We start from the raw sequence: 41,376 nt of genomic DNA, 5'->3' as shown, positions 1-41,376 counted from the left end.
ATCGAGCAGGATTCAAAAATCGCGCCCGACGCTCTAGCCCGTCGCATGTTGTATTGACGGTTTGGGACTGGTCGGAGATCTGCAACGGCCTGCGCGGACGATCAGCATCGGCGTCGCCGGCACCCTCTCCGCCAATTCACCCAACGAGATTCTGGAGATCGCCGATCAAAATCTCTATGCGGCGAAAAGGAACGGCCGCAACCGGGTCGTGTCGTAACTGCCGACAACCGGCGGCCGGCCGGCTCGTCATCCCTTTTCGAGAAACTCCTCGATTTTCTTCCATTCCTGCTTGATGAAGCGCCGGTGCATCAGCCGCTTCAGCCACGATATGACCCAAACCTCTCGCCTGGATCGCGACTGGAGCATGATCGCCCGAGCATCGCTCTCGGTCCAACCGGCCCATTCGCCGGAGGCCGCCCAGAGATTTGACGCAAATGCGGGCGTCACCTCGTTCTCCAATATGGATCAGAGTTCTGCGCGGGAATAGGCAGACCCGGCGAGCACCTTGGCGATCCGACGATAGTCCCGTGCTTGCAGTTCGGTGTCGAGGAACAGGTCCGACATCGCGTGCCAGACGGGCAATCTTCTCTGAACCTCGGGCATGGTGAATGCCTCGGTCGGCATCGCTTCTGCCTTCATCAATGAGGGCCCTCCTCTGAAGGTTGCTGCGACCGACCAGGTGATATCGCCGTTCCTAGCTTTCTAGCAGCCGCCTCATCATGTGGCGGATATGATCCTGAGCGCCGAAAAAGATGGCGGCAACGATAATCGTCTGGCGATCCGCCGCCGGCAGAAACCAAATTGCCGCCTTGTCTCGCCGCAGGAAGCGGATGCCCGGATAAATATCGGATCGCAGTGTTCCGATGTGAGGTGTTTCGGTGAGCCGCCGGATCGACGAACGCAGCTCGCGGACCCGGCCCGCCGCCCGCTCCAGGGCCTCTTCCGCGCGATCGCCGAGATCGCTGTAGGCGGCAAAGAGATGGTCGAATATAAGTTCGAAATCCCGCTCCGCTTCGCGGGAATATTCAATTTTCCACACGAAGAGCGCGCCGCTTCCGCTCGATCATATCGTCGACGGCCTCCGCCATGGCATCGTCCGACAGCGTCGGTCCGTTCAACCGCCGCTGGATCAGTTCCCGAAGGGCTTCCGTCTCCGCCGCCTCGGTTTCGGTTTTTTGCCTGAGAAGCTCCAGGCCCTGCTGCAGAACCGAACTCAGGCTCGAATACCGCCCATTCTCGACAAGCGATCGAGCAAACGCATCCTGTTGCTCGGTCAGCGAGATCGATGACTTCACGCTCATGATGATCTCCTTTCCTTCCAAGATTGCTACTCAGTGGCATATGTCAAGAGGCTTCATGCTAAGCCGCTCCGCCAGATATTGGCATCCCGGCTGTTCTCTGATCTAGTCTCAACATTGTCTGCTGGGCGATCAACCCCGAGTTCATGACACCTGAACGAGCGAAAGCCGTATTCTCATGACCATTCACCGCTTCATTCCGACGACCTTTCATAATGTCATCGGTTCACTTCCGCCGGTCCTCACCATCGCGGACGGCGATACCGTCGTCACGCAGACGCTCGATGCCATCGGCTATGACAAGGACGGCATCAAGCAGGCGTCCGGTCCCAACCCGATGAACGGACCGATCTTCGTGGAAGGCGCCGAGCCCGGAGATGCGCTGAAGGTAGAGATCATCGGCATGGTGCCGACGAGGGGTACGGGTTTTACGCAAAGCATCATCGCCGCCAATGTAGTAGATCCCGAAAAGGTTCGGGATCTACCGCCGCGCGATACCGCCATATGGGCGATCGATCGGGAGGCCTTGACCGTCCGGCTGTCCGAGCCGGTCGCCGGCCTTGAAGATTTCGTTTTGCCGCTTGCCCCGATGATCGGCTGTTTCGGCGTAGCGCCCAGTCTCGGCCAGGCGATATCGACCGCGACCAGCGGCGAATATGGCGGCAACATGGACTACCGGCTGTTCGGTCCCGGCACTACGGCTTGCTTTCCGGTTTCGGCGCCGGGCGCCTTGTTCTTTTTGGGCGACTGCCATGCGGTGCAGGGGGATGGCGAGATCGTCGGCACCGGCATCGAAACGACGTTCGAAGTCACGGTGCGGCTGACGGTGGAAAAGAAAGCCGGACTGGTCTGGCCGCGTGGCGAAACCGCCGAGGACATCTTCACCATCGGCAACGCCCGCCCTCTCGACCAGGCCCTCCAGCACGCCACCAGCGAAATGTTGAACTGGCTGGCGTCGGATTACGGCCTGGACCGGACGGCGGCCAGCCATCTGCTGGGTCAAGTGGTGCGCTACGATGTCGGCAACGTCTTCGATCCGGCCTATACGATAGCATGCCGCGTCGCCAAGAAATGGCTGGTGCGTCGATAGACGCTTCCGCGCATCCGACGCTTCGTCAATCGTGCCGTGACAGGAAGCGGGAAACCGCCGCGAGGCAGAGCTGCTTTTCCTCGACATGCGGCATGTGGCTGGAATTTTCGAAGAGCACCCATTCGCAGCCGGGAACGCGGTCGAGATAGGGCCTCACCACCAGCGGCGTCGCCTCGTCGTATTTGCCGGAGATCAGCAGCGTCGGGGCCTCGATGCGGTCGAGCCGGTCTTCGATCGTCCAGTCCTTCATCGTGCCGATGACGTGGAATTCGGTGGGGCCGTTCATGTTGCGGTAGACGGTATTGTCCTCGTCCATGATCGCGAAGGTCCGCGCCACTTCGGGCGGCCACGGCACCACGCGGCAGACATGGCGATCATAGAAGACGCGGGAGGCGGCGATATAGTCCGGATCGTTAAGGCTTCCCGCCTGCTCATGTTTCAGCAGCGTGTCCTGCACCTCTTTCGGCAGTTCCTGCCTCAGCCGGTTCGCTTCCGAAACCCAGGTGTGCATGTTGGCCGGCGAGTTGGCGATGACAAGCGCCTTCAGGCCTGGCGGCCGGCGCACCGCATGTTCGGCGCCGAGCATGCCGCCCCAGGACTGGCCGAGGAAGGCATAACGATCCTGGATGCCGAGATGGGCAAGCAGCGCATCCAGCTCTTCGAGGAAGAGGCCGACCGTCCAGAAATCCGGGCCTTTGTCGGGAAGACGGGTGGAATTGCCGTTGCCGAGCTGGTCGTAATGGATGACGGGGCGGCCGTCGAGGGCGGCGATGTCCTTGAAGGAATCGACATAATCATGCGTGCAGCCAGGCCCTCCATGGGCGACGACGAGCGGCAGCTTGCCTCTGTCAAGCGATCCGGTGACGCGATACCAGGTGCGATAGTCGCGAAAGGGCAGATAGGCTTCACTCGTTGCGATTTCGGCCACCGGCGTCTCCATCTCTTGGGCGTTTGGAAACCATAATGCGGCGGCAGCGGCGAAGGCAGCTATCACAACTTATAGGGTGGGCCCGGGAACCGCTCTAAAGCACGTCGCGATCTTTCAGATTCGCTCGCCGTGCTTTAGGTCTTTATTTTCTCGCGTGTCGTTATCGCAAAACCGCGCACACTTTTGCGCGACACGCTTTAGCTTCGGCCACGTTCCTCGAGCAGGCGGTAATGGGTGGCGCGCACGACGGCCTGGGTGCGGTTGCGGGCGCCGAGTTTCTTGGCCGCGGCATTGAGATGCATCACCACTGTCGGCACCGAGCGGCCGATGATGCGCGAGATTTCCTTGGCGGAATAACCCTCCGCAGAATGGCGCAGGCATTCGCGTTCCCGCTCGGTCAGATGGATGGTGCCGACGCTGCGCGCCTTCCTGTCGAAAAGCGAATAGGCCGTCTCGTGAAAGACCTGGGCGAGTAGGTTGAAGTCGGCGATATAACGCAGCGCATGCCGTTCGAAATCGCTGTCTTCGCCGAAGCGGATGCCGGTGACGGTCGCATAGTCGCCGCCCGGCATATGGACCGGCACGGTGACGCCGGTCGACATGTCTCGTTCGCGGAGATAACGCGTCACCGGCGCGGTGTCGTCGCTCATGAAGCGGTTGATCAGCGTGTCGGCATTCGGATCGTAATTCCAGAAGAAGGGTGCGCTGCTGCGCAGCGCCACCTGCTGGACCGGATCGATGCGGAAATAACCGCGGCCGAACCAATAGTCGTGCATGTCGTCGGCGATGTTCCGGAGTTTCAGCAGCGAGGGTATCATGATCGCGCCGTCGAGATCGTAGGGCACCGGCGTATAGTCATAGATCAGGGCCTCGAAGCCCAACCGCTTCATCGCCTCGAAGGCCTGATCGATCCGGCCGTCCAGGGTTTCATGCGCTGTAAACTGCCGTCTGATCGTTCCGATGTCGTCAAGCATGGGCAGTTCCCCGGTTCGGATGCGCCCTACCCTATCACTTCTTATAGCTGGTACGGAGCGCGATTTACGGTAAAAATTTAACCATGCCCAAATATTGAGCAAGCGAAATCTTCTGCCGGAGCAATCAATGTGGCGTGAAATACAGCCGGACGCCCGTTTCGAGATCGATGTCGATGGCTATCGCGTTGTTGCCTATAGTTTCGGGTCAGGCAGCGAGACGGTTTTCTGCCTGAACGGCGGTCCCGGCCTGCCCTGCGATTACCTGCGCGAGGCGCATTCCTGCCTGATCGACAAGGGCTACCGTGTCGTCGCCTTCGACCAGCTCGGCACCGGTGCTTCCGATCGGTCGGACGATCTCTCGCTCTGGACGATCGGCCGTTATGTCGAGGAGACCGAGACGGTGCGCAAGGCGCTGGGGCTCGGCAAGGTTCACCTGCTCGGCCATTCCTGGGGCGGGTGGCTGGCGATCGATTACGCGCTGACCTATCCCGAGAACCTCAAGACGCTGATCCTCGAAGATACCGTCGCCGACATGCCGCATCTGATCTCGGAGCTGGAGCGGCTGCGGGCCGCACTTGGTCCCGAGACCGTGTCGATGATGCAGAAGCATGAGGCTGCGGGCACCTACGATCATCCGGAATATCTCGCCGCCGTCACCATCCTCAACTACCGCCATGTCTGCCGCTTGGCCGAATGGCCCGCGCCGGTGCGCCGCTCGCTCGACGACTGGAACATGGCGCCCTACGCGACCATGCAGGGCCCGAACGAGTTTCTCTATATCGGCAACCTCAAGGACTGGAACCGCATCCCCGATCTGCCGCGGCTGACGCTGCCGGTGCTGATCACCACGGGCGAGCATGACGAGCTGACGCCGGCCTGCGCGCTGAGGATGAAGCTCGCACTGCCGAATGCCGAACTGAAGGTATTTGCCAATGCCAGCCACATGCCATTCTATGAAAACCCGCAGGACTATTATCCGGCGCTTTTCGATTTTCTAGCCCGGCACAAGGCAGCCTGATGCAAATGAAAGCGGCTCCAACCCGACGAAGACAGAGGGGCGATCGCCGCCATGCATCGCTATAAATTCGTTCTGACGCGACCGCTGCAGTTCCTGCCCGTCATTTTCGGCATCAGCGTCATCACCTTCATTCTGGTCCGGCTGATCCCCGGTGATCCCGCACGCAACATCCTCGGCACGCGCGCCACTCCGGCAGCGCTCGCCAGCATCCGCGCCCAATACGGCCTCGACCAGCCGATGTGGCTGCAATATGTCTATTTCCTCAAGAACCTCGCCAATGGCGAGATGGGCAAATCGATCCTCTACAAGATCGACGTGCTGAAGCTGATCGCGACCCGCATCGAGCCGACGCTCGCGTTGGTCGTTTCCAGCGTCATATTGTCGGTGCTGATTGCCGTGCCGATGGCGGCGATCGCCGCGCGCAATGCCGGTCGGGCGCCCGATCATGCGGTGCGCATCGTCTCGACCTTCGGCATCGGCTTCCCGCCCTTCTGGCTGGGGCTGATGCTGATCATCCTCTTCAGCGTCGAACTCGGCATGCTGCCGGTTTCCGGTTACGGCGCGACGATCGGCGACAAGCTTTCGCATCTGGTGCTGCCGAGCCTGACGGTGGCGCTGTCGCTCTCGACCGTGCTGACGCGCAGCCTGCGCGCGGCGATGATAGAGGCGCTGAAATCGGATATCGCCACGGCGGCGCGCGCCCGCGGCATGCCCGAAGGCATCGTTTTCTGGCGCCACGTGCTGCCGAATTCGCTGGTGCCGACGATCAACCTGCTTGCCGTCAACATCGGCTGGCTGATCGGCGGCACGGTGGTGGTCGAGAGCGTCTTCGCGCTGCCCGGCATGGGACAGCTGCTCGTCAGGGCGATCTTTTCGCGCGATTACATGGTGGTGCAGGGCGTTGCCATGGTCTTTGCCTGCGCCACCGTGCTCATCAACTTCATCGCCGACATCGTTACCGTCGCCGTCGATCCGAGGGTGAAGCTATGAGCATCGAGGCGACCGCCCCCGCATCCCACGGCTGGCACCGGTTCTTCGGCCGGCGGCTGATGTTTGCCGTCGGCGCCGGCATGCTGCTGTTCTTCGTCCTGCTGGCGATCGGCGCGCCCATCGTCGCGCCCTACGATCCGATCATGCAGAATGCCGAGGTGCGCCTGCAGGCGCCGTCGCTGCTGCACCCCTTCGGCACCGACAATTTCGGCCGTGATATTCTTTCCCGCGTCATCTGGGGCGCACGCCTCGATCTGCAGATGGCTCTCATCGGCGTCGCCTTCCCCTTCCTGATCGGTACGACGGTGGGCACGATCGCCGGCTTTTACGGCGGCATCGTCGATGCGCTGTTCATGCGCCTCGTCGATATTATTCTCGCCTTCCCCTTCCTGGTGCTGATGCTGTCGATCATCGCGATCCTCGGCCCCGGCCTCGGCAGCTTCTATATCGCCATGGCGCTGGTCGGCTGGGTCTCCTATGCGCGGCTGATCCGGGCGCAGATGCTGGTGCTGAAAAGCAGCGATTACGCGGTCGCCGCCGTCAGCCTCGGCTTCAGCCGCCCGCGCATCATGTTCCGGCACCTGCTGCCGAACGCGATCGCCGGCTCGATCGTCTTTTCGATGTCGGATGCGACGCTGGTGCTGCTGAGCGGCGCCGCCGTCAGCTATCTCGGTCTCGGCGTGCAGCCGCCGATCGCCGAATGGGGCGTCATGGTCGCGGAGGGGCAGAGCTTCATCACCACGGCATGGTGGATCACACTGTTTCCCGGCCTTTCCATCGTCTGCCTCGCCTTCGGCTTCAGCATGCTGGGCGATGCTCTCGGCGAATTGCTGGGGGTGCATGAATGAGCGGCTCCGTGCTCTCCGTCCGCGATCTGACCGTCCGGGCGCATCTCGATTCCGGCCCGCGCACGCTGCTCGACGCGGTCTCCCTCGATCTCGGCAAAGGAGAAATTCTCGGTCTCGTCGGCGAGAGCGGCTCGGGAAAGAGCCTGTTCTGCCGCGCGCTGGTGCGCCTGCTGCCCTCCTCCCTGCTGAAGATCGAGAGCGGCTCCGTGTTGCTCGAAGGGCGCGACCTGACGCGGATCGACGATAGCGAGATGCTGCAAGTGCGCGGCGGCGAGATCGGCATGATCTTCCAGAACCCGACGAGCCATCTCGATCCGGTCATGCGGATCGGCGACCAGGTCGCCGAGGGCATTCGCTACCACCAGGGCTTGGGCGCCCGCGAGGCCCGCGCCGCGGCGGTGGACATTCTGGCGCAGGTCGGCTTTCCCGATCCCGCCCGCCAGTACGACAGCTATCCGCATGAATTTTCCGGCGGCATGCGCCAGCGGGCGATGATCGGCGTCGCCCTGTCCTGCAATCCGAAGATCCTGATCGCCGACGAGCCGACGACGGCGCTCGACGTGACCATCCAGGCGCAGATCCTGCGTCTCCTGATCGACATTCGCGACCGGCGCGGCCTGTCGATCATCTTCATCACCCACGATCTCGGCATCGTTGCGCAGACCTGCGACCGCATCGCCGTGCTGCGCAGCGGCAAGCTCATCGAAGAAGGGCCGAAGCGGACGATCCTGGCACGGCCGCAGCACCCCTATACGATCAACCTGATCGACAGCCACCCTTCCATTTCAGGCGAGCAGCCCGCGCCACCGTCCGTTCATGGGAAGACAACCGGATCGGCCAGGCCGTTGTTGGAGGTCGACGATCTGCATGTGCGCTTTAGAGGCGGCGGCCTGTTCACGGGCGGCGCCAAGACGATCAGCGCCGTCGCCGGCGTCAGCCTGAAGATCATGCCGGGCGAAACCATCGGCATCGTCGGCGAATCCGGCAGCGGCAAGAGTACGCTTGCTCGCGCCGTGCTCGGGCTGACGCCGCTTTCCGCTGGCCACGTCACCTTCGACGGCGTCGACCTGGCGCAGCAGAGGAGCGCGGGTCTGGCAAAGCTCAGGCGCGAAACGGCGATGGTGTTCCAGGACCCCTACAATGCGCTCAACCCGCGGCTGACGATCGGGCAGATGCTGGCCGAGGTGTTGAAGGTCCAGGGGAAAGTCGCCAGGGCCGAGATCCCGGCGCGCATCGGCGAGTTGCTCGATCTCGTCGGCCTCGAGCGCGAATTCGCCGGCCGCAAGCCGCGCAGCATGAGCGGCGGCCAGTGCCAGCGCGCCGGCATTGCCCGCGCGCTCGCCGTCGACCCGAAGCTGATCATCGCCGACGAATGCGTGGCGGCACTCGACGTCACCATTCAGGCGCAGATCATCGAGCTTTTCCGACAACTCACCGCGAAGATGAACCTGACGCTGATGTTCATCGCCCATGATCTCGCCATCGTGCGCAATCTCTGCGAACGCGTCGTGGTGATGTATCGCGGCGAGATCGTTGAGGAAGGCCGCTCGGAAGAGGTCTTCGCCCGGCCGAAGCACGCCTATACCGCGGCGCTGATCGCAGCCATCCCCGACATCGATCCCGACAAGCCGCTGCTGCAGGCCACCGGCCGCAGCCAGGATCCGCAATCCATATCAATCAAGCGCATGCCATAACAACGAAGGGAACGAATTCATGACGAACAACTGGAAATCAATCGGGCTTGCAGCCCTGCTCGCCGGCCTGACGCTCGGCGTAAGCTATGCCGAGGCTGCCGGTGTGCTGACCATCGGCCGCCGCGAGGATTCGACGACATTCGATCCGATCAAGACCGCGCAGAATATCGACAACTGGGTGTTTTCCAACGTCTACGACGTGCTGATCCGCGTCGACAAGACAGGCACCAAGCTGGAGCCGGGGCTTGCCGAAAGCTGGACGGTCTCGGATGACGGCCTCACCTACACCCTCAAGATCCGCGAAGCGAAATTCTCCGACGGCTCGCCGCTGACGGCGGAAGATGCGGCTTTCAGCCTGTTGCGCATCCGCGACGATGCCGCCTCGCTCTGGAGCGATTCCTACAAGGTGATCGATACGGCGGCGGCGACCGATCCGCACACGCTGACGATCAAGCTGAAGAACCCCTCCGCGCCGTTCCTGTCGACGCTGGCGCTGCCGAACGCGTCCGTCATCTCGAAGAAAGGCATGGAGTCGCTGGGCGCCGACGCCTATGCGGAAAAGCCGATCGCATCCGGCGCCTTCGTGATCGACGAATGGCGGCGCGGTGACCGCGTCATCCTCAAAAAGAACCCGAATTTCTGGGAGGCCGACCGGGTCAAGCTCGATGGCGTCGAGTGGATTTCCGTGCCCGACGACAACACCCGCATGCTGAACGTCCAGGCCGGCGAACTGGATGCGGCGATTTTCGTTCCCTTCTCCCGCGTCGAGGAGCTGAAGACGGATCCGAACCTCCATGTCGATATCGATGCCTCGACCCGCGAGGACCATCTGCTGATCAACCACGCGCATGGCGCGCTCGGCAAGAAGGAAGTCCGCCAGGCGCTGGATCTTGCGATCGACAAGAAGGCGATCGTCGACACGATCACCTTCGGCCAGGGGACGATCGCCAATTCTTACATTCCGAAGGGCGCGCTCTACTATTATGCCGACAATCTGCAGCGGCCCTATGATCCGGCAAAGGCCAAGGAAATGCTGGCGGCAGCCGGGGCCTCCGACCTGACGCTGAATTACCTGGTCCGCGCCGGCGACGAAGTCGACGAGCAGACGGCCGTATTGGTCCAGCAGCAGCTGCAAAAGGCCGGCATCACCGCCAATCTGCAGAAGGTCGATCCCAGCCAGCAATGGGACATGCTCGTTGCCGGCGACTACGATGTCTCGGTCAACTACTGGACCAACGACATTCTCGACCCTGACCAGAAGACCACCTTCGTCCTCGGCCACGATTCCAACAATAACTATCTGACCAACTACAAGAACGAGGCGGTGAAGGACCTGGTCGCCAAGGCGCGTCTCGAGCTCGACCCGAAGAAGCGCGAAGCCATGTATGTCGATCTGCAGAAGATGGCCAAGGACGACGTCAACTGGATCGACCTTTATTACAGCCCCTACATCAACGTCTCGCGCAAGAATATCGAGAATTTCTACCAGAACCCGCTCGGCCGCTTCTTTCTGGAAGACACGGTCAAGAACTGAAGTTCGGCAGCCTGCCGATGCTCCGCCGTCAGTACGGCGGAGCATCGTTGTTTTCGAAGCGGTTCCTACTTCAGCTTGCTGCCGCGAGCTTGTCGTGCGTTTTGGTCTCGAAGTCGCTGGCGTCGTGACGCTCGTGCAACTGGCTCGAAGGTTCGCCGGAGAGACGGTTGACCATCCGGCCGCGCTGTACGGCTGGGCGGCTGTGGACAGCGTCGGCCCAGCGCAGCACGTTCTTATAGTCCTCGACCTGCAGGAACTCGGCTGCCCCGTAGGTCCAGCCCTTCACCAGGCCGCCATACCAGGGCCAGACCGCAATATCGGCGATCGTATATTGGCTGCCTGCCAGATATTCGCTTTCGGCCAGGCGACGATCGAGCACGTCGAGCTGACGCTTTACCTCCATGGCGAAGCGGTCGATCGCATATTCGATCTTCGTCGGCGCATAGGCGTAGAAATGGCCGAAGCCGCCGCCGAGATAGGGTGCGCTTCCCATCTGCCAGAACAGCCACGACAGGCATTCGGCGCGTTCGCCCGGCTCGGTCGGCAGGAAGGCGCCGAACTTTTCGGCGAGATAGGTGAGGATGGCGCCGGATTCGAAGACGCGGATCGGCTTTTCGCCGCTGCGGTCCATCAGCGCCGGGATCTTCGAGTTGGGATTGATCTTGACGAAATCGCTTCCGAACTGGTCGCCATCGCCGATCCGGATCAGCCAGGCGTCGTATTCCGCGCCGCTATGGCCAAGGGCCAGCAGTTCCTCGAGCATGATCGTGACCTTCTGGCCGTTCGGCGTGCCGAGCGAATAGAGCTGGAGCGGATGACGGCCGATCGGAAGCTCCTTCTCATGCGTCGGCCCTGCGATCGGGCGATTGATGTTGGCGAACTGGCCGCCATTCGCCTTGTTCCAGGTCCAGACCTTCGGGGGTACGTAATCGGGAGAACCGCTCATCTTTCAAACTCCTGGCATTGATGGGATCGAGCACGGCGCCTCGTTGGGTCGTCGCATTTTTCCTGACATAGCAGAGGCGATGCGGTTTGTCAGAGGGGGCGGGGCGGCTTCACACAATCGTCAGAGCTGCCAGGGATCAGATTCACATCGTGAAGACTGGGCTTTGTTATGTACCAAAAATTGGTATATTGGACTTAAAGGAGATTCAGCATGGCCAGGAATACGTCCATATCGCTCAGCGACCATTTCGTCAGCTTCATCGATACGCAAGTTCAGGCTGGCCGCTATGGTTCAGCCACTGACGTCGTTCGGGCCGGCCTTCGCCTCCTTGAAGAACACGAAGCTAAAGTGAAGGCATTACAGGACGCCTTGATAGAAGGCGAGGAATCCGGCCCCGCCACACCCTTCGATTTCGACGCGTTCAACGCTCGCAAACGGGCGACGTTCGAGGCGAAATGACAGGCATCATATTTCCCCCGCCGCGCAAACCGATATTGACAAGATTTGGGATTACACAGCGACGAGTTGGAATGTCGATCAGGCAGAGCGTTACATTCAGGACATAAGAGACGCCTGTCACGAACTGGCGGAGGGAACACGGATGAGCTGTCCCTCAGACATTCGGAAAGGGTACAGAAAGGCCTCTGTTGGCTCTCATTTTCTGTACTTCAAAAGTAATGATGCGGGCCAGATCATCGTTGTACGCATCCTTCATCAAAGAATGGATGTAGCCAAAAACTTGTAGGGCTGTATATCAGCAAATTCAGGAAACGGCCGCCTCAGACATCAGTTTCGGCAAGACGCCTGCCCGTCGCGGCCGAAAACAGATGTTCGCCGGCCGCCCGCAAGGTGAAGCGGATCGTGTCGCCGGGCTTTATCGCGATGCGCTCGCGAAACAGCATATTGACGTTTTCCTCGCCGATCCGGGCGACGACCTGTGTCTCCGCCCCGTTCGATTCGACGACGACGATCTTCGCCGGTGTCCCCTCCTCGGCGATGGCGAATTGTTCCGGCCTGATGCCGTAGATGAGTTCTTCGCCGGGATCGGCTGTGCCGGGGCGCAGCGACAGCGGCATCGCGACGCCGCTGTCGGTTCGAAAGATCGAAGGCGCATCGGCCTGGATGCGGCCCTTGAGCAGGTTCATCGCCGGCATGCCGATGAAGCCGGCGACGAAGGTGGTCGCCGGGCGGTCGTAGATCTCTAGCGGCGTTCCGATCTGCTCGACGATGCCGTCACGCATGACGACGATGCGGTCGGCCATGGTCATCGCCTCGGTCTGGTCGTGGGTGACATAGACCGTGGTGATCTTCAGCCGCTGGTGAAGCTCCTTGATTTCGGCGCGCATGGCGACGCGAAGCTTGGCGTCGAGATTGGAAAGCGGCTCGTCGAAGAGAAACACTTTCGGGTCGCGCACGATGGCGCGGCCCATGGCGACGCGCTGGCGCTGGCCGCCCGAGAGATGGCGCGGATGGCGGTCGAGATAGGGTTCCAGCGCAAGGATCCTGGCGGCGGACTGCACTCGCCGGCCGATCTCGTCCTTGGCCGTGCCGCGCAGCCTCAGGGAAAAGCCCATATTCTCGGCAACCGTCAGATGCGGATAGAGCGCGTAGCTCTGGAACACCATGGCAATGTCCCGCTCCTTCGACGGCAGGTCGTTGACCATGCGGCCGTCGATCGAAAGCCGGCCGTCCGAGATCGTCTCCAGGCCGGCGATCATGCGCAGCAAGGTGGACTTGCCGCAACCGGACGGCCCGACCAGCACGATGAATTCGCCATCGTCGATGTCGACGTCGACGCCGTGGATGACAGGCAGGGTGCCGTAGGATTTGCGGATGTTGTGAAGCGCGATCGACGCCATGATGTCTTCCCTTTCAGACGGCGTTCAGGCCGCGCCCTCGCCTTCATGATTGACCGCCGTCCGGGTGCCGGAGGAGAACATGATCAGAGCGAAGAGCGGTTCTGTGCCGAGCGCGCGCGCCCAGTGGCGGATATTGCGGGGGATGCGGATGGCGTCGCCAGGTTCGAGCCGATAAAGCGCATCACCGAGCTTGTGTTCGCAACTGCCGGAAACGACGTAGAGGATCTCTTCGCAGTCGGGATGCGAGTGCAGCTGGTTGCGCTCGCCGGGATTGATGCGGCAGGTGCCGAAGGTCATCTCGGCGCCGGGCGTGCCGTCGCCGGTGATCTTCCAGTTGAGTTCTCCCCAGCTGGTCGGCATGAATTCGCCGCCGGCTTTCCTGAAAATGATGTCGGTCTCGCTCAAGACTGTGCCTCCGGTCAGAGATTGGTGGTGACGCCGGCATCCGTGCGTCTGTAGAATTCGAAGAGCTTCATGATCTCTCGGGCGATTTCGAGCGTGCCCCTCGTGATCGGCGTGCCCGCAAGGATCGCGTCGGTCAGATGCAGGATCTCGGGCACATAGCCGAGATAGAAGAGGTTGTTGTTGTAGAGCTGGCCGAGCGAATGCTCCGGCTCATAGAGCAGTGCGGCATTCTCGTCCGGCTGGATGAAGCTTGCGGCGCGGCCATAGGACGGCAGGTCCGCCTTGCGGAAATAGGTCAGACGGCTGCCGTTTTCGACGATGGCGTTGGCGCCCTCGCCGACGATCTCGACCCGCTCGAAGATGCTGCCGCCCGATTGGCCAGCGGCAAGATGCAGCGTGCCGATCGCGCCGGAGCGGAAGCGCAGGCTGGTGACGGTTGCCCCGGTCAGCGCTTCCCACTCGTAGCCTGCACGCTCGATCTCGCCGCCGAGAAAATTGAGGATCGCTCCTGGATGGTAAATATGATCGAGAAAGCTCTGCATCTTGACGAGGTCGGCGCGGTCTTCCTGGCTCGGCAGGCTCTGGGGATAGCGCACATTGATCGAGGTCAGCCGGCCGAAACCGGGCGAGCCGATGAGGTCCTTGAGCTTCTCGATTGTGGGGAAGAAGGTCTTCTTGAGGCCGGTCATCACCATGCGGCCGGCAGCGGCACTTGCCGCCTGCAGCCTTTCGATGTCTTCCATAGTCGCGGCGGTCGGCTTCTCCATCCAGACATGCGCGCCAGCGGCAAGCGCGTCGAGCGCCAGATCGGTCGCCTGCACCCGGCCGTCGGGATGATAGGCGGTGACGAGAAAGACCAGGTCCGGCTTTTCCTGCTTCAGCATCTCGCGATGGTCGGTATAGGCTTTGCCGGCGCCGAAGAGCTTGGCGAATTTTTCGGCGCGACCGAGATCGAGATCGCAGATGCCGGCAAGCTCGACCGGTGCGTAACGCAGCGCCGGATAGACATTGCGGTAGGCATGGCCGCCGGCGCCGATGAAGCAGGTCTTGATGCGATGCTCGAACTCGAAATTGTAGCGGATTTCCCGCTGGACGTGGTGCGACATGGTCAGCCCTTGATTGCTCCCTGCGTCAGCCCCTCGGTGAAGCGGCGCTGCATCAGGATGTAGAGAAGAATGATCGGCAGGAAGGAAATGACGGTCCCTGAGAAGACCAGGCGGTAATCGGAAGCATAGGTGCTGGCGAAACGCACCAGCCCGAGCGGCAGGGTCTGGACCTCGGGGCTGATCAGCACGATCAGCGGCAGGAAAAAATCGTTCCAGGTGGAGAGCGCGCTGATGATGACGAGCGCCTGCACCGCCGGCGTGGAGATCGGCAGAAAGACCTTGGTGAGGATCTGGACATGCGATGCGCCGTCGATCTTGGCGGCCTCGATCAGATCATCCGGCACGCCGATGAAAAAGCTCCGCATCAAGAAGATGCCGAAGGGAATGCCGTTGCTGACCTGCACCAGCACGATACCTGCCAGCGTGTTGACGAGGTTGAGCCCGAAGAGCACCTGATAGAGCGGGATGACGATCGCCTGGACAGGCACGGTGAGGCCGAGGATGAAGGCGTAGAATAGCCATTCCCGGCCGGGAAAGCGGATCTTGGCGAGCGCATAGCCGGCCGGCGCGCAGGTGATCAGCGACAGGACGACGACGCCGACGAGGTTGATGAGGCTGTTGCCGACGAGGTCGCCGAAGCCGCCGATCTGCCAGGCGTCCAGATAGTTCCGCCACATCAGGTCGGCGGGCCAGGTGAAGGGATCGGCCCGGCCGATCTCGGCCTCGGTCTTGAAACTCGAGACCAGCAGCCAGACGAAGGGGGCGAGGATCAGGATCAGAACAGGGGCCAGTGCCAGCGCCACCGGCCATTCGCGATTGCGCACACTCATTGGGAAAGCCTCGCGCGCCAGCGGTTGAAGACGATGGTGATGGCGATCGCCAGCAGGCTCAGCAGGATGCAGAGCACCGCCGCAAGCCCGTGATCCTGGGACTGGAAGGCAAGCCGGTAAATATAGGTGGTGATCAGTTCGCTCTGGTAGAACGGCCCGCCATTGGTCATGACGAAAACCGTGGCGAAGCCTTTCAGGCCGTTGATCATCGCCAGCGAAACGACGAAGGTCGTTACCTCGCGAAGCCCCGGCAGCGTCACATGGATCAGCTTCTGGAAGCTGTTGGCGCCGTCCACCTCGGCCGCGTCGTAAAGCGAGCGGTCGATATTCTGCAGCCCGGCGATGAAGAGCAGCATATAAAGGCCGAAACCCTGCCAGGAGCTTGCAAGATTGACGGAAAAGAGCACCAGCGCCGGATCGGAAAGCCAGCCCTGCGTGAAGGCGCCAAGCCCGATCCGCGTCAGTGCCGTATTCATGAGGCCGAAAAACGGATCGTAGATATTGGCCCAGATGACGCCGACCACGGCCAGCGACACCAGATGCGGCAGGAAGAACGCGGTGCGGAAGAAGACCTGAGTGATCCTGAGCCGGCTGACGGCAAGTGCCAGCAGCAGGCCGAGACCGCCCGCCATCACCACGTGATAGGCCAGCCAGACGAAGGTATGGGCGAGGCTCTTCCAGACGATCGGATCATGCGCCGCCTTGGCATAATTGCCGAGGCCGACGAAGCTCGCCGAGGTGTTGAAGCCGGCCGAGCTGTTGAAGCTCAGCCAGAAGGTGGCAGCGATCGGCAGCAGAGTGAAGACAGCATAGAGGCCGAGCGCCGGCGCCATCAGCCAGAACGCGGTGCCGGCATCGCCGTCGGGCGAAGCTGGCCTGGCCGTCCGGCGTTTGGACATACGGGCGGACAGGCCGCCTGTATGTCCCGCCACGGCAGGTGCATCCCTGAGAGGAGCCACGACCTTGCTTCCGGGCGTTTCTGGAATGACCACTATTTCGCCTCTGCCATTTTGGCCTGGATCTGCTTCATGCCTTCCTCGCCGCCGATCTGGCCGGAGATGAGGCCCTGGATGACCTGGAAATAGGTGTCGAGCACGGTGCCCGGCAGGTAGACACTCGGATTGTAGCCGACGCCGCCGGCCGCGGCCGCGAAGATATCCTTCAGCACGGGGGTCGGAGGCTCGACGCCCGGGATTTCGCGCGGGTAGATCATCGTGCTCGCCGGATCCTGGGCGCGTTTCTTCATCACTGCGTCCGACAGCATGAAGTCGATCCATTTCATCGCGAGTTCCGGCTGCTTGGAGTTGACGGGCACCAGCCAGCTCCAGCCGACGCCGCCGGTCGGCATCGCCGCGCCCTTGATGTCGGAGGGCATCGGCGCATAGCCGGCATTGGCGAGGTCATAGCCTGCCTTGCGGGCATTGGCGGTGAACCAGGGGCCGGCGACGAACATGGCCGCGCGTTTGTTGAACCAGAGGCGCGAGGCGCCATCGAGATCGAGACCCGCCATTTCCTTCTTGATGTAGCCTGCCTCGACCAGCTTCTGCAGCCGGATGGCGCCGGCGGCGACCGCAGGATCGTCCCAGGCGATCTCACGGCGCAGCGCCTTGCCGATCACCTCCTTGCCGCTTGCCGATTGCAGCAGGTTGCCGAAGAGATGGCCGGCGCTGCCCGGCGTGCGCGGGCCGATGGCGAGCGGCTGTACGCCGGTCTCCTCGATCGCTTTCATCAGCGTTTCGAATTCGCTCCAGCTCGCCGGGATCTTCCAGCCCGCCTGCTCGAAAATATCCTTGTGATACCAGATACCCAACGCATCGAGGCCGTCGGGAACCTCATAGATTTCGCCGCCGAACTGGCCCTTCAGCTCGGTGTAGAGCCAGGGATAGATCTGGTCCTTCCAGCCGCGCTTTTCATATTGCTCGGTGAGCGGGATCACCTGCTTGGCGTTCTTGACGACGCTGATGCGGCCGATGCCTGAATTGGTGAGGATCACGTCGGGGCCGGCATCCGACTGGATCGCCGCCTGCACCGCACCGTTGCTGATCGTTCCGGTCGGGGGCATGAATTCGACGGTCACGCCGGGATTGGCCTTCTCGAAATCGGCCTTGATGCCGTTCCAGAGCTGCGCGACCAGCGGTTCGGTGATTTGTTCCGGACCCCACATTTTCAGGGTTTCGGCATGTGCCGCCAGCGAACTTGCGGCAAGCATCGCCGCCAGTGCCGTGCTGCGGGCAAGAAATTTCAGCATTGTTCCCTCCTCCGGGCCGCTCCTCGGCCCATATTTTTCAGTTGCTGAAGGAGACCCCCCTCTCCTTCATTCCCTTCGGTTAACCCTTCTGAAAGCGCGCCATGACGGCCTGCTGGACATCGCTGATATGCGCGTGCATCAGCGCCTTCGCGCGGGCAATATCGCGCGCGCGGAAGGCCTGCAGGATCTGATCGCGCTCCTCGGCTGCCCTTTCGGCCAGGTCGCGGCTCTCATTGGCGATCGAACGGCAGATCTGGATCTGCAGCGCGAGCCGCGCGAGCGTCTCGATCAGCGGCAGGCTTCCCGAAAGCTCGGCGATGGTCTCGTGAAATTCCTTGTCGCGGATGCCATAGGTCTCCATGTCGCCGCGGCGCAGCGCCGCCACCGCCTCGTCCAGGATGCGTTCGAAGCCTGAAATATGCCGGTCGCTCATCTGCGGGACGGCGAGCTCGACGGCGAAACATTCGAGCGTCTTGCGCAGATTATAGAGGTCGTCGATCTCCTTCGGCGTGAAGCTGCGCACGAAGAAGCCGCGATAAGGCTTGATCTCGATCAGCCCTTCCTTGGCAAGCGTGCCGATCGCCTCGCGGAACGGCGTGCGGCTGACCTGCAGGCGTTCCGTCAGTTCCTTTTCATCGATCGACACACCGCTCGGCAGCTCGCCGGAGACGATCAGGCGAACGATTTCCTCGTAGATCCGCTCGCGAAGGGTGAGGTGGCGCGGTGCGTTCATGGTCTCCATTTCCGTCTGGCGTTCATGGTTTAAGTATGCAATATACGGAAGAATATACAATATGGAAAATACAAAATCGGAAGTTTTATCGAAAACACACAGAGAAAGTTCAAAAAGAGGAGGAAAACCAATGGGGAAGATCTATGTCGTCGGCACCTGCGACACCAAGGGAGCGGAACTGAATTACGCCCGGGAGGTGGTTCGTACGGCCGGCGCCGATGCCGTGCTGGTCGATGTCGGCACACTTGGGGAGGGTGCCGAAGCCGACATCCGGGCGCGCGAAGTCGCCGAATTTCATCCCGAGGGTGCGGCGGCCGTGCTCGGGCAGACCGATCGGGGAACGGCGGTCTCGGCGATGGCCAAGGCGCTGACGGCGTTCCTCAGATCGCGGGATGACATCGGCGCCGTTCTCGGCCTCGGGGGAACCGGCAATACCGCACTGGTGACGGAGGCGATGCGCTCGCTTCCGATCGGCCTGCCGAAACTGATGGTCTCGACGGTCGCCTCAGGCAATGTCGCGCCCTATGTCGGGCCGAACGATCTGACCATGATGTATTCGGTCGTCGACGTCGCCGGCCTGAACGCGATCTCGCGCAAGGTGATCGGCAATGCGGCGAACGCGGCGGCCGGCATGGCCCGCAACCCCATTCCCGCTTCGAGCGACGATCGGCCGGGTATCGGCATGACCATGTTCGGCGTCACCACGGCCTGCGTCACGCAGGTGCGCGAGATGCTCGGCAAGACGCATGAAATCTATGTCTTCCATGCGACCGGCGTCGGCGGGCAGTCGATGGAGAAACTTGCCGATTCCGGCCTGCTGCAGGGCGTGATCGACGTGACGACGACGGAGGTTCCCGATCTCCTCGTCGGTGGTGTCTTTCCGGCCACCGAGGATCGCTTCGGCGCCATCATCCGCACTGGCCTGCCCTATGTCGGTTCGGTCGGCGCCGTCGACATGGTCAATTTCGGCGCGCGGGAAACGGTGCCGGCGCCTTTCCGCGACCGCAGGCTTCACGTCCATAATGCGCAGGTGACGCTGATGCGCACCACGCCGGAGGAAAACGGCCGGATCGGCGCCTTCATCGTCGAAAGGCTCAACCGGATGCGGGGTCCGGTCCGTTTCCTGCTGCCGCTCCAGGGCGTTTCGGCCATCGACGCCGCCGGTCAGCCGTTCCACGATCCGGACGCCGACGCGGCGCTGTTTTCAGCCATCCGCGACGGCTGGCGCGATGCGCCGAACAGGCGCCTCGTCGAGATCGACGCCCATATCAACAGCCCGGAATTCGCCGCGGCACTCGTCGCCAACTTTCATGACATCCATGCCTCAAGGAGGGAATTTTGACCCGTATCGACAGAAACGACATTCTGAACAGGCTTCGCCGCAAGATCGCCGAGGGCCGGCCGATCATCGGCGGCGGCGCCGGCACCGGCCTTTCGGCCAAGAGCGAGGAGGCCGGCGGCATCGACCTGATCGTGATCTACAATTCCGGGCGTTACCGCATGGCCGGGCGCGGCTCGCTGGCCGGCCTGCTCGCCTATGGCAATGCCAATGAGATCGTCAAGGAGATGGGCCACGAGGTTCTGCCGGTAGTGCGTCATACGCCGGTGCTCGCCGGCGTCAACGGCACCGATCCCTTCATGCTGCCCGATCACTTCCTCGACGAGTTGAAGGCGATGGGTTTTGCCGGCATCCAGAATTTCCCCACCGTCGGGCTGATCGACGGCACCTTCCGCGCCAATCTCGAAGAAACCGGCATGGGCTTCGATCTGGAAATCGACATCATCGCTCGCGCCCACGCCAAGGACATGCTGACGACCCCTTATGTCTTCAGCCGCGAGGACGCCGTCGCCATGACCAAAGCCGGTGCCGATATCGTGGTCTGCCATCTCGGCCTGACCACGGGCGGCGCGATCGGCGCCGAAACGGCGCTGACGCTCGACGGATGCGTGGAGAAGATCAATGCATGGGCCGATGCCGCGCGGTCGGTGCGCGACGACGTCATCGTGCTCTGCCATGGCGGACCGATCTCCATGCCGGCGGATGCCGCCTATGTGCTCGCCCGCTGCAAGGGCTGCAACGGCTTCTACGGCGCAAGTTCGATGGAGCGGCTGCCGACCGAGGTCGCGATCCGCGCGCAGGTCGAGGACTTCGCCAAGATATAGGCGCGGTTTGGACCGGCCGCATGCCAGCTGCCGGCGCCTCCCTCGCGGGGCGCCGGCAGCGGAAGAGCTACGGCATGACCATCGCGCCGGTTTCCGACGGCGCGAGGATTTCGTCCAGCTGCCTGACGAGGGCGCGGTCGCCTTCCACATCCGCCGCCAGCCGGGAGAAAAGCTCGGCCATGCCCTGAAAAATCGTTGCTGCCGGATCGTCCTCTCCGAGGAAACCGGCGATCTCCTGCATTTCGGCAACCCAACGATAGGCCTTCGGATACATGTCGGGAATGGATTTCGACAGCTTGCGCTCGATGTCGGGAAGGCTTTCCGCGAGCTCGGCCTTCAGGCTCTCGGCGGCACCCGAGCGCGATGCGGCAAGCAGCATTGCGGCACCAAGCCCGGCAAATCCCTTGTTGATGCCGGCATAACACATCTTCAGCGCGGATGCCGCGCCGAGCGGTCCATCGAGCCTGCGGACCTTCAGGCCATGTTTTTCAAGCAGCCGGCTCCGCTCCGCGCTATCGCCGCTGATATAGAGTGTCGGACCTGATTTGCCGGCAACCGGCGGACCACCGATGATGGCGCCATCGAGGACTTCTACCCGGCTGCCTTCGAACCGCGCCGCCAATGTCTGCATCGTTTTCGGCGCAATCGCATTGAGGTCGATGAAGGGCGGCGGCGCGGGATTCTCCAGTGATATTTCCGCGACGCGTTCGGCGACCTTGATCGCTTCTGCCGGCGGAACGATCGACAGGACCAGATCGGCCTTCGCCAGCTCTTTGAGCGCGACCGGAATCATCCCGGCGGCCCGCGCTCGCGCGATCGTCGGCTCGCTCCGGCCGTCGAGATAGGTCAGTACCGTGGCGCCATGGTCGATCAGCCGTTTGGCGACAGCGCTTCCCATCGCGCCCGATCCGATGATTGCGATATTGCCCATGTGAACCTCGATGATTGACGATATCGCGGTAAAGCTATTGCCGACGGCCGTGCCGTCAACTGCGACGATCCGCCCCGAGCCCTTCCGGACGGTCGCTTCCTGCGTTGCGATGTTGCGGCATTTCTGCTTGATATCGGTCAAAGCAGAGGTGGCCGGCGCCGGGTATGATCGGTGCGCCTACTCGTATTCGGGGATATTGAACTCAATGTATCGGACGATCATCTGCGGCATCGGCATGGGTTCCCGGGAAACGGCAATCCGCCTCCTCCGCCGGGCGGCGGCGTTGTTGGACCAGGGCGGCAGCATCGTCGTCCTGCACGTCGTCGAGAATATTCCGCACCGCCACCTCATGGATCTTCCGGAGGAATTCGAGACGACGGCGATGGCCGACGCCGAAAGGAAGCTCGTATCGCTCTGTCGGGAATTGGGTGTCCCGGCAACGGTCGAGGTTCGTATCGGCGTTGCGGCCTCCATGCTCATATCGGCCGCCAAGGAGAGATCGGCCGATCTCATCCTGCTGTCATCGCATGTCCCCGATATCACCGACTACGTCTTTTCCTCGATCGTCGAGAAGGTCGTGCGCCACGCGCGTTGCTCGGTTCTCATCGATCGCCGTCCCGATCAGCCGCAGGAAGACGAGGCGCTGTTGTAGCTTTCCACAGCCTCCCCTCCCCGGCGGCCGCCCGACCACCTATATTTCAGACAAATCAACAGCAGGATTGGCTGCCTGACCGGAGACATGCATGAGCCAGGATCCCTATGAGCTTCTGGGCGTGAAGCGAGATGCGTCGCAAAAGGATATTCAAAGCGCGTTCCGTAAGCTTGCCAAGAAATTGCACCCCGACCTGAACCCCGGCGACAGGAAAGCCGAGGAGCGCTTCAAGGAAATTTCCACCGCCTACGAGATCTTGAGCGATGAAGGCAAGCGCGGACGTTTCGACCGCGGCGAGATCGATATGACGGGCGCCGAGCGGGCGCAACGCAGCTATTATCGCGACTATGCCTCGGCAGGCGGTCCCGATAATCCCTATCACAACAGCGCCGGCTTTGCCGATTTCGGTGAGGCCGACGATATCTTCGCGAGCTTCTTTTCGCGCCGCACCGGCGGCGGCCGGGCGCGCAGCCAGGGCCAGGACCGGCGTTTTTCGATGGAGGTCGATTTTCTCGAGGCCGTCAACGGCACCAGAACCGAGGTCAAGCTTCCCAATGGCCCCGCGCTCGAGGTGCGGATTCCGCCCGGAACGCGCGACGGCCAGACCTTGCGGCTGCGCGGCAAGGGGGAGCCGGGTGCCGGCGGCGGGCCGGCGGGCGATGCGCTCATCGAAATCCGTGTGCGCCCGCACCGCTTCTTCACGCGCGATGGCGACGACATCCGCGTCGAGCTGCCGATTTCGCTCAGCGAAGCGGTGCTCGGCGGCAAGGTCCGCGCACCGACGCCTTCGGGCCCCGTCAATCTGACGCTGCCGCCTCATTCGAACACCGGGAAAGTCTTGCGCCTCAAGGGCAAGGGCGTTCCGAAACGCGGCGGCGGGCATGGCGACGTCTATGTCTCCTTGAAGATCGTCTTGCCCGATCACCCCGACGAACGGCTGACGTCCCTGGTGAAGGAATGGGCGGCGGCACATCCATACGATCCGAGGAAGAACATGGAGGCCTGATCATGGATGATCATGAGTTCCGTCTTTACTTGAAAATCGATGTGGTCCAACTCGATTTCTGGGTCGAACGGGGCTGGCTGATCCCCGAAACATCAGGCGAAAAGCGACAGTTTCGCGAGGCCGATGTCGCCCGCGCCCGGCTCATCCTGGATCTCATGGGTGATATGGGCGTCAACGACGCCGGCGTCGACGTCGTCATGGATCTGGTCGATCAGCTGCATGACATGAGGGGAACGATGGGCAAGCTGATGACGGCGATCGGCAGGCAGGAGCGCGATGTCCAGCGCCGGCTGCTCGAGAGTCTTGAGGACATCGACCGGTTTTGAGCAGCCGGCCGTATGCGGCTACATCCTCACGTGGTGAACCAGTAGCGGACGATGTGGAAGAACAGCGGCGCCGCGAAAGTGATGGAGTCGAGGCGGTCGAGCACGCCGCCATGGCCCTCGATCACATAACCCCAATCCTTGGCGTTGAGATCGCGCTTGATGGCCGAGAGGACGAAGCCGCCGAAGAAGCCGGCAACGACGATGACGGTGCTGACGGCGGCCGCCTGCAGCGGCGAGAACGGCGTCAGGCGATAGAGCAGCGTTCCCACGAAGATGGCCGAGGCGCCGCCGCCGATCAGGCCTTCGAGCGTCTTCGACGGGCTGATGTTCGGCGAGAAGCGGTGCTTTCCGAGAAGCTTGCCCCAGACATACTGGAAGACGTCGCTGAGCTGCACGACGATGACGAGATAGACGAGGAGAAGCGACGACGGCGTGCCGGTCTCAAGCATCAGCAGTGCCGGCGCATGGCTGATCGAATAGACCGTCAGCATCAATCCCCATTGTACCCTGGCGGTCCTGGCCAGGAACTCGTTGACGTCGCCCGTGAGCGTCGCCACCGCCGGCAGGATCAGGAAGGCATAGACCGGGATGAAGATCGAAAACAGGCCGTACCATAGCGTCCCGAGCAGCACATATTGCACCGGCAGGACGACGAAGAAGGACAGGAACAGCGCCAGGTGATCGCCGCGCCGCGATGGCGTCAGCGTCCAGAATTCGCGGAGCGCCATGAAGGACAGGAATGCGAAGAGGATGACCACCGCCGTATCGCCGAGCAGGATCGCGCCGCCGAACACCGCGACCATGATCCACCAGGAGCGAATGCGGGCATTGAGGTTCTGGACGGTGGCGACGGAGCCGGGTTCGGTCGCGCGGCGCTGAAGGATGAAGCCGATGGCGGAGGCGACGGCGAGCAGGCCGAGGATCGCGGCAAGGACGATCGAGAAAAAGCCGGTCATGCGGTGCGCCCTCCGTCTGCCAGCTCGATGACCGCGGCGCGCGCGCGGGCGAGGAATGCGTCCTTGCCCTCGCCCGGTTCGACGCGCAACGGCTTGCCGAAGCGCGCCGTGCAGGTGATCGGCACGATCAGCATGCTTCCCTTGGGCAGGATGCGCTGAAGATTGTCGAGATGGATCGGCACGAGATCGACATCGGGGAAGCGGCAGGCAAGGCGATAGATGCCGCTGCGGAACGGGGCGATCTCATCGGTGGCGCTTCTCGTCCCCTCGGGAAAAAGCAGGATCGAACGCCCCTCCTCGAGCAGGCGCTCGATCGGTTCCAGCGGGTTGCTGTCCGGCAAAGGCTTGCGGTCTATCAGAACGGCGCGCAGGCCTTTCTCCGCGATGAAGCGGCGAAAGGCGCTCGTTCCCCAATAGTCGCGCGCCGCCACCGGATGGGTCAGCCGCCGCACGTGATACGGCAGGGCAGCCATGACGGCCACGGTATCGACATGGCTGTTGTGATTGGCGAAATAGATGCGGCGGCGCGTATCGGGCGTGCAGCCCCGCCACTCGCTTCGGGCGCCGACCATGATACGGACGAACAGCACGAGAAGACGACGGACGAGTGCGGTCATAGTCTCTCCGGCGAACGGGCAAGCCCTGTCGTGCGCGTGACGCAGGTGACGAGGCTTCCGGCTGCGATGATGAGGAAGGGGACGATCGGATGTGAGGTGAACAGGATGCGCGCCGCGCCGATGCCGGCAAACAGGATGGAGAGAAGCGAAATGCTGTTCGGCGTTACGCCGGTGCGCGCCAGCCACGCACTCAGGCCGATCGCCCGGGACGACGACCGGCTCGCGATCGGCCGCCGCGAGGCGCCTTCTTCATCATTCATTTTCTTGTGTCCCCACCCCAACAGTTCTCTGCATATCCTGCAAATATCGTCGCGCCAAGCCCTGCAGAGCCGGCCCGAGCTCTCCTCGCGCCGAAGCGAAGGAGACGCTTGTTGGGATGGAAATTCTCAACCGGGAAGCGCGGCGGCATCGGGGTGCAGCCTGCCACGCCACGTTCTTTCCGCCAAGTCGCGACGCCCGGCAGACACGCAAAAATTCGGCGGTGGTGGAAAGAGCCCAAAGGGTCGATCAGCTTGATTTTTAAGCCTGTTCTCTGCTTGACACATTTTTAGGCGCTACTATGATTTTTGAACCACATGGTAAAAAAAGGGGAGCAATCGATGACCAAAGACATCCTGATTTCACGCCGGGCAGTGATCGCATCGGGCATTGCGCTCGGCGTGAGCAGCCTCGCCCCGCTCGCAAGAGCTGCCGCCCCGCTGAAAGTTGCCGGCATTCATGCCTCGCCGGTTGAAAATGCCTGGAATTCCTGTCTTCACAAGGCCCTTCAGGACGCCGCCAAGGAAGGCGTCATCGAATATGTCTTTTCCGAAGGTGTCTCAGGCACCGATTATCCGCGCGCCATGCGCGAATATGCCGAACAGGGCAACAAGCTGATCATCGGCGAAGCCTATGCGGTGGAGAAGGAAGCCCGGCAGGTCGCGGTCGACTATCCCGACACCGCCTTCGTGCTCGGCTCGAGCGGCGACCAGGCCGGCGACAATTTCGGCGTCTTCGGCACGTGGAATCATGATGGGGCCTATCTGGCCGGCATGCTCGCCGGCAAGATGACCAAGTCGAACGTCGTCGGTTCGGTCGGGGCCATTCCGATCCCCGAGGTCAACATGCTGATCAACGCCTTTGCCGCGGGCGTCAAGGCCGTCAATCCCGACGCGAAGCACCTCGTCTCGTTCATCGGCACCTTCTTCGATCCGCCGAAGGCCCGCGAGGCCGGTCTCGCCCAGATCGACGCCGGCGCCGATATCCTATTCGGCGAGCGCATCGGCACGGCCGATGCCGCCAAGGAACGCGGCATCAAGTCGGTTGGCTCGCTGGTCGATTACACGCCGCGTTATCCGGATACGGTGTTTGCCAACGCCATGTGGTATTTCCGCCCGATCCTCGATGCCGCGATCGCCGATGTCGCTGCCGGCAAACCGGTCGGCAGGAACTACACGCCTTACGGCCTGATGAAGGAAGGCGGCAGCGATATCGTCTTCGTGAAGGGTGTGGCGCCTGCCGAGGCGGAGGCCGCGATGGAAGCCAAGCGGGCGGAAATCAAGGCCGGCACCTTCGAAGTTCCGAAGATGATGGAAGAGCCGAAGTAGTTCGGCTCATGCAGGGCGATGCGACGGAACTGGCGGCAGCGATCAGGCATGGCAGCCTGAGCGCTGCAGAAGCGATGCAGATCTCCCTTGAGGCCGCCGCGTTGCATGCGCCGCTCGGCGCGATCGCCTATCTTGACGGCGCCATGGGCCTCGCCGCGGCGCATGCCTGCGACCGAGAGCGGCAGACCGCGCCCGGTCGTTTCGCGGCGCGGCCCTTTGCCGGCGTGCCGACCTTGGCGAAGGATCTTGGCGGTCCCTTCCGCGGACTGCCGGTAACGGCCGGTTCCCGCCTCTTCGAGAGAAAGGGCGGCGAAGCCGATTCCGATCTCGCTTCGCGGTTCCGCGACGCCGGCTTCTGTCTGTTCGGCCTGACGACGAGCCCGGAATTCGGCCTTTCGCTCGCCAGTGAACCGGCGATCGGGCCTGTCTGCCGCAACCCTCTCGATCCCACGCGCACCGCCGGCGGCTCGTCCGGCGGTGCGGCGGCAGCGGTTGCCGCCGGCATCGTCGCGATTGCCCATGCCACCGACGCCGGCGGTTCGATCCGCGTGCCCGCCGCCTGTTGCGGCCTGGTCGGAATGAAGCCGACCCGCGGCGCCATCCCCGGCGGGCCATTCTTCGGCAATCATCTTGCCGGCATTGCGAGTGAACTGGCGGTCTGCCGCTCGGTGCGGGATACGGCGCTGATTTTCGATCGGCTCAGCGGCAAGGCACGCGGACCGGTTCCGGATCCCTCTCCCGCCGAATTCGACACCGGCCATTTGCGGATCGGCCTGCTGACCGATACCGGACCGGCCCACCCGACCGAGGGTGAGCGCCTTGCCGCCGTCGCGGACGCCGCGCGTGCGCTCGAGAAGGACGGACACGCCATCGTTTCCTTGGCCTGGGCGGACTTCGAATCGAGCGTTGCCGCCAGCAGCCGTGGCTTTGCCGATATCGTTTCCGTCAACCTCTCCGCGCTCATCGAGGCGGCCGCCGTCGAGGAAAGCAGGGCCGAGCCCTTGACGCAGGCTTTCGCGATGCGCGGACGAGCGCTTGCGGCTACCGAACTGTGGAAAACGCTGAACGATGCGGTTCTGGTGAGTCACGCCGTATGGGCGCTGTTCGACAAGGTCGACTGCATCCTGATGCCGATGCTCGCCTGCGCGCCTCTTGCGATCGGCGCCTTTCCGTCCGATCATGCCGACACCGATCTGCATCTGGAGCGAATGACTGCGTTTGCGCCGCTTGCCTGCCTTGCCAATGTTTCGGGTTTTCCTGCTTTGACGCTGCCTTTCGGACAGGATGAGCACGCCATGCCGCTGCCGGTGCAACTCATGATGCCGATGGGGCACGAGCCCCGGCTTCTGTCGCTGGCGGCGCGCCTGGAGGCAGAGGGGCGATGGCAGCACCGTTTTCCGGTGGCGGGGTTGCCGTCATGACCGGGCCTGTTCTGGAAATTGTCGGCGTCAGCAAACGCTTCGGCGCCAATCTCGCCAATGACGATATTTCCATGACGCTTGCCAAAGGCGAGGTCGTCGCCCTGCTCGGCGAGAACGGCGCGGGCAAAACCACGCTGATGAGCATCCTTTTCGGCCACTACGTGCCGGATGCCGGCCGAATCCTGATCGAGGGCGCCGAGGTGCCGCAGGGCAAGCCGCGCGCGGCGATCCGCGCCGGCGTCGGTATGGTGCATCAGCATTTCTCGCTCGCGCCCAATCTGACCGTTCTCGAAAACGTCATGACCGGAACGGAAGGCCTTTGGTCCTGGCGATCGGCAACATCGGCGGCGCGCAAGAAACTCCTGGCGATTTCGGAGCGCTTCGGCCTGCAAGTCGATCCGGATGCCCGTCTTGGCGACCTTTCGGTCGGCGAGCAGCAGCGAGTGGAAATCCTCAAGGCGCTTTACAACGATGCCCGCATCCTGATTCTCGATGAGCCGACGGCGGTGCTGACCAACATCGAAGCCGAGCGGTTGTTCACGACCCTGAAGGAAATGTCCCGCCAGGGCCTGTCGCTGATCTTCATCTCGCATAAGCTCGATGAGGTGATGACGGCGGCAGACCGCATCGTCGTGCTGCGCGCAGGCAGGATGGTCGCTGAGCGCAGGGCATCGGAAACGAGCAAGGCGGAACTTGCCGAGCTGATGGTCGGGCACCGCGTAACGCGGCCCGTTCGCGAACCGTCGACCCCCGGCGCCGTTGTCCTCGAGGCTTCATGCGTGACCGTGCGAACCGGCGGCATCGATCGTCTGAAATCGATCAGCTTCCGGCTGCATCAGGGAGAGATCCTCGGCATTATCGGCGTTTCCGGCAACGGCCAGGCGGCATTGGCGCATCTTCTTTCCGGCACGCTGGCGCGCAGCGGCGGCGACCTCAGCCTGTTCGGCGAAGTGGTCGGCAATCTTGGCGTCGCCGATGTCGTCGACGCCGGCATCGGCCGCATTCCCGAGGACCGCAACCATGAGGGCGTGATCGGCGAAATGGCGATCTGGGAAAACGCCGTGCTGGAGCGCATCGCCTCGCCGGCCTTCTCCCGCCACGGTCTCGTCAACCGCGGGGCGGGCATGGCCTTTGCGAGAGAGATCATCGACGGCTTCGACGTTCGCGGCGGCGGCCCGGCAATCCGCACGCGGCTGCTCTCCGGCGGCAATATGCAGAAGCTCATTCTCGGCCGCAGTCTCTATCGGCGGCCGCGCATCCTGATCGCGGCACAGCCTGCCCGTGGCCTCGACGAAGGTGCTGTGGCCGCCGTGCATGCGCGCTTGCTCGAAGCCCGCCGGCAGGGGACCGCCGTGCTGCTGATCTCGGAGGATCTCGACGAGGTGATCGCGCTTGCAGACCGCATACAGGCGATTGTCGGCGGCCGCCTGTCGCCGCCCGTCGACGTCGACGGCGCCGATGCCCGCAGGCTGGGGCTGATGATGTCAGGCGAATGGCAAGAGACCCGCGAGGCCGGCCATGCGATTTGAGCGCCGCGAGCACCGCCCGCTTTACCTGCTGATCGTCACGCCCGTTATCGCCGTCATCGCGGCGCTGGCGCTGGCGGGCATCCTGATCTCGATCGCCGGCGCACCTGTTCTCGATGCCTATTGGCGCATCCTGACCGGCGCCTTCGGCTCGCGGCTTTCGGCGACCGAAACGCTGACGCGGGCAACGCCGCTGATGCTGACCGGACTTGCCGCCGCCGTCGCTTTCCGGGCGCGGCTCTGGAATATCGGCGCCGAGGGCCAGTTCTATCTCGGCGCCGTCGCCGTCGCGGCGGCAAGCTCGAAACTGCTCGGCAATCTTCCCGCACCCATTCTCATTCCGCTGCTGCTGCTGATCGGCGCGATCGCCGGCATGGTGCTGATCTTGATCCCGTTGTGGCTCAGGCTGCGCTTTTCCGTCGATGAGGTCGTCACCAGCCTGCTGATGAATTTCATCGCCGTGCTTTTCGTCTCGATGCTCATAGATGGCGTCCTCAAGGACCCGCTCGCCTTCGGCTGGCCGCAGTCGCAATCCGTCAGCGATCATGCCATGCTGCCGAAGCTGATCGCCCGCTCGCGCCTGCATATCGGTTTTGCGATTGCGATCGCCCTGGCGGTCGCCGTCCACTTCGTCCAGTCCCGCACGGTGTTCGGCATGCAGTCCCGCGCAGCGGGCCTCAGTCCCGCCGGCGCGGTCTTCGCAGGCGTGCCGCTCGGCAGGACGCTGGTGAAGGTCGCCTGTGTCTCGGGCGGGCTTGCGGGGCTCGCCGGAGCGATCGAGGTGATGGGCGTCAAGGGTTATGTGACGACGGACCTGTCGCCTGGCTTCGGCTATGCCGGCATCGTCGTCGCCATGCTCGCCAATCTCAATCCGCTGGGCGTGGTCTTCGCCGCCATTTTCACGGCCACCATGTTCGTCGGCGCCGACGGCATGAGCCGGGGTCTCGGCATCCCGACCTATATTGCCGACGTCACGGTGGCGCTGTCGCTCCTGACGATGCTGATCGCCTTGTTCTTCACCCAATACAGGATAAGGCGATGACGCAGCTGTTCGATATCATCGCGTCTGCCGGGCTCTGGGCGGCAATCCTGCGGATCGCCACGCCGCTGATTTTCGGCACGCTCGGTGCGCTGCTCTGCGAACGGGCCGGCGTGCTCAATCTCGGCATCGAAGGCATGATGACCTTCGGCGCGATGATCGGCTGGCTATCCGTCTATCACGGCGCCGATCTCTGGACCGGCCTGCTGATTGCCGCAGTGGCCGGCGGCGTCTTCGGTCTGCTGCATGCGGGGCTGACGGTGACGCTCGGCCTCTCGCAGCATGTCGCCGGTCTCGGCGTCACGCTCTTTGCGTCGAGCTTCAGCTATTATGTCTTCCGGCTGATCGTGCCGCTTGCCAATACGCCGCCCACCATCGTGCCGTTCCAGCCGATCGCCATTCCCGGCCTCTCGACGCTGCCCTTCATCGGCCCGGCCTTCTTCACACAGACCGCGCCGACCTATCTTGCGATCCTGATCGCGCTCTTGATGGCCTACATCATCTTCCGCACGCCCGTGGGGCTTGCGATCCGCATGACCGGCGAGAACCCGCATGCGGCGGAGGCCCAGGGCGTCAATCCGATGAAGGTGCGTTACGGCGCGGTCATCGCCGGCAGCGCGCTGATGGGAATGGGCGGCGCCTTCCTGACCTTGTCGGCGTTCAACAGCTTCTTCCCGACCATGGTGCAGGGGCGCGGATGGATCTGCATCGCGCTCGTCGTCTTCGCCTCCTGGCGGCCGGGCCGCGCGCTTTTCGGCGCCCTGCTCTTCGCCTTCTTCGATGCCTTTCAGCTTCGGCTGCAAACCGTGCTGAGCGGACTTGTGCCCTATCAGCTCTTCCTGATGACGCCCTATATCCTCTCCATCGCCGCGCTTGCCGTCATGGCCCGCCGCGCCCGCGTTCCGCAGGCGCTGATGCAGCCCTACCGCCGCGGCGAGCGCTGAGACCATCCACATCCAACGAGGCTCCGATGTTCGATCTGATCGTCAGAAACGCAAATCTCCCCGATGGCCGAACCGGCGTCGATATCGGTATCGACGGCGGCAGGATCGTTGCCGTCGAGCGCATTCTGCAGGCGCAGGCGGCAGAGGAAATCGACGCAACTGGCAGGCTGGTGAGCCCGCCTTTCGTCGATCCGCATTTCCATATGGACGCCACCCTGTCGCTCGGCCTGCCGCGCATGAACGTCTCCGGCACATTGCTCGAAGGCATCGCGCTCTGGGGGGGGCTGCGCCCCATCGTGACGAGGGAAGAACTGGTCGATCGCGCGCTGCGCTATTGCGATCTGGCGGTGACGCAGGGCCTGCTCTTCATCCGCAGCCATGTCGATACCAGCGATCCCAGACTGGTGACCGTCGAGGCGATGATCGAGGTCCGCGAAAGGGTCGCGCCCTATATCGATCTGCAACTGGTCGCCTTTCCCCAGGACGGCTATTACCGCTCGCCGGGGGCGATCGACGCGCTCAACCGGGCGCTCGACATGGGTGTCGATATCGTCGGCGGCATTCCCCACTTCGAGCGGACGATGGATGACGGCACGGCGTCGGTCGAGGCGCTCTGCCGCATCGCCGCCGATCGCGGCCTGCCGGTCGACATGCATTGCGACGAAACCGACGATCCGCTCTCGCGCCATATCGAGACGCTGGCCGCGCAAACCATCCGCTTCGGCCTGCAGGGACGTGTCGCCGGCTCGCATCTGACCTCGATGCATTCGATGGACAATTATTATGTTTCCAAGCTCATCCCGCTGATGGCGGAGGCAGAGATCAACGTGATCCCCAATCCGCTGATCAACATCATGCTGCAGGGCCGGCACGATACCTATCCGAAACGCCGCGGCATGACCCGGGTGCGCGAGCTGATGGATGCGGGGCTGAATGTCTCCTTCGGGCACGATTGCGTCATGGATCCCTGGTATTCGATGGGATCCGGCGACATGCTGGAGGTCGGCCACATGGCGATCCATGTCGCGCAGATGGCCGGCATCGACGACAAGAAAAGGATCTTCGACGCGCTGACCGTCAATTCGGCGAAGACGATGGGGCTTGCAGGCTATGGCCTGGAGAAAGGATGCAATGCGGACCTCGTCATCCTCCAGGCGAGCGATACGCTGGAAGCGCTGCGGCTGAAGCCGAACCGGCTGGCGGTGATCCGCCGCGGCAAGGTCGTCGCCCGCTCGGCGCCGCGCATCGGCGAGCTCTTCCTGGACGGGCGTCCGGCACGGATCGACGGCGGCTTGGACTACATACCGCGCTATTGAGAGGTGGCGGCAACGACGCGTATAACTATTCCGTCGCCCGGCGAGCGGTGATGATCCACGCCTGCGAGTCGAATAACACACCCTCCGGAGTCATATGCGCCTCCAGTAGATCGCGCAGCCGCTGCAACGGCCTGTCGGGCTGTTCGTTCGTGCGCGCGAGCGCGTCCGTCACAAGATAGAGGCCGGCAAGCGCATTGCACGCGGCATCGACGTCCGGTCCGTAGAAGACCGGCTCCCGGACGTCGATAAAGTCGATCGAGGTAAAGCCTGCCGCGCTCAGAAGCGCGGTAGCGACACGGGGATCGCCGAGCGAAAACGCATCGGGACTTCCCTTGGAAACCACAGTTGGAGCCGCCAAGGCCTGCCGGATGGCGCGGGACCACTCGTTGCGCTCCGCGCTTTGCCACACCATCCACACCAGCCGCCCGCCGGGGCGTATCGCCCGGCCGATATTGGCAAAGGCCGCTGCCGGATCGGCAAAAAACATCACGCCGAACCGGCTGATGCAGAGGTCGAAACTGGCTGTCGGGAACGGATGGAATTGCGCATCGCCCTGTTCGAACGTCACATTCCGCAGACCCTCCACGGTGCTCCGCTGCCTTGCGACCGCGAGCATCTCCGCGGACGTATCCACGCCGACCGCTTCTCCCTGCCTCGCGGCGCGGGCGGCCTCGCGCGTCGTCTGGCCCGCACCGCAGCCGATGTCGAGCACCCGGTCGGCCGCGCCGACATCGGCAACATCCCGAAGGCGCCGATTGTGCCGCGCCAATTCTGCATCGTAAAAATCAGCGCGATCCAATGCCATACACTCGTCCTCCCTGGCGTCTGCCGAAAACAGATTGCATATCAGGATCAGTTGTGCAAGGTTAAACCAGTTTCAATATGCAATCGGAAATGATGTCATGAAAACGGTCAGCCCGTCTCCCGTCGCCGACAGGATTGTCGAACTCAACGGAGCGCAGCTCCAGACTCAGGCAATCGGCGATCCGGCCAACCCGCCCGTGCTGCTGATCATGGGCGTGATGTCCTCGATGCTGTGGTGGCCGGAACGGTTCTGCGAGGAACTCGCCGCCCAAGGCCGCTACGTCATCCGCTACGACCAGCGCGACACCGGCCTTTCCACGCACTATCCGCCAGGCAAGCCCGGCTATTCGTTCAGTGGTCTCTGCGATGACGCCATCGCCATTCTCGACGCCTATGGCATCGAGACCGCGCATCTCGTCGGCATGTCGATGGGCGGTTTCGTGGCGCAGGAAGCCGCATTGCGCCATCCCCGACGGGTGCGGACGCTCACCCTGATCAGCTCGTCGCCGGTCGGGGTTGACGGGCTGCCTTCCTGCACCGCAGCTTACAAGGCACACTCCGCGGCTGCCGAAAGCATCGACTGGTCCGATCTTGAAGCCATTGCCGATTTCCTGCGCCGCGATTCAGCCATGCTTGCCGGCACCGCGCATCCGCACGACGCCGAGGCGGTGCGTACCCTGATCGCGCGCGACATGAACCGCGCACCGTCCTTTGTCAGTGCGACGAACCATTTCATGCTGTCGAGCGACGACAAGGGCGTCACGCTGCACGCGTCCCGCATAGAGGCGCCGGTTCTCGCAATCCATGGCACGTCGGACCCGCTATTCCCTATCGAGCACGCGGAGGCCGTCACGCGTGTCGTTCCGAATGCAAAGCTGCACCGGATTACCGGCGGAGGACACGAAATTCACGATCGGGACATCGATGAGATGGTGCGCGTGCTTGCAGACCATGCGTCCTGAAAGGTTCGGTCAGCGGCAAGCCAACGCAGGCGCCATGCATGCGGGCATCTGGATACCGGCATGCATGAGCAGCATCAGGCGATCTTCTGGCGGGCCGGCAGCTTCCAGCCGGGCCGGATGAAATGGCAGGTATAGCCGTTCGGGATGCGCTCCAGATAATCCTGGTGCTCGGGTTCGGCCTCCCAGAAATCGCTGACAGGCACGACTTCGGTGACGACCTTGCCGGGCCAGAGGCCCGATGCGTCGACATCGGCGATCGTTTCCGTGGCGACGCGCTCCTGTTCGGGGCTGGTGTAGAAGATCGCCGAGCGATAGCTCGTGCCGACATCATTGCCCTGGCGGTTGCGCGTGGTCGGGTCGTGGATCTGGAAGAAGAATTCGAGGATGTCCCGATAGCTGATCCGGGCCGGGTCGAAGATGATCTCGATCGCCTCGGCATGGGTTCCGTGATTGCGGTAGGTGGCGTTCGGCACATCGCCGCCGGTATAGCCGACGCGGGTCGAAATCACGCCCTTGTATCGGCGGATGAGGTCCTGCATGCCCCAGAAGCAGCCACCGGCGAGCACTGCACGTTCTTCGGTCATTGGATGTCTCCTTATTTGCCGAGAGATAGTGTCTCCCGCTGCCGATTTCCATACGGTGCGATAAGCGCAGCCTCGCAATCACCGCCAATTGAAGATGACGCTGAGGTCTATGGTCCTGCCGGTTCGAAACAATCAGGCTTTGATACGGAAGCCTTCCCTAAGCCAGGGATGCAGCACCTTGCTGGCGGCGAGGATATCGCCGCGGCCGTCGACCTCGGCGCCGGAAAACCGGGTGACGATGCCGCCCGCCTCTTCGACCATCAGCGCCGATGCGCCGAAATCATGGATCGACAGCCCATCCTCGAAGAAACCGTCCAGCCGGCCGCAGGCGACATAGGCGATCGACAAAGCCGCCGAACCAAGGCGGCGCACACCTGCCGTATTCGTCATCAGGCGTTTGATCGCTTCGAAATAGGTCTCTTCCGAGACCGCCTTGACCTGCCCGGGGATCGGCAGACCGGCGCCGATCAGCACGTTCTCGATGTCGCCGACATCGGCGCAGCGGATGCGCTCGCCATTGAGATAGGCACCGCCGCCGCGTTCGGCGCTGAACAGCTCGTCCTGCATGGCGTCGTAGACGACGCCGGTCACCAGCCTGCCGCCTTCGGCGATCGCGATCGTCATGCCGAAATGCGGAACGCCCCAGGCGTAGTTGGTGGTGCCGTCGATCGGATCGATGTAGATAACCGGCGTGTCCGGCCCGGCCGTGCGGTTGCCGACGGCCTCTTCGCCCTGGATGGCGTAATCAGGAAAGGCTTTCGTCATTTCCTCGACGATGATCCGCTCGACGGCGACATCGATCTCGGTCTGGTAATCGCGCGGCGCCTTGGCGAGCATCTCCCCGGAGGTCCGCCGCCGCAGGGAGGCCCGGGCCGTTTCGCCCGCCTTCAGCACCGTTTCGGCAAGAACGATGAGGCGGAATGACGCGTTCGGGGAAAGACGCGCTGATATCGGAGAAGATGTCATTGGGGAAATCCGGATGCTGCGGATATGACGGAATGAATCGTGCGGAGAGCCACTCCCTTCGCAGAGGCCGATGATGGTTTTATGAAGCCGCCCGCCCCGATCTTATATCAGGCGCTCGCTCGAGGCGTCAAAGAGGTGGATCTGGGCCGGATCGACCGAAAGTCCGATCATCTCTCCCGGTTTGACCTCGCGCCGCGTCTCGACGATCGTCAGTTCCGGCTGGGTCGCCGCGACGATGAAGGTCGAGGAGCCCGTCGATTCGACAAAGGCGATCGGCACGTCGAAACCGCCCTGGCCGGGCGCGACCACTTCGATATGTTCCGGCCGGATGCCCGCGACGAGTTTGCGCCCGGGTTCGACGGCGCGTGCCAGCGCAAGCTTCTGCTTCACCGCGCCGAAATCCAGGATCAGGCTCCCTCCATCTTCGGCAGCGACGGCGGGAATGAAATTCATCGCCGGCGAACCGATGAAGCCGGCGACGAAGCGATTTGCCGGCCGGTCGTAGAGATCGAGCGGCGCGCCCTGCTGCTCGATAATGCCGTCGCGCATCACCACCACATGGTCGGCCATCGTCATAGCTTCCACCTGGTCGTGGGTGACGTAGACGAAAGTCGCGTTCAGCCGGTCGTGCAGCGCCCGGATTTCCTTGCGCATGTGGACGCGGAGTGCCGCATCGAGGTTGGAGAGCGGCTCGTCGAACAGGAAGGCCTTGGGATGGCGGATGATGGCGCGGCTCATGGCGACGCGCTGGCGCTGGCCGCCGGAAAGCTCGCGCGGATAGCGCTTCAGGAGATGCGAAAGACCTGTCGTCGCCGCCACGTCCTCGGCCGCCTTCTTGGCTTCCGCCTTGGCGACGCCGCGGATGCGCAGGCTGTAGGTCAGGTTCTCCTCGACCGTCATATGCGGATAGAGCGCATAGGATTGGAAGACCATGGCGACGTCGCGCTTGCGCGGCGGTACGCCGTTCATCAGTTCGCCGGCGATCCTGAGATCGCCGGTCGAGATGCTTTCCAGGCCGGCGAGCGAGCGCAGCAGCGTGGACTTGCCGCAGCCCGAGGGACCGACGAGCGCGACGAAGGTGCCTTTGGCGATCGAAAGGTCGATGTTTTTCAGGGCGTGGAAGGCGCCGTAATATTTGTTGACGCCCCTGAGCTCGATCTGTGTGGTCATTTGAGGGCTCCAGAGGTGAGGCCGGATACGATGCGGCGCTGCAAGAGAACGAAGATGGCGAGGATCGGCGTCACATACATCGTGGCGTAGGCCATGATGTTGTTCCACTCGTTGGTGTTCGGCCCCATGAAGGAGTTGAGGCCGACGCTTGCCGGCTGAAGGTCGACCGCCTGGATCATCGACTTCGAATAGACGAATTCGCCGAAGGCCTGCATGAAGATCAGGATGGCGCTGACGAGGATGCCGTTGCGGGCAAGCGGCAGCACGATGTTGAAGAAGGCGCCGACGCGCGAATTGCCGTCGACGAGGGCCGCCTCCTCCAGTTCCTGGGGCACGCTCATGAAGGTGGCGCGCACCAGGATGACGAAGAAAGGCATGCTCTTGGCCGCGACCGCGATGATGACGGCCAGCCGTGGCGTGGACAGCATGCCGATCTGCGAGAAGCCGACGAAGATCGGCGTGATCATCAGCGAGGCCGGCAGGACCTGCAACATCAGGATCAGGAAGAGGCCGATATCCACCCAGACATTGCGGTATCTGGCCAGCACATAGGCGCAGCCGACGCCGAGCACGGTGATCAGCGCCATGGCGCCGAGAGCGATGACCAGCGAATTCCAGAGGTAGCGGCCCATGTCGCGGCTTTCCCAGACATAGGCATAGGTGCCCCATTGGGGTGCTGTCGGCCAGAAGCTCGGCGGCGTGGCGAACATCTCCGAGCCGCTTTTCAGCGCGGTGATGTACATCCAATAGAGCGGGAAGAGATAGATCGCCGCCATGACGATCGATATTGCCAGCATCAGCCGGTCGCGATTGGTAGTCGTCATCCGCGCACCTCGTGACGTGTGGACCGGACATAGACGACGGAGGCGAACATCACGAAGACGATCATGATAACGGAGATCGTCGCGCCCTTGGCGAAATCATATTGCCGGAAGGAAAGGTCCCAGGCCCAATATTGCGTGACGTTCGACGAATTGTTCGGCCCGCCCGAGGTGATCGCGGCGAAAAGGTCGAATTGCTGCAGGGTAAAGATCAGGCCGAGCGCGATGATGGCGCCGATCGTCGAGCGCATCATCGGCAGCGTGATCGTCCAGAAGCGCTGCCAGACATTGGCGCCATCGAGTTCGGCCGCTTCGTAGAGATCGGCTGGGATGCCGGCAAGGCCGACGGACAGCAGGATCATGTTGAACGAGGTGCCGAGCCAGATATTGGCGATGATCACGGCATAGAGCGAATAATGCGGATCCGAGCGCCAGAAGATATTGCCGGAGATGATGCCGCTTTCCCTGAGGATGAAGTTCAGCACGCCGAAATCGCCCGAGAGAATCCAGTTCCAGATGGCGCCGACGACGAGGCCGGGCATCACCCAGGAGACCAGGAAGAGGCCACGCATCCACGAGGCGCCGGGAAAATTGACCCAGAAGAACAGCGCCAGCCCGAAGCCGATCAGGAACTGGCCGGCGATGGAGCCGGTGACGAAGATGACGGTATTGTAGAGGATCGGCAGCGTTTCCGGCTGCGCGAAGAGGTCGGTATAATTCTTGAAGCCGACGAAGGGACGCGAGAAGGTTCCGAGGCTGAACATGTCGACCTCCTGGAAACTCATCACGACGTTGTAGATGAGCGGCAGACCCGCCATCAGGAACAGAAAGCCGAGCGGGAAAGCGACGAGCACGATATCGAAACCGCGGCCGTCCCTGACGCTCATCAGGATCCTCTTCATGCGTCCTCCGATGCTCCGATCGGGGCCGCCTGGCGCTTGATGCGGGAAGACGGCCCCTGCCGGGAGGAAATGGTTGATGGCTTCGCCATCGGTGGGTAGTCACCTTCTCCCCAGCGGGGGTCCGAAGGACGGGTCGAGACACGCGGCTCGACCCAGGTACGGATGCCGACCGGGGAGAGGGAGCTAGCCGCGCCCCCGGCCCTGCGCTTACGCTTCGGGCGTTCGTCGCTGCAATCGATTCACTGGATCGATTGCTTCGGCTGCGCCGAACCGCTCCTCACCCAAGTACAGCCTTGATCTTGTCAGCGGCCTGGTCGAGCGCGTCCTTCGGGCTCATCTGGCCGGTCAGCGCCGCCTGGATGGCGTCCTGGATCGCCTTGGAGATCTTCGGCCATTGCGGATGGGGGCCGCGCGGCTTGGCGTATTTCAGCTGTTCGAGGAAGACCTTGAGGGCGGCGTCCTTCAGCGGCTGGCCGCTTTCGGGGATCGAGATGTCGGAACGGGCCGGAAGCTGGCCGAAGTTCTTGAACATCTTGTCGTCCTGCGAGGCGAAATATTCGAGTGCCTTGAAGGCTTCGGCCGGATGTTTGCTGCTGGCGAAGATCGCCCAGTTGAAATCGCCCATGGCCGACGAGCGCTCAGCCCCTTCCTTGGGAACCGGGAGCAGCGTGACGCCCCAGTCGAACTTCGCTTCCTGCACCATGCGGTCAAGCTCCCACGGACCCGAGATCGCCATTGCCGCGTTGCCGGAGTTGAAGGTGCCGGTCGAATCCCACTGGCCGCGGGTCAGCGTGTCTGGAGAAGCGAGCTTCTCGTCCATGATCGTCTTCCAGATCCCGAGCGCCTTCACCGCGCCGTCGGCATTGATGTGCTCGTAGCTGCCGCCGCCCATCTGGGCCCAGGGAAGGAACTGGAAGGTGCCCTCCTCATTGGCCTTGGCCGAGAAGGCGAGACCGTAGATGTTTTTGGCGGGGTCGGTCAGCTTGCGCGCATCCTCGACCAACTCGTCCCAGGTCTGCGGCGGCTTGTTCGGATCGAGGCCCTTCGCCTTGAACATGTCCTTGTTGTAGTAGAGCGCGATCGTGTTCGTCGCCTTCGGCACGCCGTAATATTTGCCGTCCCACTCGACCGATTTCAGCGGCCCGGGGAAATAATTCTCCGGCTTGATGACGGTCGATTTGGAGATCATGTCGGTGAGGTCGAGGAAGGCGCCGCGCGACGAGAACATCGCATGCTCGGGATTGTCGACGGCGATGATGTCGGGCGCCTGGCCGGTGGCATAGGCGCGCATCGCCTCGGTGACGACGTCATCGAACTGGATCAGCCGGTATTCGATCTTGATGCCGTTGTTCTGGGCGTTGAACTCCTTGACGAGGTTCGGCGCCGGCTGGGTGTCCTTATCAAGCGACCAGAGCGTCAGCGTGACGTCCTCGGCCTTGGCCGAAAGGCCGAAGAGCGAGACACCTGCAAGCGCCAGAGCGCCGAGAATTGCATATTTGCGGATAGCCATGGTTCTCCTCCTTTTTGGTTATCCCCGTTGCCGGCAATTCCTCCTGCCGGCCACGATACCGTCAGACCGGATCGACGACGAATTCGCCGCCCCGGGCATGCTTGAGATGGTTCAATGCATAGACCTGGCCGGTCATTTCGAGTTCGTCGCGATAGACCGGGTCGTGCCAGCCTTCGATGTCGATCGAGCCGGACCAGCCGGCAAGCCGCAGTTCGGAAATGATGTCGGTCCAGTTGCTGTCGCCGAAGCCCGGCGTGCGCATGAAGACGAACTTCTCCTTGCCGAAGATGCCGTGCTCCTTGATGACTTCCCAACGGATGGTCGCGTCCTTGCCGTGGACATGGAAGATTTTGTGCGCCCATTTGCGGATCTGCGGCATGGGATCGATCAGATAGACCATCTGATGGCAGGGCTCCCACTCCAGCCCGATATGATCATCCGGCGTCTCGTTGAAGATCAGCTCCCAGGCGTCGGGATTATGGGCGATGTTCCAGTCGCCGCTTGCCCAGTTGCCGTCCATGGCGCAATTTTCGAAGGCGATCCTGATGCCTTTGTCGGCGGCGCGCTTGGCGAGTTCGCTCCAGATCTGCTTGTAGCGCGCAAGGCTGTCGGTCAGCGGCTTGCCGCGGACGCGGCCGGTGAAACCGGCGACGCAGGTCGCGCCGAAATGATG

General features: G+C 62.8%; 45 protein-coding genes and 2 pseudogenes (1 of these 47 only partly in view). 21 read left to right on the top strand and 26 right to left on the bottom strand.

What is annotated here, in order from left to right; translation table 11 throughout:
* Positions 1-62: 62 nt before the first annotated feature.
* A pseudogene (locus CO670_RS18615) lies at positions 63-217 on the top strand (diguanylate cyclase); the annotation flags it as partial.
* A 29-nt stretch (positions 218-246) separates the two neighbouring features.
* Here CO670_RS18615 and CO670_RS18610 read toward each other — a convergent pair.
* From CO670_RS18610 to CO670_RS18600, 4 genes are read right to left on the bottom strand one after another with little or no spacing between them, the layout of a single operon-like run.
* Entirely contained in the window at positions 247-447 is a 201-nt protein-coding gene (locus tag CO670_RS18610; protein ID WP_097591597.1) for a hypothetical protein, read from the bottom strand.
* An 18-nt stretch (positions 448-465) separates the two neighbouring features.
* Positions 466-642: a hypothetical protein gene (locus tag CO670_RS33015; RefSeq protein WP_176538975.1), complete on the bottom strand. Its 177-nt coding sequence runs from the start codon at positions 640-642 to the stop codon at positions 466-468.
* A 52-nt stretch (positions 643-694) separates the two neighbouring features.
* Entirely contained in the window at positions 695-1,039 is a 345-nt protein-coding gene (locus CO670_RS18605) for a type II toxin-antitoxin system RelE/ParE family toxin (protein ID WP_097591596.1), read from the bottom strand.
* Positions 1,026-1,301 carry a type II toxin-antitoxin system ParD family antitoxin gene (locus tag CO670_RS18600; RefSeq protein ID WP_097591603.1) on the bottom strand — a complete coding sequence of 92 codons (276 nt, stop codon included), beginning with the start codon at positions 1,299-1,301 and terminating at the stop codon, positions 1,026-1,028. The genes CO670_RS18605 and CO670_RS18600 overlap by 14 nt, the downstream gene beginning before the upstream one ends.
* Before the next feature lie 175 nt (positions 1,302-1,476).
* Between CO670_RS18600 and CO670_RS18595 the strand changes: the two genes are divergently transcribed.
* Complete coding sequence (locus tag CO670_RS18595) at positions 1,477-2,388, top strand: acetamidase/formamidase family protein (RefSeq protein WP_097591595.1); 912 nt, start codon at positions 1,477-1,479, stop codon at positions 2,386-2,388.
* A gap of 25 nt (positions 2,389-2,413) precedes the next feature.
* Here the strand turns inward: CO670_RS18595 and CO670_RS18590 are convergent, their stop codons facing one another.
* A complete protein-coding gene (locus tag CO670_RS18590; RefSeq protein WP_097591602.1) occupies positions 2,414-3,316 on the bottom strand; it encodes a proline iminopeptidase-family hydrolase in 903 nt (300 codons plus the stop codon).
* 197 nt (positions 3,317-3,513) lie between these two features.
* Positions 3,514-4,290, bottom strand: coding sequence for a LuxR family transcriptional regulator (locus CO670_RS18585; protein WP_097591594.1), 777 nt, complete (start codon positions 4,288-4,290; stop codon positions 3,514-3,516).
* Between the two features lie 127 nt (positions 4,291-4,417).
* Between CO670_RS18585 and CO670_RS18580 the strand changes: the two genes are divergently transcribed.
* Genes CO670_RS18580 through CO670_RS18560 form a run of 5 tightly spaced genes read left to right on the top strand, consistent with a single transcriptional unit; the run spans position 4,418 to position 10,374 of the window.
* Positions 4,418-5,308, top strand: a complete 891-nt coding sequence (locus tag CO670_RS18580) for a proline iminopeptidase-family hydrolase (protein WP_097591593.1) — start codon at positions 4,418-4,420, stop codon at positions 5,306-5,308.
* A gap of 51 nt (positions 5,309-5,359) precedes the next feature.
* Complete coding sequence (locus CO670_RS18575) at positions 5,360-6,298, top strand: ABC transporter permease (protein ID WP_088674834.1); 939 nt, start codon at positions 5,360-5,362, stop codon at positions 6,296-6,298.
* Entirely contained in the window at positions 6,295-7,146 is an 852-nt protein-coding gene (locus CO670_RS18570) for an ABC transporter permease (RefSeq protein WP_097591592.1), read from the top strand. The genes CO670_RS18575 and CO670_RS18570 overlap by 4 nt, the downstream gene beginning before the upstream one ends.
* Complete coding sequence (locus tag CO670_RS18565) at positions 7,143-8,840, top strand: ABC transporter ATP-binding protein (RefSeq protein WP_097591591.1); 1,698 nt, start codon at positions 7,143-7,145, stop codon at positions 8,838-8,840. Before CO670_RS18570 ends, CO670_RS18565 begins: the two co-directional genes overlap by 4 nt.
* A gap of 19 nt (positions 8,841-8,859) precedes the next feature.
* A complete protein-coding gene (locus CO670_RS18560; RefSeq protein ID WP_097591590.1) occupies positions 8,860-10,374 on the top strand; it encodes an ABC transporter substrate-binding protein in 1,515 nt (504 codons plus the stop codon).
* A gap of 70 nt (positions 10,375-10,444) precedes the next feature.
* Here CO670_RS18560 and yghU read toward each other — a convergent pair whose 3' ends face one another.
* Positions 10,445-11,320 (bottom strand): glutathione-dependent disulfide-bond oxidoreductase, encoded by an 876-nt coding sequence (yghU, locus tag CO670_RS18555; RefSeq protein ID WP_097591589.1) that lies wholly within the window; start codon positions 11,318-11,320, stop codon positions 10,445-10,447.
* A gap of 210 nt (positions 11,321-11,530) precedes the next feature.
* Here yghU and CO670_RS18550 point away from each other — a divergent pair, with 210 nt between their 5' ends.
* Positions 11,531-11,779, top strand: coding sequence for a type II toxin-antitoxin system ParD family antitoxin (locus tag CO670_RS18550; protein WP_012559996.1), 249 nt, complete (start codon positions 11,531-11,533; stop codon positions 11,777-11,779).
* Positions 11,730-12,065: a type II toxin-antitoxin system RelE/ParE family toxin gene (locus CO670_RS18545; protein ID WP_348628107.1), complete on the top strand. Its 336-nt coding sequence runs from the start codon at positions 11,730-11,732 to the stop codon at positions 12,063-12,065. The genes CO670_RS18550 and CO670_RS18545 overlap by 50 nt, the downstream gene beginning before the upstream one ends.
* Before the next feature lie 34 nt (positions 12,066-12,099).
* Here CO670_RS18545 and ugpC read toward each other — a convergent pair whose 3' ends face one another.
* The 7 genes from ugpC to CO670_RS18510 all read right to left on the bottom strand — a co-directional run bounded on the left by ugpC (position 12,100) and on the right by CO670_RS18510 (position 18,501).
* Complete coding sequence (gene ugpC, locus CO670_RS18540; protein WP_097591588.1) at positions 12,100-13,179, bottom strand: sn-glycerol-3-phosphate ABC transporter ATP-binding protein UgpC; 1,080 nt, start codon at positions 13,177-13,179, stop codon at positions 12,100-12,102.
* A gap of 24 nt (positions 13,180-13,203) precedes the next feature.
* On the bottom strand, positions 13,204-13,584 hold the full coding sequence (locus CO670_RS18535) for a cupin domain-containing protein (protein WP_097591587.1): 381 nt from the start codon (positions 13,582-13,584) through the stop codon (positions 13,204-13,206).
* 14 nt (positions 13,585-13,598) lie between these two features.
* Positions 13,599-14,690, bottom strand: coding sequence for a Gfo/Idh/MocA family oxidoreductase (locus CO670_RS18530; RefSeq protein ID WP_097591586.1), 1,092 nt, complete (start codon positions 14,688-14,690; stop codon positions 13,599-13,601).
* 2 nt (positions 14,691-14,692) lie between these two features.
* Entirely contained in the window at positions 14,693-15,520 is an 828-nt protein-coding gene (locus tag CO670_RS18525; protein WP_097591585.1) for a carbohydrate ABC transporter permease, read from the bottom strand.
* Entirely contained in the window at positions 15,517-16,452 is a 936-nt protein-coding gene (locus tag CO670_RS18520) for a sugar ABC transporter permease (protein ID WP_097591601.1), read from the bottom strand. Before CO670_RS18520 ends, CO670_RS18525 begins: the two co-directional genes overlap by 4 nt.
* 59 nt (positions 16,453-16,511) lie before the next feature.
* Positions 16,512-17,768 carry an extracellular solute-binding protein gene (locus CO670_RS18515; RefSeq protein ID WP_097591584.1) on the bottom strand — a complete coding sequence of 419 codons (1,257 nt, stop codon included), beginning with the start codon at positions 17,766-17,768 and terminating at the stop codon, positions 16,512-16,514.
* A gap of 79 nt (positions 17,769-17,847) precedes the next feature.
* The gene (locus CO670_RS18510; RefSeq protein WP_097591583.1) at positions 17,848-18,501 is read right to left on the bottom strand and encodes a GntR family transcriptional regulator; all 654 of its coding nucleotides are present in this window, start codon (positions 18,499-18,501) and stop codon (positions 17,848-17,850) included.
* Between the two features lie 130 nt (positions 18,502-18,631).
* Here CO670_RS18510 and CO670_RS18505 point away from each other — a divergent pair, with 130 nt between their 5' ends.
* Together CO670_RS18505 and CO670_RS18500 are read left to right on the top strand one after the other, a co-directional pair.
* Positions 18,632-19,843: a Tm-1-like ATP-binding domain-containing protein gene (locus tag CO670_RS18505; protein ID WP_097591582.1), complete on the top strand. Its 1,212-nt coding sequence runs from the start codon at positions 18,632-18,634 to the stop codon at positions 19,841-19,843.
* Positions 19,840-20,664: a phosphoenolpyruvate hydrolase family protein gene (locus CO670_RS18500; protein ID WP_097591581.1), complete on the top strand. Its 825-nt coding sequence runs from the start codon at positions 19,840-19,842 to the stop codon at positions 20,662-20,664. Before CO670_RS18505 ends, CO670_RS18500 begins: the two co-directional genes overlap by 4 nt.
* 67 nt (positions 20,665-20,731) lie before the next feature.
* Here CO670_RS18500 and CO670_RS18495 read toward each other — a convergent pair whose 3' ends face one another.
* Positions 20,732-21,595, bottom strand: a complete 864-nt coding sequence (locus tag CO670_RS18495; RefSeq protein ID WP_097591600.1) for an NAD(P)-dependent oxidoreductase — start codon at positions 21,593-21,595, stop codon at positions 20,732-20,734.
* Positions 21,596-21,800: 205 nt separating this feature from the next.
* Here CO670_RS18495 and CO670_RS18490 point away from each other — a divergent pair, with 205 nt between their 5' ends.
* The 3 genes from CO670_RS18490 to CO670_RS18480 all read left to right on the top strand — a co-directional run bounded on the left by CO670_RS18490 (position 21,801) and on the right by CO670_RS18480 (position 23,579).
* The gene (locus CO670_RS18490) at positions 21,801-22,247 is read left to right on the top strand and encodes a universal stress protein (protein ID WP_097591580.1); all 447 of its coding nucleotides are present in this window, start codon (positions 21,801-21,803) and stop codon (positions 22,245-22,247) included.
* A 91-nt stretch (positions 22,248-22,338) separates the two neighbouring features.
* Positions 22,339-23,253: a J domain-containing protein gene (locus CO670_RS18485; protein ID WP_097591579.1), complete on the top strand. Its 915-nt coding sequence runs from the start codon at positions 22,339-22,341 to the stop codon at positions 23,251-23,253.
* 2 nt (positions 23,254-23,255) lie between these two features.
* A complete protein-coding gene (locus tag CO670_RS18480) occupies positions 23,256-23,579 on the top strand; it encodes a chaperone modulator CbpM (protein ID WP_097591578.1) in 324 nt (107 codons plus the stop codon).
* 26 nt (positions 23,580-23,605) lie between these two features.
* Here the strand turns inward: CO670_RS18480 and CO670_RS18475 are convergent, their stop codons facing one another.
* The 3 genes and pseudogenes from CO670_RS18475 to CO670_RS18465 all read right to left on the bottom strand — a co-directional run.
* Positions 23,606-24,535 (bottom strand): phosphatidate cytidylyltransferase, encoded by a 930-nt coding sequence (locus tag CO670_RS18475; protein WP_097591577.1) that lies wholly within the window; start codon positions 24,533-24,535, stop codon positions 23,606-23,608.
* The gene (locus tag CO670_RS18470) at positions 24,532-25,152 is read right to left on the bottom strand and encodes a lysophospholipid acyltransferase family protein (protein ID WP_097591576.1); all 621 of its coding nucleotides are present in this window, start codon (positions 25,150-25,152) and stop codon (positions 24,532-24,534) included. Before CO670_RS18470 ends, CO670_RS18475 begins: the two co-directional genes overlap by 4 nt.
* An 83-nt stretch (positions 25,153-25,235) precedes the next feature.
* Positions 25,236-25,412 (bottom strand): annotated as a pseudogene (locus CO670_RS18465) (CDP-alcohol phosphatidyltransferase family protein); the annotation flags it as partial.
* Positions 25,413-25,751: 339 nt separating this feature from the next.
* Here CO670_RS18465 and CO670_RS18455 point away from each other — a divergent pair.
* From CO670_RS18455 to CO670_RS18430, 6 genes are read left to right on the top strand one after another with little or no spacing between them, the layout of a single operon-like run.
* Positions 25,752-26,738 carry a BMP family protein gene (locus tag CO670_RS18455; protein WP_097591575.1) on the top strand — a complete coding sequence of 329 codons (987 nt, stop codon included), beginning with the start codon at positions 25,752-25,754 and terminating at the stop codon, positions 26,736-26,738.
* Between the two features lie 8 nt (positions 26,739-26,746).
* Positions 26,747-28,159 carry an amidase gene (locus CO670_RS18450; RefSeq protein ID WP_097591574.1) on the top strand — a complete coding sequence of 471 codons (1,413 nt, stop codon included), beginning with the start codon at positions 26,747-26,749 and terminating at the stop codon, positions 28,157-28,159.
* The gene (locus CO670_RS18445) at positions 28,156-29,688 is read left to right on the top strand and encodes an ABC transporter ATP-binding protein (RefSeq protein ID WP_097591599.1); all 1,533 of its coding nucleotides are present in this window, start codon (positions 28,156-28,158) and stop codon (positions 29,686-29,688) included. The genes CO670_RS18450 and CO670_RS18445 overlap by 4 nt, the downstream gene beginning before the upstream one ends.
* Entirely contained in the window at positions 29,678-30,727 is a 1,050-nt protein-coding gene (locus CO670_RS18440; RefSeq protein WP_097591573.1) for an ABC transporter permease, read from the top strand. The genes CO670_RS18445 and CO670_RS18440 overlap by 11 nt, the downstream gene beginning before the upstream one ends.
* Positions 30,724-31,668: an ABC transporter permease gene (locus tag CO670_RS18435; RefSeq protein WP_097591572.1), complete on the top strand. Its 945-nt coding sequence runs from the start codon at positions 30,724-30,726 to the stop codon at positions 31,666-31,668. Before CO670_RS18440 ends, CO670_RS18435 begins: the two co-directional genes overlap by 4 nt.
* A gap of 26 nt (positions 31,669-31,694) precedes the next feature.
* Positions 31,695-32,984: an amidohydrolase family protein gene (locus CO670_RS18430; protein ID WP_097591571.1), complete on the top strand. Its 1,290-nt coding sequence runs from the start codon at positions 31,695-31,697 to the stop codon at positions 32,982-32,984.
* Between the two features lie 25 nt (positions 32,985-33,009).
* Here the strand turns inward: CO670_RS18430 and CO670_RS18425 are convergent, their stop codons facing one another.
* Complete coding sequence (locus CO670_RS18425; protein ID WP_097591570.1) at positions 33,010-33,789, bottom strand: class I SAM-dependent methyltransferase; 780 nt, start codon at positions 33,787-33,789, stop codon at positions 33,010-33,012.
* 97 nt (positions 33,790-33,886) lie between these two features.
* Between CO670_RS18425 and CO670_RS18420 the strand changes: the two genes are divergently transcribed.
* Entirely contained in the window at positions 33,887-34,750 is an 864-nt protein-coding gene (locus CO670_RS18420) for an alpha/beta hydrolase (protein WP_097591569.1), read from the top strand.
* A 74-nt stretch (positions 34,751-34,824) separates the two neighbouring features.
* On the opposite strand, the gene msrA is transcribed toward CO670_RS18420, so the two are convergent.
* From msrA to CO670_RS18385, 7 genes are all read right to left on the bottom strand, one after another.
* Positions 34,825-35,334 carry a peptide-methionine (S)-S-oxide reductase MsrA gene (gene msrA, locus CO670_RS18415; protein ID WP_097591568.1) on the bottom strand — a complete coding sequence of 170 codons (510 nt, stop codon included), beginning with the start codon at positions 35,332-35,334 and terminating at the stop codon, positions 34,825-34,827.
* 132 nt (positions 35,335-35,466) lie between these two features.
* Positions 35,467-36,300, bottom strand: a complete 834-nt coding sequence (locus CO670_RS18410; RefSeq protein ID WP_097591567.1) for an inositol monophosphatase family protein — start codon at positions 36,298-36,300, stop codon at positions 35,467-35,469.
* 102 nt (positions 36,301-36,402) lie between these two features.
* Positions 36,403-37,470 (bottom strand): ABC transporter ATP-binding protein, encoded by a 1,068-nt coding sequence (locus CO670_RS18405; RefSeq protein ID WP_097591566.1) that lies wholly within the window; start codon positions 37,468-37,470, stop codon positions 36,403-36,405.
* Complete coding sequence (locus CO670_RS18400; RefSeq protein ID WP_097591565.1) at positions 37,467-38,294, bottom strand: carbohydrate ABC transporter permease; 828 nt, start codon at positions 38,292-38,294, stop codon at positions 37,467-37,469. The genes CO670_RS18405 and CO670_RS18400 overlap by 4 nt, the downstream gene beginning before the upstream one ends.
* On the bottom strand, positions 38,291-39,193 hold the full coding sequence (locus CO670_RS18395; RefSeq protein WP_003595640.1) for a sugar ABC transporter permease: 903 nt from the start codon (positions 39,191-39,193) through the stop codon (positions 38,291-38,293). The genes CO670_RS18400 and CO670_RS18395 overlap by 4 nt, the downstream gene beginning before the upstream one ends.
* Before the next feature lie 277 nt (positions 39,194-39,470).
* Positions 39,471-40,703, bottom strand: a complete 1,233-nt coding sequence (locus CO670_RS18390; RefSeq protein WP_097591564.1) for a sugar ABC transporter substrate-binding protein — start codon at positions 40,701-40,703, stop codon at positions 39,471-39,473.
* A gap of 61 nt (positions 40,704-40,764) precedes the next feature.
* A protein-coding gene (locus tag CO670_RS18385) for a sugar phosphate isomerase/epimerase (RefSeq protein WP_088674807.1) crosses the window boundary here: on the bottom strand, positions 40,765-41,376 show its 3' portion. Its footprint extends 291 nt past the window's final position; only the last 612 of its 903 coding nucleotides appear in the window; the start codon falls outside the window, past its right edge; the stop codon is at positions 40,765-40,767.

It is taken from the genome of Rhizobium sp. J15 (assembly GCF_002531825.1).
Classification (GTDB): domain Bacteria; phylum Pseudomonadota; class Alphaproteobacteria; order Rhizobiales; family Rhizobiaceae; genus Rhizobium.
This window is presented reverse-complemented; position numbering and strand designations above follow the sequence as displayed.

Excerpts from the sequence above, each read along its gene's own strand:
- CO670_RS18600 (WP_097591603.1), bottom strand. The coding sequence starts at position 1,301 with ATGAGCGTGAAGTCATCGATCTCGCTGACCGAGCAACAGGATGCGTTT.
- CO670_RS18595 (WP_097591595.1), top strand. The coding sequence starts at position 1,477 with ATGACCATTCACCGCTTCATTCCGACGACCTTTCATAATGTCATCGGT.
- CO670_RS18585 (WP_097591594.1), bottom strand. The coding sequence starts at position 4,290 with ATGCTTGACGACATCGGAACGATCAGACGGCAGTTTACAGCGCATGAA.
- CO670_RS18580 (WP_097591593.1), top strand. The coding sequence starts at position 4,418 with ATGTGGCGTGAAATACAGCCGGACGCCCGTTTCGAGATCGATGTCGAT.
- CO670_RS18575 (WP_088674834.1), top strand. The coding sequence starts at position 5,360 with ATGCATCGCTATAAATTCGTTCTGACGCGACCGCTGCAGTTCCTGCCC.
- CO670_RS18570 (WP_097591592.1), top strand. The coding sequence starts at position 6,295 with ATGAGCATCGAGGCGACCGCCCCCGCATCCCACGGCTGGCACCGGTTC.
- CO670_RS18565 (WP_097591591.1), top strand. The coding sequence starts at position 7,143 with ATGAGCGGCTCCGTGCTCTCCGTCCGCGATCTGACCGTCCGGGCGCAT.
- CO670_RS18560 (WP_097591590.1), top strand. The coding sequence starts at position 8,860 with ATGACGAACAACTGGAAATCAATCGGGCTTGCAGCCCTGCTCGCCGGC.
- yghU (WP_097591589.1), bottom strand. The coding sequence starts at position 11,320 with ATGAGCGGTTCTCCCGATTACGTACCCCCGAAGGTCTGGACCTGGAAC.
- CO670_RS18550 (WP_012559996.1), top strand. The coding sequence starts at position 11,531 with ATGGCCAGGAATACGTCCATATCGCTCAGCGACCATTTCGTCAGCTTC.
- ugpC (WP_097591588.1), bottom strand. The coding sequence starts at position 13,179 with ATGGCGTCGATCGCGCTTCACAACATCCGCAAATCCTACGGCACCCTG.
- CO670_RS18530 (WP_097591586.1), bottom strand. The coding sequence starts at position 14,690 with ATGTCGCACCACGTCCAGCGGGAAATCCGCTACAATTTCGAGTTCGAG.
- CO670_RS18525 (WP_097591585.1), bottom strand. The coding sequence starts at position 15,520 with ATGAGTGTGCGCAATCGCGAATGGCCGGTGGCGCTGGCACTGGCCCCT.
- CO670_RS18515 (WP_097591584.1), bottom strand. The coding sequence starts at position 17,768 with ATGCTGAAATTTCTTGCCCGCAGCACGGCACTGGCGGCGATGCTTGCC.
- CO670_RS18510 (WP_097591583.1), bottom strand. The coding sequence starts at position 18,501 with ATGAACGCACCGCGCCACCTCACCCTTCGCGAGCGGATCTACGAGGAA.
- CO670_RS18505 (WP_097591582.1), top strand. The coding sequence starts at position 18,632 with ATGGGGAAGATCTATGTCGTCGGCACCTGCGACACCAAGGGAGCGGAA.
- CO670_RS18495 (WP_097591600.1), bottom strand. The coding sequence starts at position 21,595 with ATGGGCAATATCGCAATCATCGGATCGGGCGCGATGGGAAGCGCTGTC.
- CO670_RS18490 (WP_097591580.1), top strand. The coding sequence starts at position 21,801 with ATGTATCGGACGATCATCTGCGGCATCGGCATGGGTTCCCGGGAAACG.
- CO670_RS18485 (WP_097591579.1), top strand. The coding sequence starts at position 22,339 with ATGAGCCAGGATCCCTATGAGCTTCTGGGCGTGAAGCGAGATGCGTCG.
- CO670_RS18480 (WP_097591578.1), top strand. The coding sequence starts at position 23,256 with ATGGATGATCATGAGTTCCGTCTTTACTTGAAAATCGATGTGGTCCAA.
- CO670_RS18475 (WP_097591577.1), bottom strand. The coding sequence starts at position 24,535 with ATGACCGGCTTTTTCTCGATCGTCCTTGCCGCGATCCTCGGCCTGCTC.
- CO670_RS18470 (WP_097591576.1), bottom strand. The coding sequence starts at position 25,152 with ATGACCGCACTCGTCCGTCGTCTTCTCGTGCTGTTCGTCCGTATCATG.
- CO670_RS18455 (WP_097591575.1), top strand. The coding sequence starts at position 25,752 with ATGACCAAAGACATCCTGATTTCACGCCGGGCAGTGATCGCATCGGGC.
- CO670_RS18450 (WP_097591574.1), top strand. The coding sequence starts at position 26,747 with ATGCAGGGCGATGCGACGGAACTGGCGGCAGCGATCAGGCATGGCAGC.
- CO670_RS18445 (WP_097591599.1), top strand. The coding sequence starts at position 28,156 with ATGACCGGGCCTGTTCTGGAAATTGTCGGCGTCAGCAAACGCTTCGGC.
- CO670_RS18440 (WP_097591573.1), top strand. The coding sequence starts at position 29,678 with ATGCGATTTGAGCGCCGCGAGCACCGCCCGCTTTACCTGCTGATCGTC.
- CO670_RS18435 (WP_097591572.1), top strand. The coding sequence starts at position 30,724 with ATGACGCAGCTGTTCGATATCATCGCGTCTGCCGGGCTCTGGGCGGCA.
- CO670_RS18430 (WP_097591571.1), top strand. The coding sequence starts at position 31,695 with ATGTTCGATCTGATCGTCAGAAACGCAAATCTCCCCGATGGCCGAACC.
- CO670_RS18425 (WP_097591570.1), bottom strand. The coding sequence starts at position 33,789 with ATGGCATTGGATCGCGCTGATTTTTACGATGCAGAATTGGCGCGGCAC.
- CO670_RS18420 (WP_097591569.1), top strand. The coding sequence starts at position 33,887 with ATGAAAACGGTCAGCCCGTCTCCCGTCGCCGACAGGATTGTCGAACTC.
- msrA (WP_097591568.1), bottom strand. The coding sequence starts at position 35,334 with ATGACCGAAGAACGTGCAGTGCTCGCCGGTGGCTGCTTCTGGGGCATG.
- CO670_RS18410 (WP_097591567.1), bottom strand. The coding sequence starts at position 36,300 with ATGACATCTTCTCCGATATCAGCGCGTCTTTCCCCGAACGCGTCATTC.
- CO670_RS18405 (WP_097591566.1), bottom strand. The coding sequence starts at position 37,470 with ATGACCACACAGATCGAGCTCAGGGGCGTCAACAAATATTACGGCGCC.
- CO670_RS18400 (WP_097591565.1), bottom strand. The coding sequence starts at position 38,294 with ATGACGACTACCAATCGCGACCGGCTGATGCTGGCAATATCGATCGTC.
- CO670_RS18395 (WP_003595640.1), bottom strand. The coding sequence starts at position 39,193 with ATGAAGAGGATCCTGATGAGCGTCAGGGACGGCCGCGGTTTCGATATC.
- CO670_RS18390 (WP_097591564.1), bottom strand. The coding sequence starts at position 40,703 with ATGGCTATCCGCAAATATGCAATTCTCGGCGCTCTGGCGCTTGCAGGT.